This is a genomic window from Caballeronia sp. EK, from assembly GCF_014384845.1.
Classification (GTDB): Bacteria; Pseudomonadota; Gammaproteobacteria; order Burkholderiales; family Burkholderiaceae; genus Caballeronia; species Caballeronia jiangsuensis.
Genome location: NZ_JACSUE010000010.1, coordinates 227623 through 284485, shown reverse-complemented (window position 1 = coordinate 284485; position 56863 = coordinate 227623). Strand labels below are relative to the sequence as shown.

Sequence of the window (56863 nt, the reverse complement as noted above, 5' to 3'; positions counted from 1 at the left end):
GCCTTGGGCTCATCGACCGCTTCGGCCGCCTTACTGGCAACTTTATCTTCGGCTTTCGTTGAGGCCTTCTCGCTGCCCTTCTTGCTGGTTTTAGCCTTCGCGTTGCCAGCCGCCTCAGCGGTATGCTTCGCGGCCTTCTTTCCGACGCTCTTGCCCGCTCTCGACGTCGTCTGAGCTTTTTCGACTGCGATGACTTCGTGCGCCACGGGCGTACTCGGCAATGGCTGAATGCTTTCAGCCTGAAGCTGCGCGATGGCTTCGCGCCAGTAGTGGTCGTCACGGCCATGTGCGCAGCCGTCGGCTTCCCACAAGAAATAGGCGCGGGTTCGAATATGCTCTTCGGCTGAGGCGAGATTGGACGTGGGTGGCATTCCGACTACGAGGACAAAATCATGAGCGCGACCTTAGCAGGTTGCCACCAAGCGCTCAACTCGCCATTTTCCAAATCGCGCTGTTAGCTACTCAGTCGGCGGTACGCGCTCAAATGCCGGATGAGGCCGCGCCTGTCTCCGCGTTTGTCCAGAAGAATAGCCAGATTGTGGTGCGCATCGGCATAATCTGGATTGATGGCAAGGCACCGCTCGTAGCCTTGCTTGGCCTCATCGAGCCGATCCAGCATGTCCAGTGCGACGGCCCGATTGAAGTGCAGAACGGCATCGTCCGGGAAGTGCGACAAGGCTTCTTCGAAGACAGTCAGCGCGTCCTGACACTGGCCTTCCGTCTCGCAGAGCAAGGCCCCTAGATCGACATACGCGGAATAGAAGGGCTCGGGCGCCCGCTCAATCGCGCGTCGGTATCCGTGCTCCGCGCCGGCGGGGTCGCTCTTCACCAACTGTTCGGCGAGCTCATACCACTCCTGGGCCTGCGCGGCCGCAGCACTCTTGCGCTCCGGCGTCGCGTCGAAGACAACGACGTCGCCCTTGACCTCTGCCACTTCGAAATCAAGCAGCATCTGGCCCGTCACGGCATCCCAGCGTGAAGGCCCGGTCCTGACAACGATTGAATCGCCTTCTGCCGCCACACGGATGCCGGACAGCGGAAGCGTATCGGGCAACTCGCGCTTGAGCCGAGCGAGCGCCTCGCGAATCTTGCGCGGCGAGGTGCGGGACGATCGCAACTGCAGCGCCGTGCGAAGCATCACGACATCCTGAAACGAAAAGCGCATCTCATTGCGCGAGCCGCGCGCCGGCGTCACCAGCCCAGCTTCGATCAGTCCTTCGACCACGCGCCGGGACACGCCCAGCATCGACTGGAGTTTCGACAGCGTCACATCGTGCGAAAGGGTTCGCTTCACTTGCGCGCGCGCACCTTGGCGGGCGCTTCCGTCGCAGCAACCTTCGGAGCGCGCGCGGCAGGCTTTCTGGTCTTGGGAACGCTCACCACCTCCGCGACTTCTTCAACGGGCTTGGCCGCGGTCTTTCGCTTGGCGGCCGCAGGCTTCGTCGCTTTCGCGCTGGTTTTGGCGAGACTCGCCCGCAGCGCTTCCATCAGATCGATGACTTCGCCACCCGCTTCGGCTTCCGGCGCCTCAGGGGCAACGATTTCCTTGCCCTCGATCTTGCGGTCGATCGCCGCGAGGATGCGCTTCTTTTCTTCATCTTTGTAGGCCGATGCGTCGTAGTTGTCCTCCGCACCCTGCTCGATGATCTGGATCGCAAGCTTCAGTTCTGAGTCCGAAACCGACACATGCTCGATGTTGAGCTCTCTGAGCGAGCGCACCTCGTCAGCGAAGAGCAGTTGCTGAAAGACCATGCCGTCTTCCGCTGGCCGAACCTGAACGATCCGTGTGCGCCCTTTGTAGGACCACTTGGCGAGCGCACATCGTCCGGTCCGGGCGAGTGCCTCTTGCAGGAGGCTGTACGGCTTCCCGCCGCGCTTGTCCGGCGCGATGAAGTAGGCCTTGTCATAGAAAACCGGATCGACTGACTTCTCGGGCACGAAGGAGACAATCTCGACGACATGACTGGCGCTCTCCTCGAGCGCCTTCAACTCGTCCGCCGTGAAGACCACGTACTTGTCACGCTCGAACTGATAGCCCTTCTGCATGGAGGCGCGTTCCACCACCCTTCCGGTGGTTTCCGACACGTACTGCTGCTTCACGCGCGAGCCGTCGGGTCCAAGCAGGTTGAAGCGGACATCAGAGGCACTTTCGGTCGCTGAATAGAGCTTGACTGGAATCGAGACCAGTCCAAAGGACAGCGAAAGCGAGGCAATCGAGCGGGCCGGCATGGGCTTCTCCTTGGCGTCAACAACCGCAGCCAGTGAATTCAGCTTATCAATGCGCTCGCCCGCGTGATCAACGGACGTGAGGCGAGCGACAAACAAAGGATCAACGAGCAAGATGCAGGATAGCACCGCGCGCAATCCTCGCAGTCGCCGTGCCGGGAGCAGGCGGATTGCCTATCCTAGAAGAGTGAGCTGGTACGCGCTTTGCATAATGCCTTGATCCACGGAGGCCATATGCCACTCGCTGCAATCTTCGACATCGACGGGACGCTGATTGACTCGGTCGATCTCCATGCGTTGGCCTGGCATGAGGCCTTCGCTCATTTCGGACATGACGTCAGCTTCGAACAGGCGCGCAGTCAAATCGGTAAGGGCGGAGATAATTTGATGCCGGTCTTTCTGTCCGACGCTGCACTGCGAGACCAAGGCAAACAGCTCGAATCCTGGAGGGGAAAGCACTTCAAGGAAAACTATTTGTCGATGGTGCGGCCTTTCGCGGCAGTGCCGGAACTCCTTGGAAAACTACGCGAAGCTGGGGTGAAGCTCGCCGTCGCCTCATCGGCGAAGAAAGATGAACTCGAGGTGTATCTCGAGATCGCCGCCATCGCCGATTTACTCGATGTGACAGTCTCCTCGGAAGACGTCGAACAGTCTAAACCTGCGCCGGATGTATTCGAAGTCGCCCTGCAGAAGCTCGAAGTGCCGCCCGGTAGCGCGATCGTGATTGGCGACTCGCCCTACGACGCGCAGGCGGCGTCGAAGACAGGCCTGCGCACAATCGGCTTCCTCTCCGGAGCCTTTCCCGAGCAGTCGTTGCGGGATGCCGGCTGCGTTGCGGTGTATCCCGGGCCCGCCGGCCTGCTTGCGAATCTCGCTCATTCGCCGTTGTTAGCTTGATCCTTTTGGCTGAGTTAAATCGTGAACGAACTTCAGAGACGCCAGCTAGCGCTTTGCGCCACGGTTCTTCTTCTCAGCGGCTGTGCCGTCGGTGGCATGCCGTACACCGGAAGGCACCTGAGCCCGACAGAGTGTCGTGACCTGGTTGCGCTTCGAAGCAACGCGTCTCCTACGATGGCGCAACATCAAACCGAACTGGGCGCACTGAGAAAAGCGGGCTACGACCCGTCGCCGTGGTACGACGATCCGTACTACCCCGATGATTTACAAGCGGCGCAGCGACTCGTCGACTATTGGTTCCAAACGGAATGTCAGCAAATCCCGCCGGAGTAACAAAGCAGGGAGTCGGGACCCGATTTCGGGAGTTAGGCAGGCGCCGATGCACGTTGGATCGCAGCGGCGTTCTTATCGTCAACGCTCTTGCAACCGCCCGGTCCCTTGCTCAGAACCACTCGGACAAAAACGACGGCAGGCAGACCCAGGTTGGGCGAGCGACGCTCAGAATCCGACACCTATCCCAACACCTCCTCCGGACCCGAAGCTGCCGGTACCCACTCCCACGCCCACACCGACCCTGGGGCTCGGCGCGGGACCATATGCAGGATCGTCGTACCCGTATGGCGGAGCGACAACGCATCCTGAGAAGGCCGCTGCGATTGTCAAAATGCTGAGAAGTCTGCGCATGATCGTCTCCCGTGCATTAGACTGCAGCAAAATCTGATCCCGTTTCCGGACGGATGTTCCTAGGAAGCCTTAACCGAACTTTACTGGGCCAAGGATGAGTCATTGACGTGCAGTTCGCCGAGCAATCTGGACCAGCAGGAGCCTTCTCTCTTTTTCGCGCATCCGCTATCGATCTATCTCGTGCGCTTCAATCTGTAGAGGTCAAGCGTTTGCAGCGATATCGCAGGCCGATTCAGTTGCGCTCATCTGAAAGTCTCGCCCCACGTCCGTCCCCGCTGATACGGCAGATTCTTGGTTTCAGGAATATGCTGCCAAGGCAGGCGGAGAAATCGCGCATTTTTTCGCGCGATCTGCCATTGATGCTACGCCCCTTTAAATCTTCGGGCGTTTAGCCGGGCGAAACGCTTGTAACTCCGGATCTCGATTAAGTCGACTGACGCAAAAAATCCCAGGGTTTTAGGGCCCCGGGATTGTCGAAAGTTGTTCGTTGAGGTCAAGCCGCGTTCGCAAACAAGCTCAGTTGCCGCCGATCGCGACACAGCAGGCCATCATGCTCTGCGTTGCTGATTGCCCTCGACACAAGATGCGCATCCAGCTCAGCCGGCGTCAGATTCAGTCTCTGCGCTAGCCGCGCAAAATACTGCCCACGCTTGGCCATGTCCTGATAGCGCTGCGCCATCCCGGTCGGCAACTTCACAATGCCCTCGTTCAGCCAGAAATGCGCTGAATCGATGGCGTCGCGATGCTGCGTGTCCAACAAGAAGGCAGTGTCGTAAGTGCAGTTGACGAAAAGGTACGCTGCTTCCGCATCCACCTCGAACTGCGCGGCTTCCTCGAAATAGACGGTCTGCTCACCGCCCGTCGTCCTCGCATATCGCCCGGGCCGGCCCTGATGCCGGTACGGGTTCCACTGCTCGGCATCAAACCAGCGCAATCCGGTCGCAGGCGCCTCCTTGTCGTACTGACCGACTGGATACCAGCCGTGCAGGACGATATCCGTTTTTGGAAGCGGTTCGAGCGTCGGTATCGGATAGCGACGCCGCAGCACATTGACGTCGTGCCAGACCGCAAGCGCGGAAAAGGCGTGCGGCGCGTAGTGATGCATCGACAAAAAGAAGTCGATCGCCACCAACTGCTGCGGCGTCACGAATTCGAACTGCGGCTCACACAGCAGCCGATTGTCTTCCGTGTCCGGGATCGACCGGTTCGCCAGTGCCCCGGAATGGACTTCTGCGCGGTCGCGCTCGGCCGCGTCGATACTGCAGAGCTTCTTGAGCAGATCGACACGCGTCAGGTAGCTGTACGTGTCTGCCTGGATGCGCGTGTAGCCCGCATCGCTCAGCGAGCGCCCCACCAACTCCCGGCGCGACATATCCTACTGGATCGCCAGCAGATAGTTGCGAAAGGTGTTCAGCGGCCGCAGATGCCCGTATTGTTCATCCTCAATCATGGCCTCAAGCGACTTGTCACGGTCGCCCGAGACACAACAGAAAGCGCAGCCGAATCTGCTTCCGCAAGATGCCCGTGCACCCGACTCCCCCACTACGACGCCGCACGTTCCTCCGTTCCCAGCTCGGTAGATCTCTGATAGCCGATGAATCGTTGCTGGAAGCAACGGCGAACCGAACGGCATACTTCCCGGATCGGCTAACAACGCGAGCATCGTCCAAATATCGTCGGACGACCAGTCGGCTAGGGGACTAAGCGTGAGCCCACCGCCTCTATTCCGGACCGCAACGTCGGCGGTGTCTTCGCGCTCTGCCATCGCCAAGGATCGCGATGTACTTTCGTCCTTACGCAGACGAAGCACCGTGATGACCTCACGAGCGCCGTCAGTTGCCGCGCGGCACTCGAGCAATGTTCGCAGGCGCCCTCCCGGCCTCACCTTCCATTCGTCCGCGCAGGCACGCGTGCGTCTGCCGTCGCGCACACCGTTTTCCGGCGTGCGGACAAGCGTGCCCCGGCCGATCGTCGAAACAACGAACTGACTGGCCAGCGAAGGCTTTGTTACGTGAATCGCGACCGGCATCGCCGTCTCCTCATGTACAACTGCAGTTCATCGAGGACCGAGTGCAGGAAGTTGGCGATCGTCGGGTTTTCAATCGTCGTGTCAGCCGACTGGATGTAATGGCTGATCGTCGAGCGGTCGGCGCGACGAATTGCTTCTAGCATCAACATTAAAGTGCAGGTGCTGTCTTTGCCGCCGCTGTACCCGCAACTCAAGCTATAGCCCTGCACGATGTAGCGTTGCATGACGCTGATTGCAGCTTCCATCTTCAAGAAAATTTCCTGTTCCATCTTTTTCGCTCCGAGAAAATAGGAGCGACCCCTTCGGGATGCGCTCCCGAAGGGGTTCATAGGGTCAATGCTTTCAATCAAACCAAAAGGTCAGCCGTCGCGCGTTGCGCCTCTTCGAGACCGTCGTGCGCCGCTGCGAACAAGTCGCTCTGGCGCGTTGCTCGATCAAGGCGCGGCAGCGTCTTGGCATACCGGCTCACGCTGGTACCGTCGAAGCTGTCGGCACCGGCGGCCGCACAGATGCGGATGCGCCGCGCCGAGTTCACGCGACCGACGTGCAAGTAGCAGTGGCGCCGTCTTGCGAGCGATCCCCACACGTGCGCCGTCTTCTCTTTCCATTCCGTTGAACCGCCGACGAAGATGCCGACCGCAGGGGACAGAAGCGCGGCAAGGTCGTCGACCTGCATACCGTTCTGAACTGCGATCAGCATTCGGCAGGGCATCCCGCGAAGTCGTTCCAGCCACTTCAGCGAGTAGTCGAGCGAGGCCATGCCACCCATGACGATGTCAGGAAGAACAAGCCAATCGGCCCGCTCGCCGAGCCGATCGACGGCGACAGCAAATGCGTGCTCTTCGAAGGGCTGACCTTGCTGGTAGGCCGTCCAAGCGCCGTTATCCAATGCATAGCGGCGAAAGCCCTCAGTACGCAGTTCGCCCTTGGCCGAGACCAACAAGCGCCAGTCCGCGCCCTGCAGGGCAGCCAGGTTGCGGCGGGTGCCGGTGCGACTGGCGTAACCGACGATCGGTTGCCGATGCATGGCGATCCGCTCTTCGATTTCCGGGTCATCATCGGCAGAGCCATCGACGCCGTAATAGTCCGCGTAGGCCATGAAGGCTTGCGCGTAGCCGGTCTTCTGGCCACTGGTGTATTGCTCGAGCCACGGCGGGGTCATTGGCGCACCCCTTTTCGGGGTTGCACTTTGCCGCCGAGGATCAAGAACACTTTTGTCTCGACGTTCCAGGACCCAAGGGCGAACTTCACCCGCGTGCGTCGCGGTGCCGGCGATGTAGCCGATCGCCGCTTCGAGGTTGGCGAACTGCTCCGGCGATGCGCCCAGCTTCGCTGCTTCAAACATAAAACACTCCACAGAAAGAACGCGGAGCGACCCCCAGCGGGCCGCTTGCCCGCGAGGGTTGAGAAAAGACGTTGGCGGCAAACAGCTGCTGCTCACTCGATCAGCTTGACGCTCTGCCACCAGCGACCGCCCGAAGGTAGTCTCTGACGAAAGAGAACGCGTCCGCTTCTTCGCGCGTGAGCTCGATCACACCGCCCTTCAAGATCGCCGTCTGGAGATAGACGACATTCGCAAGGGCGAGCGCGCCGTGCTGCTCAGCGATACAGGTGAGCGTTTCGACAGAATCGAGCAGTTCCGCACGAAACTGCTTAGCGTCAGCGGCGAGACGAAGCGATACATCCGCTTCGCCGATTGCGCCCAATACCGCATCGCACTGATGCTTGCGGGTCGTCAGGTCCGTACTGCTCGGGTTTGATCCAGCTGCGGATCACCATGTCGTCCAGTACGTCGTCAACGAAATCAGTGCAGGAATAGGCCATGGAAGGCTCCAGTCAAGAAGTGAGAGAGAATGAGCCGGTGTCAGATGCGACGCAGACGGCCGTTATCGAACGCGGACGCGCGACGCAGGTACGGCGCGCGCGGCGGCTGCGACTGAGCAGTAGCCGGTGCGGCTTGTTGCGCTGGAGGCTGGTGAGATCCCACGTTTGCGTGAGACGGACTGCCGACTGCCGCGAGCAGCAGCATCAAAAGGTTTGCCATAATGAATAGCGCCAAAACGCGCGAGAAAGAGGGGGAAACGGGAGCGCCCTTGTGGGGCAACTCCCCACAAGGGTTGATAGAAATCAGGCGGCAAGCGCCTGAACGTCGATGACTGCGTCGGCCTCAGCGACCAGGTCGGGCGTCTGCGAGATGAAGAACTCCCGCTGATAACCGCCTTGGCGCAGCACCTCACGCTTCATACGCATGAACTGCACTTTGCGCTCGGGATCGAGCGGGCCGTCCGACTCGTCGCTGAACAAGGTCTGATACGGCTGACCGGTGTTCTGCGCGAGATAGAGCGCGATGCCCCGCGTGAGACACTCGTTGATCCAGACCTTCTGACCGCCGGACATGACGGAGACCGACTTGCTGCTGTCGGACTCGGCGTCGTGAACGAGGATCTCGAAGCCTTCACGCAATTCACCGCTCGCGAGCGTGCGCTGCGTGCGGATCTCCACGGTGAAGCGCATGCCGTAGCACGCGAGCAATAGCTCGTTGACGGTATGCGTCAGCGCCGGCCCCGCGTCATCGATGGTCAACGCGATCACGCCGTCGTTGCCCAAGCCCTTAGCCAGCAGCTTCCATTGCGCGATCTCGTCGGAGAGGCGTTCGGCACGCGACTGCGTGGCCGTGAACTTCTCCAACTCCACAGCCAGGGCTTCAGCTTCGACCTGCAACACGCTTTGTGAGCGAATGGATTGCTCGATCCGACCATCAAGTGCCGAGACAGTCTCGCGGTTCAGTGCGATGTCGCGATCCAGCTTTGCAATCACAGCGCTAACGTCGACAGCGGCGAGTCGCCCGACCTCCTCGGCGATACGAGCAAGCTCCGCTTCCATACGCGTCTTCTCAGACTGGTACTTGGCGGTGCGTGCCGTACTCCCCTCAGCGATCGAACGCAACTCGGTTTGCGCCCCTTCGAGTCCCGCCACGGCGGCATCAAGCAATGGCTTCGTCGCAGCAACCTCGGCGGCTGCCTGCAGTGCACGGCGAAGCTGCGCGGCGGCATCGGTGATTGCCAGCATCTCGACACGCTTTGCCGCCAACTCGGCCGGCACGCGAGCCAAGGCTTCGGCCTGCGTTTTCTTCTCGCGATACTCCGCGCGAAGACTCGCCACCGCAATACGCTGCGCTTCCGCTTGCTCTTTCGCCTGAAAGGCTTGTGCGAGCAGCGGACACTGCGCATGCATCGAATGACCGACACACGGCACCTGCTCAGCCACGGCCGCCTGCTTACTCAGCGTCTCGAAGTGCGCGGCTTTCGTCGTGCCCTGGTTCATTAAGCTGGTAAGCGTCGCATCGAGCGTGGTCAACGTCGCGCGTTTGACCTCCAAATCAGCGATGTCGCGCTGCAGAGGAGCAAACTTCGCTTCCTCACGCGCAATCGCCAACTCGACCTCCTCGCGCTTAGCCGCGGCGCCAATGATCGCCTCACGGCGAGCAAGCGTTGCTTGGTGCGTTGACACCGTTCGACTCAGAACGGCGACGCGCTGCTGGCAGCGAACCCCTGCTGCTTGCTCGTCGTCGGCCGCGCTTTTCAGGGCACGCCCCAACTCGTCGCGGCGTACGCCCAGCTCTCGCAGGCGGGCCTCGGTCGTCGCAGATTCAGTCTGCTTCGCCGCAAGCGTCGCCCGCTCCTGAGCCAGCTTGCTCGCTTGCTCAAGCGCGGCATCGCGTTGCTCCCGAGCGGCACGCAGGGTGTTTCCCTGCGCGACGATCGACCGCTCAGCGTCTGCTTTACGTTGCCGCTTTCCGGCTAGCGCACCAAGCTCAGACTGGATGCCTTCGAGCGACTTGCCGAGCACCCTCGCGACATCAGCGGCTTTCGCCGACAATGCCTTCAGGTGGTCGATGCCGAGGAGTTCAGCCAGCAGCGTCTTGATCTCGCCTGCACCGTAGGACGCGAGCGGCCGCCGGTTTTGAGCCGAGAACACGCTCGTGAAGAACGTTTCCAACGAACCGTTGATCGCCTCGACACAGCGGTTATACGACTCCGCCTTGCCGTCCGACGCCGTTCCGTCAGGCAGCGACACCGGGCGCCACGTACCGTCGACGCCGCGATAGGCAAGGTAGTACTCCGCCTTGCCTGTCTTGCCGGGCTTGCGAAACGTGAAGGACGAGCGATAACGAATGCCGTCGTGCTCCCATTCGAGTTCCTTCAACGCACTGGTGCCGCAGATGTGATCCCAGTACGAGAAGGCGTCGACAGACAGCTTCGACGCACGCGACGGCATGATCGGATATGGGTGGAAGTTGTCCATGATCGTTGTCTTGCCCGCCCCGTTAGGGCCGGTCAAGGCGATCAGGCCATCCGGCAACGCTTCCAGATCGAGCGTCACACTGTCGCGCTTCATGCCATCGCGCACGCCAACAAAGCCTTTCAGCGTCAGTTTCAGAGGCCGCATGACAGATCCTCCGGCGCACTCATCGATGCAGACATTACAGCCATCTGTGCGTAAAAAGCGTCGTCATCGTCGTTGGGAAACGGCGCATTGATGTCGGCAGACGCAATGGCACGAGGCGGCGCTTGGAGCGTCCCATCGAGCGCGGCTGCGACCTGGTCACAGACTCTGCTGAACTCGCGACGCGCGTTCGTCAGAAGCTCTTGCCATCCGCTATGCCCGGTGAGGCTGCGGATCTCGGCAGGAGACCACTGGCTTGCATACCCTTCCTGATACGACCACAGAAGGTGCTGCATCTCAACCGTCGGCGTGACAGCAACCTCGCACGCGCCGGGCGTCGTGGCGAGCAGCAGCAGCGTCTGACCGAACTGCGCCAGTACCGCACCGCGGTGTTGGCCGAACGGCTGATGCTGGATCGCAGCGGTGAAGCCGGCGAAATCGACCAACGACTTTTGAAGATCACGCGATGAGCAATCGCCTATAGCGAAAGTGCGGACCCAGTTCGGGCCAGCGGGATAAAGACCAAACATAATGCACTCCGTTATGGTGGGCGGAATGCGGCCCCGGTAGGGATCGCTCCCCGCCAGGGTGAAAGAAAAAATGAACTGCTAGAGAAAGATCCTGCCACTACTAGTCGATGCGTCAAAGACGCGGTGAAACCTCTGTTTCGATAGCGACGATGACTGTTGGCTATCGGAACACGGCTTGCGTGTTCAGGCAGAGGAGCCGTACTGGCCTCCCCTGCATGCGCGGCTACCTCATTTGCAAATTAAGCCGCGAACAAATCATCGTTGAGCCACGAAAGCTGACTTGCCGAAGCCGACTCGACGATTTCCACCGTCGCATCGGGCATTGGCAGTGCACCGTCGCTAACGTTGTCACTCGGACCTTCTTGGACAGCGACCGGCACAGGCTCGCGCATGCTCGACAATGCGGGCAGCTCGTTCTTTGCGAACGGATGCGCCGGGTCTGCATCGCTCAGTCGAGCCAGCACGCCAGCAGCGATTGCCTCCGAGTCCCCCGTTTCCAACAACTGCAGCCGGTCAAGCAACGGCACCGGATCAACCGCAGTGTGCTCACACCAGCGATCGAGCTTTCGATCAATCGACGTCTCGAGGCTAATGCCTTGGGCGCGTGAGCGGACCACGGGAAGAATGCGAGCTTCGACCTTCAGCTCGGCCGCGTTGCCAAACAGCGCCGCGATCGCGTCCCGGTCCACTGACTGTTTGTGCTCTTCGTCGACCTGCCAACGAATTCGCACGAACTTGTCGGTCGCGTCGAGCGCGATTGCCGTCAGGCGCTGCATGTCGGGCGGCCCGTCAAAGTCGACGCAGATCGTCCGCCGGGACGGCGTCACGACCAGATCGGCTTGCGCGCTGCCCACCTCGACATTCCACATGAGAAAGCCCTTGTCGCCTTCCTCGCCGTAGTGGAATCGGCCAATAGAACCTGGATAGGCCACGACACGGCCCGCCCGCTCCCACTGCTGCGCCTTGTGGATGTGTCCAAGCATGAAGGCATCGCATTCGGCATCGAACAGACTGCCAAGCGAGAACTCGTGATCGAACCCCGCCATCGTCACGCCGTGCTCGGTTGTGCAACCGTTGACCGTGCCGTGCGAGACCCCGACAGTCCGGATGCCTGCGGCACGAAGCTGCTGGTTGACGCGCCCTGCAGCGGCCAGATAGTCACCCAGCACGGCTTCAAGACCGGTTCCAGCTTCCTTCGCACCAACAGCGGCCGCCAGCTGCCCCTTGCTGACTGTGGGCAAACAGGTGAATACCACATCAGCGCCGATCGCCAGAACCTCGCGTAGCTCCTCCTCCGAGTACACCGGACCGGCAGAAGCGTAGAACCGCCCTTCGTGAAGGCTCACCTGCTGAACGCGCTCCGCCACATAAATCTGGTGCGTCGTCGCCATCAGTTCGAAGTTACGCAATGTGCCCGGGGGTTCATGTGAGAACGTGCCCTGCAGCATCAAGACCGGCATGCTGCCGCTCAGGCCGTTGATGCGCCGCGCAAGGCGGTTCAACGAAGGCGCGTGGGCGTCGAGGCGATGGTCCGTCGCGTCGCCGGAGATCACCGCAATATCGGAGTGCGCGAGAACGGCGTGGTCGATGGCAAAGCCAAAACACCGGTCCGCCTCTTCGACGTTTCCCGGTGCGTAATGCAAGTCAGAAAAATGAGCGATTTTCAAAGTCGCCTCCTAGAAATGAAAAAGGCCACCCGAAGGCAGCCAATGGATGTCGAATGCGCCACGAGGGCGCGTTCGAAAGGTTGTTTAGGAACTGAGCGTGTCGCGAACTTTCATCAGTGCTTGGCCAAGGAGCTTCTGGCCACGCCACTTCGATTTGTCAGTGATGTCAGGATGATGCTCGCCTAAGCCCACGCTCCAGATCAGATCGTAGGGACTGGCTTCGACAAGCTCGGTCGGTGCCGTTGCGAGCAACAGCGTCCGTAGCCCCGGATGCTGCGCGAACTTCTCACGGCACCCAACATAGACGATCGACTCGCGCTTGGCCTTCCACGTATCTAGGTCGAAGCCCCTGACCTTGCGGCCGAGCGCTTTCTGCTCTTTCGGCAGGGGTGTGGCGAGCACAGCTTGAGCAATGTCCTCGTCGCCAAACAGCTTGGCTTTGGAGAACATCATGAACTGTTCCACCGAGACAAAATCGACGTCATGGTAGGTAAAGCGGCACGGATGCCAGTTACTAAAAGCGTCCTCCGCGCCGAAGAACAGCGTGAAGTTGCCGACTCTACGCATCGGAATCTCCTTCGCGTGAACAAGTAGATGGGCCGCCGAAGCGGACGAATTCGATGCGCAGGTGCAGCGCGGTCGAAAACATTTGAGCAAGCGGTTCTTGCTGAGATGCTCTCATGCGCGAGCGTAGAAGAAAGGATGCCAGCCCCCATTCGGGGACTGGCCAAGGTTAGACGTAAGCAGCTTGTGCAATCGCGTCCTGAATTTCGGCGTCAAGCGAGGGGGGATCGTCGAGCGCGTTCTTGAGACGTGCATTCATCGCATCGACATCAGCGATGCGTTCGATCCAGCCGCGACCGTAGGTCTGGTGCGCGTATTTGCGAAAGCCGTTCTGTCGCTCCGGCTGACTAAGGCCCAGACGATGCAGCAGGTCGGACATACGGTGACGCTTGTCTTCCAGCGTCTCATCGGGGTCGGGCGAGTCGTCGTCATGACCAGATGCGCCGTCGATGCCCGATGGCTCTCCATCGCCTGCCCGTTCGGCCCCAGATTGCTCCTGCTCAGGCTGAAGGACCGGAGCGCCAATCGACGGTACCGTCCCGTCTGACTCCAACAGCGCCACCGCACGACAGGCAGCATCGAGCGCCGGTTGAGCCTCGTCCGCGCCGTCCAACAGCGCGCCCAGGTCGATATCGGCATCGAGCACCGTCAACATCTGCTTCTGACGCACGGCCTGGCCGTTGTCGTCAATCCGCGTGATGTCAAACTCTTTCTTCGAGAGCCAGAAGCGCGTGCCGGTGAGCCTGCCACGCGCCAACGCCACGGTCTGCATCGCAGAATACGCTTTCTGCAGCACGTAGATGGAGTTGGTCGGCAGTTCGATCAGCCCAAGTCCCTTCACGTCCGGAACTGCAAACAAGAAGTTTGCGGTCAGGTTGCACTTGCGGTCCTGATACTGCGGACAGACGTGAGGATCACAGACGCCATCGGGAATGTCGTCGTCTTGCCGGTGAACGACCAGTCGCCCACCGAAGGATCGTCGCGCCCGCTGTGCCCGTGCGTTACGCTCGACCGGCGCGTACGTCTTGCAATAGCGTTTGCCGTCGCGGTCGTACTCCGAGAAGTACTGTCGCCCGGTCGTCGTGTACGCGGCCATCTGATTCGGCACATTGTGCAGCCAGTCGTCGAACGCAAACATGATCGGGAAGCGGTATAGCCGCAATCCGTGACCGCGATCTTCGCCATACATCCGGAGGATTTCGTCGGCCGAGTCCGGATTCGAGAAATCCGAGCGTCTGCAGACGAAGTAGTCTACGTTGCGGGGAATGAGTGCGTTGCGCAGCTTCAGCGACGTTTCGAGCACCTTGCCGATGGCTTCGAACGACTCGCCCGCGGCCACCATGTCGTTATAGAGCTTGACCGCTTTTTCGTTTGCCTGGTGCGCCCGCGTGAGCACTTTGATACCGGGTCGAATCTTGCCGATCGTGGGCGGGCGAATTGCTCGTTCTTCAACGAGACTACGCGGCGCGTGATCGAACATCTGAACGACTGCATTCACGATGGTTTCCTCGCGAGAAAGAAGATGGCGGTTGTCCTCAGCGTTTCAGCCTGAGATTGCATCTCTCTGGCTGCGGCACTGCCGCGACGTTCGCTGATATGGGAGATAAAGACAGAGCGCTCGCGATCGTCGTACATCGCGACCTGAGCAACTTCGCAGCGCGCGCGCCAAACGGCGGACGCGGTGTCTGCCTCCTCGCGCTCGGTATTAATTTGATGCTTGATGGCTTCGGCGATACGCTGGTTGAGGCGGTCGGGCAACAACATAAAACAGCACCTCCTTTGAGAAAGGTCCGGCTCGCGCAAAAGCGACGGACGAAAAAAAAGCCCGCTCCGGTGAGGGAGCGAGCTTCGTGAAATCGATATAGAGACCTACGCGCCACGTCCCTTCCGGGGACGTGGCGAGCAGGGAGCGGCCGGCATTAGCCGGTGTCGCTCGATCAGAGAACGTAAAGTCGTTCTCGCGCAGCATGGTCACGCCGCGCAACAGCCCTTTTCGGAATTACTTCCGCCGCAGGAATCACGGATCAGCCAACTTCGATCGTTCTACCCAGATCAGGCGCTGGAGAGAGACCACCCGAGTATTCCGGGTTCGAACGATGTACCGGCGCAAATGAATGCGGACCGAGGTACGAGTATTACGGCTGAAATCGGGGAGTGTGTAGCGAACACACTCAGCACAAGGAAGATTTCCACACCGGTAGCTATCCGGTCGGCGCATGTCAACGCACGAGGCGGGGCACGACTTGCAGAAAAAAGATGGACTCCGGGCTTGGAGTCGAGGTCGATGCGTCGGTGACGCGGGGAATGGAATTGAGTATCCGGGTTATCGACGCGTGCGTGCAGTCGAAAGCTCGCGAAATTGGTATAGCTTTCGCTCGTTTGACTCTCGTCTAATCAATGAAAATCTTATGTGAGAGAGATCACAGACAGACCGAGTACGAATATGGCCGTCATCGATATGGAAGCACCCGACGAGGAACCCAAACGCACCGCACCACTAGCCAGCGAAAGCGCAAGTGAGAGCGGCTTGCGTCCTCTCCAAAGACTCACCGGTGACAGCCGGCTCGCCCGTATCAATGGCGACACGCTCGCGCAGACTGAACTGCCCTATCACTCGCGGTTTGCGCGTGATTTTCTGCGTGGCGACTTCAACTTCGCCGCTGCCAAGATGACGGTTGCTCGGGGCGGCAAGCTCCTCGCTATCGAGTTCGAATTCCGGGTTGCCGAGGCGTGGTTCAAAAAGGCAACGGCTTGGGCAGATGAATTGCCCAAGCGTCAGACTGTGGTCTATCCGGAAATGGTAACGCTGCAGATCAAACACGCGATGTCCGGTCGGCTCGTGCGTCTTCTCACAATCTACGACCAGCTCTTCTTGAAGACGATGAATGCGTTGCTTGCTCGCTCAATCAGCGCCGAAAGCCGGGAACGTGCTCTGAACGCCGGGGAAGCCCGCATCAAGAAGATCGCCTACCTCTGCATCCCGGACAACGACCGGTTCGCGCCTGAAGGCGTGCTGCTTCCGGACTCGGGCGACACACACTGAACATTGAACGCTTCTAGTGCCCAGCGCCGACGACGAAAGCCGTTGCTCTGCGCCGGCGACGCACGACTGACAACACTGGGGGGCTCTACGCATGGACCTACGCGATATTCAGCGACTGCACGCGCAGTTCGCACCTGACTCGATGACGATTGATCTACCGCGGCAGCTTGCAGCGCTTCCCGCGCCGGCGGACGTAGGGGCTCGGGACAAGGTGCCGGCGATGAAAGTGCGCCTGCCGAAGGCAGCGCCCGCCGTACGCCGAACGTTCGTCGCGGTGGCGATCGCCGCTGTGGTCGGTATGGCAGGAATGGGAGCCGCTTCCCTCTACAAGTCGTTCGGCGCACCGTCGGTCCACAGCGTCAACGCTCGCTCCGATTCGGGCACAGGCAAGCTCGCGGCAACCCGACAGCCAAGCGCACCAGCGACGCGCGCGATCGACGCGGAACCGCCTCATCCGGTTTCGTTGGCACCGATGCTCACCGCGAAGGACCTCGCTCCTTCGGGCGTTGGCTTAACGGCTGACCAGTTCAGAAATTCACTCGGAAGCAACGCTCCCTCCGTTGGCGCAACCCCCGCCAAGTCGGCCCCGGTTTCCACGGAGGAGCAGCGAGCGGCGGCGTCGCCGATTCATCAAGCCCGTCGTGACACAGACGCGGCACAGCAGCCTGCAGCCAACTCCCCCGCGATGAAGGCCGCCACGCCGGCAGCGCCAAACGCTGCGCAGCAACCGACGACGTCCGCCACGACGGCAACGCAGGCCGCGACGACGCAAGCCACAGCCGGAGCGACGACAGAGACATCCGCGCCGTCGCACTCGCACAGCTACCGCCACCACACAAAGCGCGTGCGCGACGAGCAGACCACGGAGTCCGACGGCGCAGCCGCATCGAATAAGAAAGCAGCACCCGCGACCCGAGGCGGGTCGAACGAAGTGCAAATGTTCTAGGAATCGACACCATGAAAACCGAACTCAACATCACGCTTATCGCGCGCGGCTGCGCAATCACCGGCGACATGGTCGTGGATCACGGCATCTCGTGCTTCGGGCTGCTCGACGGCGGCATCATCTCAACACAGGGTCTGTTGCACATTGGCGAGAGCGGCCACGTCAAAGGTGTGGCACAGGGCGAGCACGTTCGTATCGACGGGCGCGTTGATGGTGACGTTCATGCACGCGGATCGCTTGAGATCAATGGCCGGGTGTGTGGCGACATCCTCTATTGCGGCAGCATCCGACTCGGCCCGCGCGCCGCGCTTAATGGGACGCTCAAACGCGTCGCGCGGATGCTCACGATCGAAGCGGAGAGCGAGCAAAAGACAGTCGCAGTCGCCGAGGTGCGAGCTTCGGAAAGCGCGAGTGGCGAGCGAGGTGAATCGAATGTTACTGATATCTCGCGCGCAATCGCGTGAGCGACTAAACGAATGCAATTGATTGCCGATAACGGGTGAAGTCAGCGCTACGGAAACGACCGTGAAACCCATCGATCCAATCTTCGATCTCATCACTGTGCCTTGGGACGCGGCCGCGCAAGAGGCCGCATTTGAAGTCCACTGCTTCTGCATGCTCGACACAGGCCGACTCGTGAATAGCCACGCGATGCCAGCGGACACGCCACACTGGAACCGTCCTGCTTACCGTTCTGTCGCACTGTACAGACGTGCGTTGCAGCCCAACGACTGACGAAACGAAGCCAGACTCGTTCGTTCCGTTATTCCGTCGGTATGCTCTCCAGCCCGCCTACAGCGCGCTTTTTCGTTGTACGCGGCGGTCCTTCACCCCAATCAACACGGCACCGGTGAACTCGCGAGTCCGGTCACTACACACTCGCGTTTGTACGGGATAGCAAAGATGCGGCCAAGGTATTTGGCGAGTTCGCTCGGCAGTTTGCCTTGATGGTCAGCATCTTCAACGTTGCCAGAAATCTGCTTCAGGATATCTGCAGCCCGTATTCCCAGCCGCATCCGAAATTGCTGCGACCACACCATGACCGCGTCGAAATCTCCGCTGACGACAAACATGAGCAGGACCGGAGGTGGGGCTTTCCGCCTATTGGGCAGTGCGTGCAGCATAGCCCAAGGCCCGCGTATGTCCAAATCGGCCGAGGTTTCGGCGAGGTGCAGCAATTCGGCCGCAAAATCTTCGCACTGAGGACTTCCTGACGAGCGCCCCATCAGTCGGAATTGAACCGTGACCTGGTCAACGGAATCGTTGGGGACGCGGATAGTGACGTCTTCGCCGCAGTCGTTGAACTCGGCCAGCCTGTCCGCGATGCCACGCGGATCGATGGCGTCATGATCAACGTGAGGGGGCAACGTCTCGCCGCGCTCCACAGCGGAGAAGTCCGGCGCTAACCATAGGCCAAGGACGTGGTGAAATGTTGACATGGGTGGTTCCTCTAACGAGGCAGGAGTGCCAGTCCTTGGTATGGGCGATATCGCGGAACTCCGCTACCGACTTCGCTGAGCGATAGCAACATTCGGTTATTGACGCACGCCTTGCTTTCGTAAACAAAGTGTCTGCAGCGATCGCTGCAAATTAATTAGAAAGGCCGCGTTGACGCTTCAGGGCCGGGAGAAGCCTATCAAGCCGCCGCAGGAACCTGCTGAACCGGCGCCTCAATCAATAATGAATCGTCAGCGGCTCCGGGTGATGCTGAGTGATCACGTATGAGCTACCGACCGTCCAGGCAGTGATGGTGGCTACGAACCGCGTGCATTCCGAAAAATTCGAATTTAGATGCGACGACTGAACGTTGACCGGGCCTGAGTCAGCGTCGCTCGCGATATACACGGTGACATCGGCGCCCTGCCGTACCGCAATCGATGGGCGCGGCCCAGACGTGTAGAGGAGGACCTGCGTCCCACTGCCAAACGAGTAGATGAGGACCGGCGTCCCACTGCAGTCAGAAGAAGGGTATGCGACTGTTCCGATGAGGATCGGTCGGTCCGATCCCCATTGAAACTGCGTGGCAGAAGCTCGTTCGGCGGTGCCGACTCGACCGATCGGGACGAACGTGATTGCCCCGTTGATCTCGATATAGACGCCGTTCTGGCCTGCATCGGACTCGAGTGGTCCGACCTCCCTACCCTGCGCATCAAACACCTTTGGGACTTGCCTGTCGCGGTGGTGATGGCCGTCATCGTCGCCCGCATGGGCGGTCAAAGCAAGCGTTGCGAGCACGGAAGCAATCAGAATCGAGCGCATGGCGTCTCCATTCAGTAGGTGCCACAAGCGCCATGACTTGGCCGCCAGGCAAATCTGAAGGATAGGCTGGCGACGCAACGCTTTCAAGGAAGCGCGCCGAAGATAGGCTCAGGCGGCTGTGGCCATCGGCTGAAGTTGAGCCTCAACAACAAAGCGCGACTCGAAGTTCTTTGACGTGCCCGAGATCATCAGGGATTCACGTGCGCGCGTCATTGCGACATAGAACAGACGTCGTTCCTCCGGTTCCGTCGACTTCGCATCCGGGACGATTGTCTCTTCACTGCGCGCGATCCAGACGTGGTCCCACTCCAACCCTTTCGAACTGTGCATTGTCGTGAGGATGAGCGCACCGAGCGTGGGTTCGTTATTATCCTGACGCAAGAAAAGAAGCCGCTCAGCGAAGCTGCCCGACAAGCGACAGAGAACTTCATTTGTCGCCTCGATGGCGCGGATGGCCGAATCCTTTTTCGCGTACTTCAGCATCCACTCAGCGACGCCCGAGAGCGTCAGCGAATAAAACCTCCGATCGCACAGACTTTGCCATTCCGCCAACCGCTTCATGAACTCACGGTAGTTCGTAGCGACGTCCTCCGGTAGCCCCAGCTCGACCAACTTGGCGCGGCCCTTCTGCGTCAGCTCCGCGCCCATGTCGGCGTGCAATGCGCGCAACTGCTGCGCGGTCAGGCCCAGATGTGCCAGAACGGCATCAAGGCCCGTGTCCTTGATGCGCTCGACGATCTCCAGCAAGTTGCACATAAGCGCGCCCTCGGGGCGGCTTAGGACGGATGCACCCGATGCGCGGTAGTACTTGATGCCGTGAGAGCGGCAGACCGATTCGAGCGGGTCAAGAATGCGGTTGGTGCGCGCCAGAATGGCACACGACTGCCCCTCCGCCAACAGCGGACCAAGCACCTCGACTGCTGCGGTCGCCTCCTCGTACTCGTCTGGATGCCGCGATGTGAGGACGCGTCCGCCCAACCCCTTCTCGGCGCGCAGGACCTTCGCAATTCGGTCAACGTTATTGCGGATCACTCGGTCTGCCGCGCCGAGAATTTCCGCGCGACAGCGATAGTTGCTGCCGAGTACAACCGGCTTCGCGTCGAACGCTTCGATAAACGATTCCATGCCGCGATAACCGAGCGCCTCACGGAACGCGTAGATGCTCTGGTCGTCGTCGCCTACGACGGTCACGATCGAACCCGCCTTTGCATGAAGCTCGATCCACCGATATTGCAGCGGGTCGGTATCTTGAAACTCGTCAACGAGCAGATAGGTGAACGCGTATGGGGCGATGGTGCCGTTTTCCATCCCCTCGACCGCGAGGCGCAGCATGTCCTGAAAGTCGATCTTGCCGTTGCGGGCAAGCGCGTCCTGGTAGGCGTGGTACAGCTCACCGTCGTCCGTGTTCGGATCGCATCGGCCGAAGTTCGTTTTGATCTTCTCGATCGTTGGAATGGCGTCTTCCGCTTTGCCCTCGCGGCCTAGTTCCTGCATCACGCGAATCAGCAACCCCAGGCGATCTCCGTCCGACGCGATGTCGAGCGCGCGAGCGCCGGGGCGCTTCAGTTGCTTGAAGGCGAGCGAATGGAAGGTACCGGCGATCAGCCGCTTCTTTACCGACTCGCCGGCGGCAGCCAGGATACGCTCGCGTAATTCCAGCGCGGCGTCTTTCGAGAACGTGACGGCGCCGACCGTCGCGGCGCTGCCTTGCAGCAACAGGGCTGCTTTCGTGGCGATCGTTTTCGTCTTGCCCGCGCCCGGGCAGGCGATTGCCACGCAATGCTGGCGCAACTGGGCGACTTCCCGTTGCTGGGGATTGAGCTCGTCCAGCATCGCGCCTCCTTAGTTGCCGCGGACCGTCGTCATCAGCTTCAGGTGCGTCATGTACCCGCGAATGCCGAGCGGATTGAAGCGCTTGAGAAAGTTGACCGCCTCATCGTCCACGTCCGACTGGTCGCGGATGCCGTTCCACACCATGAAGTCGAAGTGGTCCATCGCGCGGTCAAACTTCATGATGGCGCTCAGCACGCGCATAGAGAAGCGCGAGTAAGCCTCGACCTCGATGTCCATCGCCGGCATTGGAATGGTCGGCTCGAACACGAATTCCTTATTGGCGCGAAGCTCCGCCTCTTTCTGCTGCCGGAAGCCTTCGGCCACGCGCAGTTGCTCGTCCACGTAGCTCTCGATGCCCGCCAGCAGCTTTTCGAGCGCACTGTTGACCACTTCCTTGTCGTTCTCCCCGAAGGTCGAACGGCCGAAACGCTGCATGTTGATGCTCATGCGGTTAATGTACGGCCACCACTGTTCGAACAGCGGCTTCAAGCGGGTATGGTTCAGCCTCACGCGGGCGGTCACGACTGCTGCGCCGGAAAGCTGGCGGTCCAACAACTGACGGCCGATCTCACGGCGGCGCTTGATGATCGAGATGCGCTCGGCGGCAGGCAGGTCGCGGAATAGCTTGCGCGTCTTCGCCACTTCCGCGCGCTTCATCTGCGCGTCGTCGGACGAGATCACGCCTTCCTTCTGCAGACGGTCCGCGTCCGCTTCCATCTGCGTCAGCTCGCGCTCAAGCTCGCCGTCGTCCGCACCATCAGTCGTGAGCGGAGGCTCGCCGGTAGCTTGTTCAAGCGCGCCGCGCGCGACCGTTTCTTCGTTGCCGGGTTCGACCACAGTGCTCATTACGCCTCTCCTATCTGGACGCATCCGTCCGGTTTCATCGTGGGGATTCAGGCGCGCGAACGCGCTGCCTATGGTTACATTGTTGCGGGATGACGCTCGGCGCAACGGCTGAAACATTGGCGAATTCGAGCGCCTTTCGGAAGTCAGCGCGGCAAAAGAGAGTCGATGGCAGGCGACGTGCAGATCAACCGGCGCATGCTGGCGCGCCGCGCTGACGGTGGCGGGGGTTTGAATGGGGAACTAGATGCACGCGTGCGATTCGGCGCGGCGAGGTCGCGAGGTCGCGAGGTCGCGAGGTCGCGAGGTCGCGAGGTCGCGAGGTCGCGAGGTCGCGAGAACGCAGGAAGCCAGGAAGGGGCTGAGAGGGTACAGCGATCTAGGAAATATCATGATATGGGTCGAACCGGGAAAAGAGGCACAAAAAATGTCGCTTTTCCCGCCCACGCGATCAAGAAATCCTATCTGAACGACTGGAAGGATTCTGCTGCTTTCCATAAAAGCGCGCCGAGCAGCGCTGCGACGGCAACCCAGTAACCCGCCAGCACCGGAATTGGAACTACCAGCACGCCGAAAAGCGTTCCGGTCACAAGCAGCAGGCCGTGGCCTGCAAGGTGAAACGACAAGGGACTCACGAACCCGGCGGCCGACGCTTTGATCTTGCGCCGCGCGGTCCCGTCGATAAACATACCCAGCGCGAACAGCATGGTTCCGACGATCCACATCTTCATGACCATCGCGCGGAACATCATCCGGTAGACCAACAACCATAAGTTTTCGGTCCACGAGTGGGCAAAGCTCGAGAATCCGCCGTCGTTCAGGCCGCGGACGTCGCCTGAAGCGTTGAGCGTGCGATGCAAGAGCCCGCTGTCGACGAACGCATGGCGAAACGCCTGATTGGCTTGCCGCACGGCGTCGTCAGCCCGCGCCTGCCCGACAGACTCGACCAACGAACGCGACTCGGTTTGCGGCACCTCGAAAAGGCTCCGCTCGGGGATTGCGGGCATGACGGCGATCGACAGCACAGGCACCAGCAGGAACCAGACTTTCAGGTGTGATCCGAACCGGCTAGCCATGCAGCACCTTGATTAGCGCGAGCACAGGTACAGATGCGATTGCGAGAAGGCCGCCCCAGAACAGCGCTGTGCGGGTGTCCGCTATCGTCGCGAGCGCATAACAACGCGCGCCCGCGCCATATGTGAATTCTTCGGGGATGGCAGCGCCAACCTCTCCGTCGAACGCGCCGGCCAGATCGCATGCGCGCTTCGCCGCCGGATAATCAACTCCCGACAGCTTCGCTATGATCGTAACGGTGAGCGACATCGTATTCCTCGAAGTAACGGCGGAAGGTCTCGCCATGCAGAACGCGTGCGGCGAGTTGGAATGCAGCTGTGCGTTCGGTGACCTCGTCAGGGCAGCGCTCGTCAACCATCTCGAACTGATAATCGAGGTGGCGCGCCTCAAACGAAGGAATTGCCTCGACCATCGGGCACCACACCGACGTTTTCTCCCCAAACCGCGCTACATACCGGCGGGCGTACAGCGTCTTCGCCGGCTCGAACAACCCTTGCATGAAGGCGATATGCGGCTCGCCCTTGCGCTTCGCGCGTTTGTAGCCGTCAAGTGCTGACTCGATCATTTCGGCGGCCAGAGGCCCCTTGTCTCCCATAAACCGCTCACCGACGAAATCGACCACTCGCGAGCACGCAAGCTCTAGATCAGGCGCAACGTTAAAGACCTGAAGGAGCCTGTGCGAAAGCTTATGGTCGCGGACGATGTTTTTGTATGCAGCGGACATAATGTGTTGTTAGCCTTCGATGATGGGAATACGACCCTGATACACGGCGCCCCCTGAGATGCGCATGAAGTACTGCAAATTCGGCAAGCTGTGAAGCAGCTTCACGGGGATAAGCGGCACCTTTTCTAGCTGGATCGAGCGGGACTGAGAACCGCTGAATTCGAGCGCATGGGCCTCGGTCGTTGTGTTGGTGCTATTCGAGATGTTGACCACCCGAATCGCCGTCTCGCCGACTTTGTCCGAGAACCACTTTGCTGTATCGCTGTCTTCCAATCTTAAGCAGACTTGGTTGTTCAAATTGCCCAAAACCTGCAGCATTTTTGCAGCGTTTCCGAGTTTCGCTTCCAAGTCTGCACGTGCCTGGAAAGCTACGAACGCTTTGAAGCCTGCACCCCGCCCCTTGTTCAGGATTTGAATCACCTGCTCGTTGATGGCCTCGGCGATCTCGTCGATGATGAGAACGACGTCCGGCTTCACCGCGTAGAAGTTGTAGATCGCCCCACAGACGGCCGCAACGTCAGACAGCGCCATCGACGCGATCGCCTTCTGGACGATGTTGTTTGAAAGCGAATCGAGGCCCATGTAGAGAACGGCCTTCTGTTTGATGATCTTGTCGATGTCCCAGATTTCCCGCTCGTCCTCGAAGTCATCAGCCTTCGGCGCGAGCATGAGACCGGTCTCGCCGGTGGCCAGCATCTGCAGCAGCGGCAAGGCGGACGCAATGATGCGCATGTAGTGTTCACGGTCATGCGTGTGCGTGGCGATCAGCCCGTCGATCGTTTCATGGCCGCGATCGTGTGCGGCGAACCGCTCAAGGTAGAGCTTCGCCATACCGTCGGCGAGCGACACGTCATTACGCCGCTGCGCATCCTTGACTGTCGCAGCGACTGTGAGCTCCTCCCAGTTCGTCAGGCCGTTTTCAACGAAAAACCGGCGAAGGCACCGCTCCATTAGCGTGCCAATGCCTGACTGGGCGTACTTCAGGATCGAGCGCAGGTTCGGCTTGTCGCCGACGTAAAGTTCGCCCTTGACCGCGCGGTCGATGAACAGAAAGGCAAAGTCCCGAAATGGCCCTTCTTCCATCAACTGAGCAATCCGGGAGGGAATTTCGGATGGCTGTGACCAGTTCTCCAGCGGATTCAGCCTGATTGACTCGTTGGGCTTCGCCTGATTGAAGTAGAGGAACTTCCGTCCCGCGCGAGCACACTCCTTTTCGACCCGCTTTTTCCACTCATCGTCGTTTTTTGGATCGACAATGATCAAAACGTCGTTGGGGTTGTGAATGACCTGCGTCGATATGACTTCGTATGTGCGCGTCTTGCCTGCGCCGGTCGTCCCGCCGACGAGCGTGTGGCCGCCCATCGCCTTGTAGTGAAACGGCACACGCACTTTTTTAGGTTCCATGCCGTGAATCCACGACGAGCCTTGCGGCATGCGGTCACGAATGCAGTCGCGCGGGCTGAACAGTTGCTCGATGCACGTCTCGACCGTTCGGCCAATTTCCGTTTTGGAGAGCCACTTGGGCAAGGACGGAATGTCAGTCACCGGCATGCGCAGGATCTCGTGTGCGATTTGCGTGTGCTTCTGCGTCCACTCAAACCCGGTGCCAAGGTACATCGAGTCTGCTTGCTTCTTCATGAGCTTCTGTGTCGCAAGCAGCTTGTCGATGTGAATTTTGCTGAGCCACTTCGTGGAGATCGCCATGCGAAAGCTCAACGCCTTCCAAACCTGGAAGCCGCGGATCAGGACGATGAATGCGCCTACGAGCGCAAAGGCCCAGCCGTGCGGCATGCCCGACAGCAGAATGCCAACGATCAGGACCGGCCAGACGAGGAAGGGCCGGAACTCGTAAATCGGGCGGAAGTGATTGACGTATTTCATGATGCAGGCCGTTCCCAGATTAGCTTGCCCGCTTGTTCGACGATGCAGATATCGTTGCCGTGAGCACGCAGCAGCAAGCTGCGCTTTTTGAGCTGCTCTACGAGCGTGTCGCTGGTCATTCCGTATGCGCCCACCAGACGCTTTTGCACGGCGAGGCCCTTCTCTTCCCAGACAACCTTCGCTTTCCCGGACGTCACGTCACCGGCGAGTGCCTTGAAGAACTCCTTCAGCATCGCGGCGCCAGGACCCAGAACCTGGTTCAGGTCTTCGTCTGTTGGCCCGGATGCGCTCGCACTACGACGAGATTGACCGCCGGCCGCCGCTGGATCGACTGCCGCCGGGCGCTGCGGCGCCATATTGGCGCTCGCCGGTTGGGCGGCGGCGGCCGCTAACGCATCCCGAAGCGGCTGAGAAAGTTGCGGGGCCGCAGTTGGGACGGGCTGCGTGTCGCTGGATGAAACATCGACCCCGCTATTTTGCGTGCCGGCCCCGGCAGCCGCCGTGGTGTCCGGACCTTGCGGCGAGGCGGCTGCCTGCCGCGTCGTGGTCGCGCCCTGCTGCGTCGAGGCCGCGGCCTGCGGCGTCGAGGTGAAAGCCTGCGGCGATGCAGGCGGCGCCTCGGCCGACACAATTTGCGGCTCAAGCGCGAGCGCCACATGAACTGCCGAGGGCACGTCGAATTTCACCGGGGCGAACACCGCACGTTGCGCCTTACGTTCGAAGTCGACAGCAACGTCCATCGCCTGCCGGACGACTTTATGCACCAGCGCCTCGAACCCTTGCGGACTGCGCTCAGGATTGATTGCGTTGAACAGGTCCGAATGCACCACCATGTCTAATCCGGCAAGCAGATCCAGGGTGATGACCGTCTGCCCAAGCATCGCAGAACGCATCCGCTCGTTCTTCAGTGGCGTCGCCCGCCTCAGCACGGCGTAGGACCCCGTTCCCACCCACGCGCCGAAGGCACCATGTGCGGCCGGATTCCACTTTTCCTGATCCGACTGCCGCACGAACTCGAAATGACGGAACGGTTCGTCAAGTAGCGAACACGCAGTCGCGAGAAAGACTGCGAAGTTGTATTGCGGCTCGAGCCTGCGCCGTTTGTCGGACGTAAGGTCGGCGGCGAACTTCTGGCCGCCAGCCAGCCGCATCGCATAGAAGGTCGACTCAATCGTCGCCCGAAAAGCACCGCCCGGCTCGCAATGTAAGTCGGGGGATAACGGCATTGAGGAGAACCACACCGCACAGCGACGTAGCACCGATAGCCACTTCCGTGCAAATTCCGCTTCGGTGCTCTCGTTGGCACATTGCCGCACCAGCTCGATGCGCTTCTGATGTGTCGCAAACAGTTGTTCCGCCGCGATCGGCTCGTGCAGCGAGCTCATTACAGTGCTCCCTTGAGCAGCTTGAGGGGACCGGTACCCGTTGCGGTTGCACCACCACCGAAGATCGTCGCAAGCTTCGGGATTTCAAACGACAACAAGAGGACGAAGATCGAAAGGTCGATGACGTAAGCGCCGTTCAAAGTGGTGTTGCCACCCACTTGCGTCGCCTTTGTGATCGCCGATTCAATCGACGTGCCGACTAGCTTGACCAGGATTGCCACGACGACGACGTACATGCCCGCGCTGATCATCCAATCCAGCCACTTCTTGAAGTAGCTGCGCGTGTAGGATGAAAAGCCCAGCGCTATCGCGATTGGGCCAAGCACGATGCCGACCGCGGCCTGAACCTGACCGATTGCCGTGAAGAAGATGAAGACGATCGAGGCGACGCACATGGCCACGGCCGAAATGGCCAAAACCAGGACGTCGGCCAGCGATCCGCCGAGATTCATCAAGCCGAAAATCGAGAACTTGCTCTTCAAGGCGTCGAACATGACGCCAGCAAGCTTGCCCATTGCTGCGCCAACGGATCCGTTGTCGCCACCACTTATATGGGCGGCCAACTGCTCGAACCATGTCCAGAAGCCAGACGCCGACGTGCTGTACCCGAGATACAAGGCGACAAAAATTCCGAGGGTGGCCAGTTCCTCGAATAGGTCGACCCACGCCGAGATCGGGTGATGAGTGCCCGCGAACCGAACGCCCATCAGCACGAGTGAGATCACGCCGAGGCCCCATGCGAACTTGTTAGCTTCGTCCATGACGTTGGCGCTCGCCGCGACGGCAGTGGCGAACACATTACCAAGCAACACGTGGATTTGATTTGCGGCATTGGTTGCGCCGCTCGCGAAGTCCCCGTCTTTACTTGCGACCGCGTTGCCCTTGGCGGAGCCGCTCGTGTCAACCGTTCCCGAAGACGTGCCAGACGACGTACCCGAACCGGCAATGTTCGTGGAGCTCGATGTCTGAGCCAGCGCCATCGTGCTCGCGCCACCGATACCGAAGATTACGAAGATTGCAACGACGAGCGCGCGAGAGATTTGCATAACTCCGCGACCCATCACTGCCCCAACGTGGTCGAAGAGCCGATCGTCGCGTTGAATGCTGCCCGCTCGCGGTCCTGCTTGGTTTTCAGCGCGGTTTGCGCGTTATTGTCGACTTGCTCCTGAGCGACGTTGGCCGACTCCTTCACCGCGTCACTTCGTTGCTTTGCTGCCATCATCGAAAGCAGATCGCTGTTCTGACTGGAGATGATGTCGAGCATGTGCGTGGTCAACTGAGCCGTGGCTTCCATCGTCGGTGACATATTCAGTTGATCCTGAATCTCCTGACGGCGCTTGGCCAGCGTGCTCACATGGGAGATAACATCGTTGCCCTGTTGGAAGAGCTGCTTGGCCGTCTTGTCGTTGTTTTGCAGCAGCGTGTTTTGGTCGGTGAACCACTGGTCCGGCGTCTTTCCGGACTGCGTGATGAGCGCCTGCACCTTGTTCGCGTACTCGGCGTTGCTCTGCAGGCCACCGTACAGGTCCTTCAAGGCGTCGGTGTACTTGGTCAGGCTCGTAATATCGCCCGTGATGCTGTTAAATTGCGCAAGCATCGCCGCAGGGTTGAGGTTGGTCGCCTGCTTGAGCTGGTTGAGCATCATCTGGTACTGGTAGACCAAGTTCGAATCCTGATAAACCTCACCCTTCACGGCGGCCGCCGCCGTCATGGTGTTTTGAATGAAGTTCGATGCATCGAACACGGGCATGTTCGCGTAGGTTTGCTGGACGAGACCGACGGTCAGCACGCCGGTCGCGGCAATGCAACGGAGCAGTTTTTTCATCATGGCGGTGCCTTCGAGGTAAAGCGTTAAGCGTTGACGAGTACGTCGCGCACATACTCCTCCTGCCACTGGGGGCTGCCGGATTTGACGTGCTTGTCGAGGATCGCTTGCGCACGACCGTCCGAGCGGAGGTAGGCAAGCGCTTCCTTTGGAAACTGCGCCTGCAGCATCCGGCTCTGCTTGGCCGTCACCCACAGGTAGTCGCGGTTGGGCACCGCGTCCGAGATCATCTTGATCTGGTGCGGCGTGAGGCCGAACACATCGCGGTACAAATTTTGGTTGTTGATCGCGTCGCTGTTCGGCAGGTAAATGAGGTTGGGGATGTTCTCTTTTAGAATCTCGAAGTTCGGCACGCGCGCAAGCTGCCCGAGAGACTGCGTCGCCATCACCAGCGCTGCGTTCAATTTTCGGATCGTCACCGCCCAGATTTCTAGGCGCGCATAGAACTTCGGGTAGGTGAAGAAGAAACCCGCCTCCTCAATCTCGATCACGGTGTAGCGCTTGCCGTCGAGAATTTGCGCGATCCGGTAGAACGCGTAGTCCATGAACAATGCAGCGGCAACCGGGAAGTTCTGGAACAGGTCGCCCATCTCGATCGACAGATCATCGGAGATTGCGAAACCGTCCTCGGCATGGTCGAAAAACTTGCCGTTTTTGTTGCCCTCGGTCCAAACCTGCAGCCGCTCGCGCAGATCCGCGGGCAGCAGCGTGATCAAGCTTGACAACCGCCACTTCTCAGCAGGGAAGCCCAACGCGAGGGTCTTGATCCGGTCGTAAATCTCGGTTTGCTGCTGCGGCGTGCAGGTATAGTCCTCGCCCTCAATGGCAAGCTGCACCCAGTCGGCGACGTACGACCAGTGCTTCTCTTCGCCAATGAGCGAAAGCGGGTTGACCGAGGTCGCCGCCTCAAAGCGTCCCGTTGCATCGATGAACCGGCCACCGCCGAGCAGCGTGGGGATGCGCGTCGAGCGGTCCTTGTCAAAGCGGATGCGGCGCGCGCCGTGGCGGCCCGTCTGTGTCATCAGGTAGTTCAGGAACACCGACTTACCGGCGCCGATTGGACCGACGACTAGCGTGTGCGCCTTGCCGCCCGGATGGTGCAAGTCGAAGTACTGAAGGGTGCGATGGCGGGTGGGCAGGCAGGTGAGCGGCCCGGTTTTAGTGCCAGACTGCTGCGTGAGCCACTCGTTGACCTTCGATCCCTCGCCCACGCTACACAGCGGCGCGATGTCGGATACGGCGGGCGTCTCAACGAACTGCAGGCGCTTTTGCTGATCCCAGCGACCCGGCAGCGTCGCGCTCCACGAGGCAAACAGGTTCGTCTTCTCCAGGATCACGCCGAAGCCGGCGCTGCCGATGACACCGACCACTTGTCGGGTCGCGTCCTCGCACTCCTCGGGCGTGCTCCCATAGACGACCACCGAAATATTCGCGAAGCCGTACTGCTGGCCTTCCGCGTCGAGCTTTGCAAGCGCGTCGCCCGCTTCCTTCGCGAGAATCTCGCGGCCTTCGTCGTTTTTCTGCTCTTCCTTCGTTGCCCACTGCTTGAGGATCGCGACGGGGTTGAAGGACGCGACCTTGTAAAAGCCGCGAATTTTCTTGATATAGGCGCTCGCCCGCGAGCTATCAAGGAATCGGAACATCACACAGACGTCCAGTTCCGCGTCGACCTGCGAGAGCACGTCGAGAGCCGCTTCCTGAAAGCCCATCCACTCCTTGATGCCGATGACACGGGCGTACACCTTGCCGTGCGCCGATTCGAACATCAGCTCGGTCGCGCCGATCGTGACCTCAGTCTCGGTCAGATGCGTGTCCAACATCGTGACTGGATAACGCACGCGGCGCTTGGGCGTCGACGGATTCGCGCGCTGATGCAGGAACGACAGCGCATTCTGAAGCTGCAGCCGCTTCATCTTCAGGCGCGTGACGCCGCCGACAAAGCCGTCGATCACCGACTCGAACCGCTTGATCTCGTTCTGGATCTTGGTCAGGTCGAACGCGAACGCACTGCGCGCGAGTATCGTATCTTTCGCCGCTTCGAACATGGCCACAGCCAGGTTCTTGCCGCCCACCGTCATGTGATAGCTGATCTTGTCGAAGATCCGCGAGATGCCGGTCTCAGGCGTGAATGCGAGCGCGAGCGAGTGCGAATTCTTAAAGTACTTGCCGCTGCCAATGATCGCCTGATTAATCGCGTCGACGCGCGCATCGGCCTCGGACACAAACGTGCCGTCGATGCCACCGCGCGCGCGCTGGTGCGACATGCGCCACCACGCTGTGACGCGGTGGTCAAAGTTACGGCATGCGTGGTCGAGGTTGTCGCGCGCGGCCGTGATGTCACCGGGATTCGGCGAGTCCGCGTCGATGCCTTCGAACTCGAACACGGTCAGCAACGACCCGTCCTTGTTGAGCACCAGTTCGGGGGAGACCATCGTCGCCCACGGCGCGATCTCCTGCACCGCGCGCTTGGTGAACATCATTTTCAGCATGGTTCTTTGCCCATTAGCATGGAAGGTCCTGATCAAACCCATACGGGCGCCTGAAGCGCGCACTGAACCGACTGCTCGGGCCCGGCTCATAGACGTCCGGGTAGCGGTTATAGACCAACATGACAATTCGCCACCACGGGTCAGTCGAGCTTTTCCAGCGCAGAAAGACGTGCATCACGACGCCGACGATCAGAAACGCCGGACTCCAGCTCGTGTAGCAAAGCAGCGCCGTCAACGTGCCGTTGAAGATCGCCAGGCCGCGATCTGCTCCGCCCATCTGGCGTGGCAGGGAGAGCCCTCGACTTACCTTGTGCTGGCGCATATCAGCAGGCGACGGCCATCTTGAAGTGATCGCGCATGATCGGCACTGCGACTGACGCGATACCGAGGCCCACCAGCACGACGGAGAACGTTTTGGCGATATTGCTTTCCGAGTTGGCCACTGCGACGCCGCCGATCGTGATCAACACAATGCCGATTCCGTACAGGTACGGACCGCTGATGAGGTTGCTGATCGTGCAGATGATGTCCGTCAGCCCCGTCAGGTTCGAGTAGTCTCCCGCTGCCATGGCGGCCATCGACATAGCGCTCAGGAGTGCGCCTACAATCATCGGCTTGCCCGGACGCAGACGCTTCGCCAAGATCGCGGCTCTGCTGAATACCTTTTTGCCCTTCATTTGATGCTCCCGTTAAAAAACGCGTTGTAGGTCGTAATCGTTGTTTTTGAATCCCCGGATTTCGAGGATTTCGGAGACGTGCCGCATCTCGCCGGTGCGCTTGAAGTGCACGACGTAGTTGAAGCAGTCAGCGATGTTTTTGCGCATGTCTTCGAGCTCCCAACGCGATCCGGTTGGGATGCCGAGCATGGCGAGCGATTCAAGGCGGCTCAGCGCCGTTCGCCCGTTGTTCGAGTGGATGGATGCGAGACCGCCGTCGTGGCCGGTGTTGAGCGCCTGCAGAAGGTCGTAGGCTTCGCCGCCGCGCACTTCACCAACGATGATGCGGTCGGGGCGAAAGCGCAGGCACAGCGCGACGAGCAGCTGCGTCGTCACATTTGTGTCGGCGTTCGAAAGCAACCGCACGCGATTGGGAACGTGGAGCTTCAATTCCATCGTGTCCTCGATGGAGATCACCCGCTGGTCCGAGGGGATCTGTTCGATCAGCGCATTGAGGAACGTCGTCTTACCTGCGGATGTGCCGCCGGCGACGAGCACGTTCTTGCGCGACTGAACGAGCGCGACGAGCGCACGCATGAGCGCTTCGTCTTCGATGCCTTCCTCGAAGTGAATCGCTTCTGCGTATTCCGGTCGGGCATTCGCTGCTGAGAACGCCCCCACGTTTACGTAGTCCGACAGCGTGAGCTTGGACTCACGGTGCTTCCGGATACTCAGGGCGTGGCCGTCGATCGACGTCGGGCTCATGACCGCCGCGATACGCAAGTTTTGGTGACCCGCGTTGATGATGCCTTTGTCGCTTCCTGCCTTTGCCGACTTTTCGACGGATGACGCGAGCGAATGAATTGCACCTTCGAGCTGTTCCGGACGCAAGTCGATGTTCTCCCGCGTCATCACGCCCCGACGCTCCACCCAAATGTTGCGGTAATCATTGATCATGATTTCCGCGAGTTCGGGCGCATCGAACAGCGCGCGCAGCGGCGAGAGCGCATGGAAAAACATGCGCACGGCTTCCGCTTCAAGCGGGCGCAGCTTCAGGAGGGGATTATCTGCAGACTCGAACATGCGATGCTTTGTGGGCGATCTAACATGTCGAGTATTGTTGTGCTTGCCTTGCGTCCGCGGATTTGAAAAGGGCACTCAAATCGAGCGGCTTTCAAGGTCTGTGAAACCGGCGCGGTTGGAGTGCCGGGCGCTGTCAGTAGTGAAGCCGGCTAGGAAATATCATGATATTAGTCAAAACGCGAAAAGAGACACAAAAACATACCTCTTTCCACGGATCGCCTAAGAGAATCTACGGTATCGATTCCGCTCCGGTGTGAGCGCGCGATCGCCGTCGTTTGACATGACGCAACGCTTGGCGCGCTCACTACGGCGAGCGACCTTCTGGACAGGTTCAAGGCCGGCGAGGCATACCAGCCGCTGCAAAAGCGCCGCGCCTGAGCCGCGCGCAGACGAAAAAAAGCCCGGCAATGCCGGGCTTTCGTTCTTCAAGGAATGCCCGGCGAAAGCCGGGGACTAGCAGATCACCTCCATCGTTTCGCCGAACGGCGCTTTCCGGGCCCGTGTCAAAGGCGTGGTCGACGCCCACACCACTGGATAATGAGGCGCGACCGTCGGGAATCGCCCCACCATATCTGTCAGATAGACCAGAAAGGCCGGGTTCATGCCGTCTTCCGCCAAGCGGTTGAACGGGTCGACGAAAGCCGTTCCGCCCCCGCCGCGCGCAGGTTTGATCTCCGGCGAGTCGCCTCGCTCGAAAATCTGCACCTGCGTCACACGGGTATCGCAATCCATCACAACGAGCCGCGCGGGCTTCAACGAATGGAAAACCGCGAGGATCTCCGCGTCGAACTGCGCCTGCGTCTCGTCGAACACCGAGCCGCTGGAGTCACGCACGAAGACCGCGTCGCCGATCGCCGGCGTATGCAGCGCGGGCAGATAGAACCCCAGATGGAGATACCGGCGATTCGGCGAAGCGAAGCTGTAGTCCGACGGCGACGATTGCTGCGCAAAGCGATGCAGCACCGCGCGCCAGTCCACAACGGGCCGCACCGCTTCTACCGCCATCGCCTGCAGATCACCGGGGAGCTTGCCGCGCATCGCGGCCGCTTTCGCGGCTTGCGTGACGGCAACCTTCCACTCCGCTTCCTTTACCGGTTTATCCGGCCCCTTGTAGGGCCGCACTTCACCGAATGAGCCGGGATGCGAAGGCTGATCGCCGGGCGATTGCGCTGGCGCGGTGCCGTTCTGGCCACCGGACTTCGGAGCCTGCTTGCCGTTCGGCTGCTGCTGATCCTGCGGACTCGGCTGCGGCTGCTGGTTCTGCGTCTGCTGTTGCTGTGGCGACTGCTTCTGCTGCTGTTGCTGCTTCTGCTTCGCCGCCTGCGTCAGCAAACCATAGATTTCCTCGGCCGACTTGCCCGAGTAGCGCGGATCGACGAGCGCCCCCTTCGGCAGCACCATGCCTGACGACAACACGATCGGATTGATCGCGTAGTCACAGGCATCGTTCCATCGGTCGGGATCGCGCGCGCCCAAGCGCCAGCAATGGCCATTGGCCACGTGCAGCACTTCGTGGGCGATGACACCCCGGACTTCGAGGTCGCTGAGCGTTTCCATATACGTTGGGTTGTAGCCCAACGTCTCGCCGTCGACCCAAAACGTCTTGGTCGACGGATCCTCTCGGACGTTCAATCGGAGCGCGAGCGCCCCGAAGAACGGCTGCGAAAGGACAAGCTCGGTCCGCTGCCGGGCAATGCGCGGATGGACCGCGCTACTACCCAACACCACATCGTTTCGGTCCATGATGCCCCCTTACGCGACGAGGCGCAGTTGGCTGGCGTGCGCCGATTCGACTTCCATCGGCTCCGGCTGCATGCCCATGAACGCGGCCATCAGCCCTTCAATCTCCTGCGCCTTGCTGGCCACCTGAGAACGAAGCACGCGCGAGTCCTTCAATTCCGCTCCCGTGTGCACGGCCAGATGCGTCTTGGCCTGCTCGAGGATGTGCGTGAGCTGGGGGTCGTTAGCGAAGTTCAGCTTCGGCAGCAAGGCGCAGAGTTCCCGCACGTTGTTGGCGACGTCCAGTCGGACGTTGCCCGTCGCGTACAGCCGATTGGCCATCTGCGACACGGCTTCGTACAGACGCCGCACCAGGTCCTCGTTCGCGGTCGCGATCGAGGCCAGAACGTGCTGGTCCAGTTCGCTCTTGAGCGTGTTGAGCACGTTCGCCGGAAGCTCGACGCCGAACTGGCTCGCGTCGGGAAACGGCAGAACGGCCATCTTCACGCCGAACTTCGTGGTCAGCTCAGCGAGGGTCGGATAGTCCGCCTCGTTGAACAGCCCATTCAGTTCTTCTCGAGCCGCCTCCTTCAGGTTCAGGTAGTCGGTCAGGAACACGGAGACCGCCAAGTCGAACTCGTCTTTCAGCGAGCGCATCTTTTCGGCGAAATCCATGTAGACCATCGTCGGCAGCAGCCGCACGCCCAACTGGTCGTACTTCAGCGTGTGGTCGTAGAAGCACGAGCGGATGCGGCCGGCGAGCGTCACGACTTCTGCGAAGCTCGGCGCGTGCTCGGGCAACAGGCGTTTGTTAAATCTGCCGATGCCCTTCGCGTGGTGCTTGCTCTCGACTTCCTGCGTCACCTTGCCGTCGAAACGGCGGGCAACCCAGGTGGAAATCGTGACGGAGCAGAGCATGACCTTCGATTGCATCGAAGTGATGTCCATGAGAAACCTCGTAGAGAATGAAATGGATGAAGCCAAGAAAAAGGCCCTGTGCCTCCGAAGACACGACAGGGCCAACATAAGTGATGCTGAGAAAAGTGGAGTGCTTGGTTACTCGCCGCGGATGATCTTGCCGATCTCTCCTGCTTGCGCGCCAATGAAGGCATACGAGTTCTGGATCTGCGGGGTGCGCTGCACTGAATCGCGCACCAGCAGCGCCGCGAACTCGCGGTGCCCTTCACCGATCAGACGCTCGGTGTAACGCACGACGCGATCGAAGTTATTTTCGTTCGCGCGTGCCGCAAGCGCTGCCGCGATCGCATACAACGCCGAAGGCGTCGTCGGAATCATGGCCGTGTCGGGCGAGAGAAGGATCGCGTCCGGATTCGGCAACTCGCGGAAGATCTGGAGGAACGCGACCAGTTCCGTCGCGGCACCCTCTCCAACCGAACCGGCGTAGGAAATGTGCTCCAGGTGCTTGGGGACTACATCCATGGTTTTCGCCACGAATCGCCAGCTACGCGGGCTCGGTGCATTCTCGATATCGCGCGACATCTTCTGCACCGACAGCAAGTCCGGACGGAAGCGCAGGAACGCGATGAGCGCGGGCGGGATGTTTTCGCGCACGGCCCACTGCGTCCAGTCGTCGATAGTCGGTTCCAGCTCTACCACCGTGGCGAAACGCGAGATCACCGGATCGAGAATCCCGGAGACACCAGCGTTGTCGGTGCGGCGGTTCGTGGCCGCGAGGAACGTCACCTGCGGCGGCAGAACGTGCTCGCCGACACGCCGCGCGAGCAGCAACTGCATCTTCGCAGCTTGCACGGCGGGCGATGCCTGCCCCAGATCGTCCAGAAACCAGATGAGCGGGCGTCTGGCGGTCATGGCGCGTTCCAGATCCCCGAAGGGCAGGAACTTTGCGGTCATGCCGTCGGGCGAGGGAAACGGCAAGCCTTTCGAGTCGGTCGGGTCCTCGACAACCGGGTGACTGATGAGCAGTTCGTGATCAGTCGCATGCGCGGTCTGTTCGACGATGTCGCTCTTGCCGATGCCGGGGCGGCCAGTGATGAGCACCGGCAGACGCTTCGGCACGTACAGCGAGAGGAGTTCGGTGAGTTGAGCGGGCGTAACTTTCATGATGGCTTCCGAAAAGAAGCCCCGTAAAGACTACGCCCATAGGGACGTGGTCCCTTAGGGGCAAGATATGAAAAAGCCGGCGCGTAGCCGGCTGGGTCGATGCGTCAGTGACGCGGGTGATAGATGCAGTGTAGGGTTCCGGCAATGTGCCGATCCATGGAAAGGTCACTATTTCATGGCGCCTTAAGCTTCGGCGCTGGCAAGATCGACGAAAAAAAACCCGGCGAAGCCGGGCTTGTCGAAATTGAATCAGCTTGCGCGATGTTCAAGCGACACGCGCGCATAGGCGAGCGTACCGTCGTTTGCGCGAAGCGATAACTGCAGATGCCGGACTGGGTCAGCAAGCGCGTAACGCACGCTGGTCCCCTGCCGCACGCTCACGATCTCGGAGAAGCCTTCGGCGATCGTCCGGTCCACCCAGTCCGCACCGGTCACGACAGCCCCGTCTTGCATGCGGATGCGTGACATTTCGGCTGCCTCGCGAGCACGTGCGACCTCGCGGGCGACGCGCCTTGCCTCACGTTGCGAGACCGACAGCGCCTCCCACTCTGCTTGCTGCGCGGCGTCCATACCTGCGAGTTGGAAGATGCCCCGGCGCCGAGCTGCGGCGCGAACGCCGATGAGCTTGATGCCGAACACCTCCCGGACCGCTTGCTTGGTTGCGAGGTTTGCGTCGTCTGGCCGATCCAGGATGTTGAGAAGATAGGACATGTCGGCCGTCTGCACTGCTTTCGCGAACTCGTTGGCGAAGGTGTGCGTATGCCTTCCGTGATCGAGAATGGCCAGATGCGTGTCGAGTTGGAAGCGGCGCGCACTGATACTGCACGACTTCCGTGCCTTCTCGAGTTCCGCTACCCGTCTATCGCGCGCGCCATCGGCGAGCGTCCGCCGGAGTACTTCCGCGAACTGACAGATCGGCGCGCCGACGTCGACGGGCTTCATGTACGCCTCCGGCAAGGGATGCGCTTCCAGAATGCCCTTCGCGTACAGCAAGTCGTCGACTTCGACCGTCGTTGGCGAGTTCGGCACGAGACCCATCAGCATCGCGAGCAGCGCCGCATTGTCAGAGGTGATGGCCTGCTTCGAATGGCGCATCACCGTTGCGAGCGGCACGAGCTTCGCAAGCGGCAACGCACCACGCAACTCCGGCACCGCGAGAAGCGGCTTGGCCCATTGCAAGTCGGAGTCGAACTTCGACAACGAAGCATAGTCATCAATCACCGCCTGCGGAACAGGCTTGCCCGCAGCGAGCGCGTAGGCGACATGAACCTCGTGCCGACCATTGCTCTGCCGGTTGTCCAACATCGGGCCCGCGTAGCGGAAGCCGAATCGGCGTTGCGACTCGTCTTGCAGCAGCTCGAACAGGTCCAGCCCGCGACGGCCACTCTTGGCCGCCTCTTCGTTGGCTTGCGCCATCTGATCCGAGTAGAACAAATACAGCGGCTCGCGCGCCAGATCAAAAGCCAGATAGAGCAGTTGCCAGTGCTCGCGCCGGATTTGCCACGGCTCGAGCGCGGTGAATGACGGTCTGAAGTAGGCCGCGTCGATTTCGTCGATCAGCGACAGGAAGAGGCTCGTCGCCGTCCCGGGCCAACGAACGGTCAGCTTGCCGTTATAGCGAGTGACGGCCACTGGATGACTGAAGAACGTGAGCGCGATCTCTGCCGCGTCGACCGTTGCGACGCTCGTCTCGTCTCGCAGGAAACGGAGCACCTCAAGCATCGTACGGAAGGAGTGGGCGAAGCCCGAGAAGGAAAGCTGATACATGGTGGATTGCCTCGAAAAAATTGGCGGGCAATCGTTCCCTGTCGGGTCGATGCCCGGCAAGGGTTAGGTGCGCCGGATGGGCGCTGGATAGAGTTGAGAAGCTATTACGCCGCGTCGAGTAAACGGGCGACCAGACGAGCGAGCGACCACGCGTGGTCAGTCGAAAACACCTTCGCGCGAAGCAACGGCATGATCGCGTAGGTCCGGTCGAGCGAGTCGCTAAGTTGCGGCCGGCTGACGAAGTCCACATGGATGATCCAGCCTTCCGAGTTGCCGATGCACACCGACACGGAAATCCGGGCATTTGACGAGTGGTAAGGCCACGGTCGGTTGTGGCGTGCTCCGTACATCGCCTCGTTGGCATCGTCCTGCATGTTCGCGGGACAGAGCCATTCCGGTTCGAGTTCCTTGCCACGCAGAAAGCTGCACAGAGTCTGAAAAACCTGATCGACCGTCTTGCCGTCGGTGTCCAGCCGGGCGACTGGCTTGATATCGACCGTACCAGCGGCGGTAACACTGCCCGACAGCACATCCGTGTTTGCTAATGACATAACCAGCTCCTAAAAATGAAAAGCGCGCCCGAAGGCGCGCCAAAAAAGGAAAACGGTAAAAAAAAACCGCACCTCGAAAGGTACGGTTTTGTATTTGGACTCAGCTTGCGCTGCGTCGAATCATTTGCCCCAATCGCGCTCGCGATCGGCTTTACGGCCGTTGTTGGACGTCCACATGAAAAAAGCTGCAATGGACACGCCAAGGACTAGCGTAAAAATCGATGCACCCATTTCAATCTCCTTTCATTGCGTGATAACCCGCGTACCACAATACTACTCCAAGCGACGCGAGAATCGTTGCGCCCACGACTGTCGAAAAGTCCCACGAGGACGCGGAATGGACGTAGCCCACAGTGCCACCGATTGACGCAGCCGATAGCGTATGGAGGTATCGCCCGTTCTGCTGGCGTTGGTCCTTTGACGGCGTCGCGACCGCATGCAGGATTTGGCGGATTCCCGGGGGCGGGTCCAAAGGAAGAGCAACCACATATCCGCCGTTGACGACAGGCGTAACAGGCAAAACGTGCCCTCTGTACTCCAGGCTGAACGACGGAGAACACTCAGACTCGTCCATCTTGCTCAACAGTCCGAGCAATCGCGGAGCCAAGTGAACCTGGCCTGTCGCGGGATCGAGCGTCACTCGGTCCACGATAGTGGTTCCCGAGCTGTACTCAATCCTCACTTTCGCCAGTTTCATCGACGACCTCCGCACTTTAAGTCGATGCCGCCGGCCAGACGCAAGCCGTCCAGCATCGCTCGGTAGCCCGCGGGCGTTTCGAGTTGCGCCAGGGCGACGTGGTTCTCGCCACCGCCCGTCAGGTCGGAGCGGCCGCGCCGGGTTCTGAAGCTAAGCGCGACACCAGAGCCACTTTGACGCTCGAGCACGTCGACAAACAACGTCTCGGTGCGCAACGACACCCGTACCGCAGAGTTGCCGCGGCGCGTATCGGTGACGATTTCGTGCGCGTGCGCTGGAAGACATAAGTCCTGTGCGACGCGTCGAAGTACGCGCGTCGCATGACGTTGCAGAGCCGCTTTCGCGCCGGCATTGGCGCTGCTGCGGTCCACATAAAACACTCGGGGAAATTTCATGATTGCCTCATTGCAGACGAGGCAGGTCCCCTGCGGGGAGCCTGCCCCGCAAGGGTTAGCGCGGTTTTCACCGCGCATTCAGAAGATGCGTACTGCGATGCCCGCTTAGAGGAATCGCTCCTTATAAGCGTCGAGCGCCGGCTTCAAGCGTTTGAAGCTCGCGTCGCCGTAACCGTCGCTGATCCGCCCGACCTCGGCGAACATATGCGGCCGCGCTCCCGATGGGCTGAACTCAGGGTGGCGCACGATCGCCGTGAACTCGTCAACGTCGCCCGCTTGCGCAGCGACTTCCACCGGACGCATCCCGTAGATGTTCTTGCCGTTGACATCGTTGGTCGAAGCGTCCCAGCCACTGGTCTGCCCGTGGGTGATCAATTGATAGTGGTTCATCGATGGTTCATCCAGTTGGTCGAGGCGTCGCCGCCAGTTAGTGGGTGATCCGGTAGCCGGACCCATTCGAGACGAGAAACACCTGCTGACCAGCACCGAACTGCTGGTCGTCGACCTGCGTAACGACCACGGTCTGACCGTTGGCGCGACGAAGGAAAACTTCGACACCGCTGTGGCGAGACATAGCGGCGCTTACGCGCTGAGCCACCAACCCGGAGACGGAGCCGGAAAGCGCGCCGGCGATATAGCGGCCGCTACCGTTGCCGATGACTTGCGAGCCCAGAAAAGCGCCCGCTGCCGCACTTACGATCGATGCAATGCCTGACGAGCCAGAATTGCTCTCGATAGTGATCGGACGCACGCGCAGGATGGTTGCCTGCTCGTACTGGCCGATGCGTTGAACGTCGTAGCGCTGATAGGTATTCGGCGAACCGAAGTCGGCCGTGGCGCACGCGGAGAGCATGCAGACGAGGATGAAACTGGAGATGAGCTTGAACGTGGTTGCCTCAACGAGATCGGGCAACCGAACCCGTCAGGGTGGTTGCCCTGATGGGAAGAAATCGGAACGAGAAGAAAACGGCGTCCAGTGCAGTGCACTGGACGCGTCATTTACGAAGACTACGAGGCGGTATGGCTGAGGTGATGCAGTCTGACATTACCGCTTTGCACCAGATGCCGTTCGGCTTGATGGTTGAGCGAATAGTCCCAATCCACCATTGCCGTGCCGTCGCTCCACACCGAATGAATGCGTCCGGTGTAAAGCTGCGGCGGGCTGGCCTCGACGTCTTGACCGACCACACGCTGATTCGCCATGAAACCGTTCTTGCTGGAAACTTTGACGACAGGTGCGAGATTGCGAGACATAGACAACTCCAAAAAATAATGGGAGCTGTCTCCCGGAGGGATAGGCTCCCAACGGGACGAAAAAAGGCGACCAACGAGGGTCGCCAGAAGATTGCCGTCATAGACGGCTGGAGAGAAGATGGTCCTCCAGCACGCCGGAGGGGTAGGTCGATGCGCAAAAGCGCGGGGAATGAAGCCAGTCTACGGCGTCGGCCGCGCAATGAGCGCCGGAAAGCTCAACGATTCGCTATGGCTTTCGCTCAAAACAGAGACGAGCTTCTCTTGGACGGTCGGCCGGTCGGGCACCACGGCCCTCTCTGAAAGGCCCGCCCAGCTTGACTTTGCGCTGTAGCTGCGAAGATAAATCATCTACCCCGATTCTTCTTCGACCATGCTCCAGACCATCGACCTGTCCTCGCTTCGCACCCGTTCGAACGCCTACAATCCAGCGCGTGCCCGTGACGTTGCACTCACCCCGGAGGTGGCGGCGCTGCTCAGAACGGATGCTGTCGTCGCTATCGGCGTGAGCGGCGGCAAGGACAGCGTTGCCTGCGCGCTCGCGGTTGCCCGCCATCTGGACGCCATCGGCCACACCGGTCCGCGTGTCCTCGTCCATTCCGACCTCGGCCGTGTTGAATGGAAGGACAGCGGCCCGGCGTGCGAGCGGCTTGCCGCCCACCTCGGCTGGGAACTGCTGACCGTCCGTCGGCAAGCAGGCGACATCCTGGCCAGATGGGAGAAGCGATGGTCAAACAACGTGGAGCGATACCGCGACCTCTCGTGCGTCCGACTGATCTTGCCGTGGAGCACCCCTGCTCTCAGGTTCTGCACCAGTGAGCTCAAATCCGCGGTTGTTTCGCGCGCACTCAACAAGCGCTATCCAGCCCACAACGTCGTCAACGTCACAGGCGTGCGCCGACAGGAAAGCAGCGCCCGCAGCAAGATGCCAGTGTCGACCCCGCTCGCTTCACTGTCGACCAAGGGACGCACAGGCCTCACATGGAACGCGATAATTGAGTGGACCATCGACGAGGTATTCACCGAAATCGCGGCAGCGGGTCAGGCCCTGCATAAGGCGTACACCGTCTACGGCGCTTCGCGGGTCTCGTGTGCCTACTGCATCATGAGTTCGTTGGACGACCTGCGCGCTGCGGCGAGCTGCACTGACAACCAGGACGTGTACCGCGAGATGGTGCGGCTCGAGGCGGAATCGACCTTCGCCTTCCAGGGCCAGCGATGGCTAGCCGACGTCGCCCCTCACCTGCTGTCGCCGGAACTGGCGACCGCTGTCGCCAGCGCCAAGGCCGCTGCAATTTAGCGCCAAGCGATTGAGGCCGAAATCCCTGCCCACCTGCTGTTCTCGTCGGGATGGCCGACCGTGCGTCCGACGCTCGCCGAGGCCGAGATGCTCGCGAGCGTGCGCTCCCGCGTAGCAGCGCTGGTCGGTATCGACGTACTGTGCACGGACGCGCAGTCGGTGCTCGCGCGGTACGATGAACTGTGGCAAGAAATTCCAGTGCAACATCTTACCTACCCGTTCAGCCGCATCAGACTTCGTTCATGTTCTAGGACAAGCGACGCCGCGTGCCCTGTCCAGATCGCGAAGGTGCTTCAAGTACACTTCGCGACAAGGCATTTGACAGCGAAAGGACGCTGCCCATGAATATGGACGAATCTTCGGAAGTTATTTCCGTCCGTCATGAAAACGGCGGCTGGGTCTGGTCCATTTCCTCGGCGGACCTGTTCCAGCACCGCATGACACTCCTCCGCCAGTCGACGCACGCTTTTCTCACGTACGAGGAAGCACGCCGCGACGCGGAACTCGCTTTGGGCCAGTTGCGAGAAGGTCACTGACTGAGAAGCCGTTGGGAACGGGCATTGCGAGACATTCAGGAAACAGTCTGAGGTTCGCGCCCGTGCCCGCCGCTCCGTCGATACCACCGCTTTGGACCACCCGCGCATTTTCGCCGGTGTCTCCGCCCGTCTGCGTTCTGATCGTAGACGACGATTACGCCCTCGCGCTCGCCCTGCAGGCGTTGCTGGAAACCGAGGGCTTCGAGGCACGGACCGCCGACTGTACTGCCTGTCTCACGCTCATCGGGGTCTGGATCCCACACGTCGTCATCGCCGACATCCAGATGCCGTTGCTAAATGGCTTCGAGGTTGCCCGCGCCATGAGGCAAGTCGCTCATATGCGTCTGGTCCCGATCATCGCCCACACCTCGCTCCCGGAAGAGGACGTCGTCAACGAGGGCCTTGCCGCTGGCATGGATGCCTATTGCAGCAAGAGCGACGGGCCGAGCATGCTGTTAGCCATCCTTCGTCGCGTCGCGCCAGTTTCGCTCCGCCCATAAAAAAACGCCACGTCCCGGAACGGGAGCGTGGCGCTGGTCGAAAGATTATGCGAGACAAAGCGAAAGTTGCGAGCCCGCGTCGAAGAAGACTGGGTCCGGCGCCGCGCCTTCGCGCGTGACCGGAACTTCCCACTGTGCTTGTGCGTCGCTTAGACCGCCCAGCCCGTACAGCAACTGGTCCGTGTCTTCTCGTTGAAGCAAGTCACCAAACGCGAAGATGAACACGTCTGGGGCACCCTCCCCATCGCCGACGATCCCGAGCTTCCGGGCGATCTCATCTGCTTTTCGAACCCGCCATGCGTCCTCGCCCTCAGGCGAGCGCGTCACGGTGATCCGAGTTGCGGCAGGCAGTGCCGAGGCTCCCCGCACTACGTCACGAAATGCTGGAATCGCCTTCTTCGCGAATCCAGATTCCTCCATCTCGATCGGATAGGCGACGTCCGTGATGAAGGAGCCGATGGCGTTGTATTGCCAGCCGGCGTGCCGCCACGGTGCGGAGCCAATGGCAATGAGACGATTCTCGCGGTCAATGGAATGACACCGGACCTGTGGCATACGTTCCATCGCCACCTTTGATGCGGATGGCACCGTGACGTCGATTTGGACCGTTCCGCAGTCATACTCCTTCAAGACGCGCCAAGCGCTAAGCGGCCCGCTGTTCCCGTAGATCGCGAGCAGCAGGTCGATGTCCGCGTGTAGCGAAACGCTTAACGTGCCGGCGACCAGTTCATCGAAACGAGACTCGAAACCCGCCCGGATCAACGACAGCCGAACATCCTCCAACTGCGATTCCGGTACCGCCGAGTAGCACGACGAGCCGACCGACAGATCGATCGCCCGATCGTAAAGCAACGACGGCCTAGCAAGCTCGCGTTTCCAACTGTCGATGAAGTTCTCAGGCTTAATCAACCCGTTGCGGCTTCTCAGCATCCCGCCTTCGCAACTGCTCGCGTGCGAGAAGAGGCGGCGCATGACCTGCGCGTAGTTGCCCAACGCCACGGCCGACCAGCTGACGGTGTGAGGATGGACGTTCGACTCATAGCCGCGTTCGAACAACGCGTAGATCCACTCGCCGTCCGCTTTCTGCAGTGCGCCTGCGCGCTTGCCTGTCAGAATTGAAGAACCCATGTTTTGCTCCATTGATGCACGGAGCAGCCCTTGCGGGCTGTCCCGCAAGGGTAGAGAAAGCGGCCCCGCCATGGAGCCGCTCGAAATGCCCGCGTCAGGCGAAGCGGTGGCGAAGGCGAACCGCCTGTGCACGGGTCAGCCAGTACACGGCACAAAGCAGCCCAGCAACGTCGCCTGCCATCTGGGCAAGCTGTGCCGCCTCATGCGTGGCTCGATACTGCTGGTAATCCCAGCCCATCGTGGTCAACGCAAAGTAAGCAGCCCCGCCAATGAAACAGGCGAACATCCGACAGCGGGCTGTCGACCGCGTCCAGCAAACCGGTAACACCAGCAAAGAAAGCACGCCAAACGCAGCAAGCGCGTGTTCCAGCGTCGATGGCAACGCGCTCCACACTCCCGCCTCGAGCGCCCTTAGACCCTGATGCGGGAACTCATATCCGAGCCAGCGATGGACCATTGCCGCAGCGATAGCCGCCAGTGCGCACAACATGCAGCGAACGATGCCTGCGACATCGCTGCCATACCGTGCCGAGCGGCCGGCACAAAACCAGTTACTGATTTTTTTCATCTTGTTTTCCGTTGATGAAGTTGAGAAAGAAAGCATCACCCATGCGTATAGCGCGCGGGCGACACCATGAAAGACGCCGCCCCTCAACGGGGCGGCTTCGGGAGAAACATCTAAGCGGCGAGCGCGGCCTTTCGGCTTTTCTTCGCCTTCTTGACTGGCTGCTTCGGCACTTCGTATCCGAAGCGCGTCCACGCGGCTGGGTCCAGCGGGATCGAATTCGTGCGCCCCGTTGCGAGGTTCACGAACACGCCCGAGAACGGCACTGCGCCGGTACGAAACATGGTCCAGAGCATGTTGAACGCTTGGACTGCGATCGCCTGGTTGATGACCAGGGACTGCTTGCGCAGCGCCTCGGCCATGGAACACGACGGCGTTTCATCTTTCGCATCGAGCTTGGCGTCGAGCAAATCCGGAAACAACTCACCGACATGCGGCAACCGCTCCGGATGTTTCTGCGCGTAGCTCTTGCCACAGACCTGACCAATGACGACTTGGCCGCGATCGGTGTCGTTGCCGCAGTCGAGGTAATACGCCTCGGTGTGCTGCGCCGCGCTGACGATCGCGCACCGAGCGGTACGTGTATCCACGCAGCCGATCACCAGATCGACGTTGTAAAGCGGCTCACCTGGACCGAACCGGCGAGCTTCCGCCCGCCAGTTCGTGCCCATCAAAGCATTGAGCCGATTGACGATGAGCGAGGCTTTGTACTCACCCACGTCGTTGGGATAAAAGCCCTGACGGCCGACGTTGGTCGGACTGACCGTGTCGTCGTCGAACACCGTGCAGTCGATGCCGCCGGGGTGCCCGAGCTCCAGCATGGCGTGGTGCAGCCGCGCGAGGCTCGGAAGCACCGCACTGCCGGTGCCGCCAGCGCCCACTACGACCACGTTCCAGCTTCGCTCAAGCATCCGCGAAGGAAGCAGATGACGGATAGCGCTTGTCATGCCGCCTCCTTCAGCTTGGCCGCCGCATACCAACTGCTCGGCACGCGTTCGACGTCTTCGAAGATGCCCTTCGCACACAGCCGCATCGCCATGCTGGGAACCGATGATGCGCAGTTCCCAACGACGAACGCGAATTTCGTCTCATGCCGGTCATCTTCGTCATCTGTCGACGAGAAGAAGGCCGGATGAGCACCATGCGAATGGCAGTCGATCACGCGCAGTTCGCCCGCGAAAAGCTCCGGCCGCTCGTACTTCAGCGTTCCGGTGCCCTGCGAAAGCACCCTTACGGGTGCGAGACGAAACTGCTTGGTTTCGACGTTCCAGACGATCCACGCGCCCGTTTCCAGTGGATGCGCGGCTTGTGCCATAGCGACGAAGTCGCCGATCAGTTCCGGCGGCACCGTGCCACAGCGCAGCACCGTCGATTCGACCACTCGCCCATAGGGAATCGCAGTCGGAACCGTATAGTGCGCAACGCGGCGAACGACAGACAGCCACGGCAGATCGATTTCGATGAAGACGCCGTTCCCGCCGATCAGCAATCGCTCGCCCGCCGACTGCATGGGCGGCACCGGCTCGCGCCGGGGCACCATGACAGTCGGAAACGAGCGCTGAAGCGCGGCATCACCCGCATTCAAACCACCAGCATTCATTTCAAATCTCCTTTTTTGCTGGCGATCAGCTCAGCGAGAGTAATGCCCATGGGCACGAGCGCCTCTTTCGGAAACTGCTCGCCGTAGTTGCCGTCGAGCATTTCCTTCCAAAACGCGAACTCCCCGTTCGGATGCGAAACACGTGTGTTGCCGTGATTGGGGTGGGTGAAGGCAGATTCAAAAAATCCGCTCTCCCATCCGGCGATCGATTCGACGTCGATGCGCTTGGGCACATGAGCCGAGCCGATGCAGATCCGCCCCCAGTCCCAGGTGTTAAAGTAAGGCGGTTCGTGCAGCTTCGATGCAGGCGTTGGCCGGCTGTCTTCCTGCAGCGCGAACACGGAAAACCCGTTCGAAGCTGCACGGAACACCAACCCTGGATGCGGGACGACCGCACTGCGCCGCCCGATCTCCTGGCAATCGAAGAAGACTCTTCGCATCGCCGGTCTGCACCACCACATCACCGCCTCTTGCGACACCGCGAGCACCGTCTCGGGCAGAAATTCGGCCTTCGGCGCCGCGTTCTGAGCCAGGTCGCGCAAGCAATCGATGAGCGCCATGCGGTCGATCGGCCTGCCTGCACCGATCGTCGCCCGCCCGGTTTTTCCTTGCGTCACCGGATGAACGGTGCCGTAGACAGCGCTGCGGTCCTGACGGCCGTACAGCAAGATCGCGCTGACTGCCGCGAGTTCATCGACGCGGTCCGAGCCGATATCAAGCCCTTTCATACAAAACTCCTCGTTATGCCGCGAGACACGCGATGACGCGGTCCAGTTGGCCAAGAATGGACAAGCCCTGCGACCAGTTCGCGTATTGATTGCGGATGGCTTCAGGCGTAGAGGCAAGCGGCGTAAATCCGTAATAGGTCGCGCCGTCGCCGGCGCTTGCGAGGTGCTCATAGTGCGAATCGAGCACTTCACCCACGCGACTGTCGTTCTGCACCGTGAGCGTGGCGGCTGCATAAGCGCATTGAGGCCGATACTCGCAACCGAAGAGGTCGCGATTGCCCACCCGCTGCAGCATCAGCGAGAGCTTTTCCAGCTCCGCACAGATGCGTCGCGTGCGGCCCGAGGTAAAGCGCTGAAGCCGCCTCAGCGCGGCGACGCCAAGCGCCCGTTGAGGCAAATAGCGGCGGCTCTTCGCGTGCCACCGGCAGACGTCCATGTCGTCAGGACAAAGCTGCGGACGCACGACGGATGGGAGGTAATGCTCGATCTCCGCTTCGTCCTCGCCGAAGCGGTCCGTCAGCATCTCGCGCGCTTCCTTGTCGGTCGCTTGCGGATCGCCATCCCAGAACCACGATGCGAACTCGCCCAGGAACTCATCAGGCGTTCTCACCCACATCGTGCGTCCGGCTGCACGATTGATGAGAACCAATGCCGTCGAGACCAACCGCGGATGAACACTCCGAAGTTCGGCCGCACGCCTGCCGATCTCGAAGATGTTTTCCTCTGCTGTCTCAATGCCGAGATAGACAGGCGAGGTCGGATTGAAGTCGCTGCGGTCCCCCTGATACTGGACGGCCTCCAGCACCACCTGGACGTCGCACAATACGAAGTTGAAGCCGAGGCAGTGCATGCGCGGCGTATGACGCTTAGCCCACGCAAAGAACCCGTTGGCAAGCGCGTCTCCTGCGCCTTTGAATCCCGGTACATCGCGCGTCCTCAGCACGCCCGAGTTGAACTGGGCGCAGATGAGACTGGCGACATCCTTTTCGGCGTTCCAACGCATCACTGCGCGCGTTTGGACGTCCGAGCCGATGGCCGGCAGACTCAAAAAATCATGGGTAGCTGGACGTCGGGCAGCGGGAGCGCGTCGCGATTGCCAAGGCTCTCCCGAGACAGCGACTTCTGCACCAGACGGGCGAGGATCGAAGAACATTGCTCGATCTCCTTGTCATGAAAAAAAACCGCCCTTCCGGGCGGTTGCTGATGGGAAAGAGCCAGGTCCGGGTTGGACAAGGCTTTGAGAAGGTCGCGCTTACGCATAGATGGCGAGAGATTCAACTGCACCCTTCGCACCTGCGGCACGCACGAACGTGAAGCGCATGACTTCGCCCTCCATCGCCGGTCCGTCGATCGCCGCGGTCGTCAGCTCCGGATACTGCGCGGAGTAGAGATCGCGAACATCGTCGGGCGAGAAGGTCGGACCCGGATCGGGGAACGTCACGCCGTTGTAGACAAACTCGCGTGTCAGCTTCGCAACTTGGATCGCCATGTCTGCTCCTTAATCGAAAAGCGATGCGAGGTTGGTCCCGGTCTTAGCCGGTTCCGCCGATGCCTCTGCTGCGGACGATGCCGAAGACACAGTCGGGGCGGTGCTCTGCCCTTCAGCGTCGGCACTTCCGTCGTCATCATCGTTGTCCGCATCGGTGCTCGATCTGCCGGGTGCAGGCAAAGCAGGCTTGCTTCCGCCCTTAGCCAGCGTCTTGGTCGCTTTGGAGACTTGCGTCGTCTTGGCGGCCTCGAGGATGGCGGTGGTCGCAGCGACTTGCTCGGCAAGCGACGCGTGCGCGCCGGTATAGGCCGCGAGCGCGTCGACGAAGCCCGCGTCGAGTTCGGCCGCCACTGCGGTGAGCGCGAGCGGCTGAAGCATGGCGGCGTCTTTTGCCGTGCCTTGTGGCATGACACAGACGACCATCTCATCGCCCTTCATCTGCAACGACAACGTGAGCTTCGCGCAGTGACGCAGAAGCGGTTCAATCGCTACAAACATGGAAACTCCAGAAAAAGAAAAAAGACCGCCATCCAAAGGATCGGCGGTCTATAGAGGATGGAAACTACGTCGATGCACGGGCCAGCCGCGCGATTAAAACTTGAGCACCTTCGGAATCTTGCCCGTGTAGTCGAAGCCTTCGACGGCAAGAAGCGCGTCGATGACTTCGGACTTGGACTTGCCGAAGACCTTCTTGAAGTTGTCGTCGAGCGCGGCACGAATGCCCAGCTCGTCAGCGACCACCATCATTTCCGACTTCGTGATCAGTTCCAGAAACTCCTTGCAGAGCTTCCAGTGCTTCGCGAGATCGAGGTGATGGTGCTTGCACAGACGCGTGAGGTGCTGGACGTCGAGGCCTTGAATCGCGGCGACCGTCACACCAGTGACGGCATGCGCGAGCTTCGCGCCGTCAGCGGCAGCCGTCGAGGCTGCAGCTTTAGACACGTCACCGGACGCGACCTGCTCCTCGGTGAGCTTTTCCCAGATGCCGGAAAGCGTCTTTTGATCAACGCAGCGCATCTGATCGGACAAAGCGATCGCAACGAGGTATCGCTGAGCGAGCGCGGGATCCGCACCCACCTCACGACGCAGGGCTTTTCGCCACAACGCCACGCGATACGCTTTGATCCTGTCCGACTCAGCCACCGCCGTTGTCGGCGGATTGCTCGTCGTCGACCCGGCAGCGGCACCAGCCGCGCCCCTCGCTGCTGCGGGCGACGCTTTCGCGCCCGCCTTGGCCGCCTCGGGCTTCGGCTGTGTCGCAGCCTTCACCGCTTGCAGTTGCGCCGCCACCTTCTTCATGTTGCAGACGGTGTCGAAGCACTGGCCGCGATAGACCTTGCCGATCGAATCAGGCAGACCGCTCACTGCCGCGCCGTAGTTCTGGCACGCGTGACACGCCTTCGCCTGCTTTTCGCCGACGCCCTTCGGGCCATCGACTGCGAGCTGCACGCGCGTGTGGTTGTCGCCAGCACGCACGATGCGCACGACCGGATATTCGTCGCGCAGGCCGGTGGCCGTCGCTTCGAGCATCTTTTCGGTCTTCTCGTTGTAGCAGGTGCGGTTGGTGCAGTTGCCCGTACCGATGGACTCCCCGAACATCTCGCCCTGCGTGGCCGAGTTGTGCGGGCATCCGGCGCAGTCAGCCTTGTCGAAGATTGCGGCACCCAACGAACAGGCGACCTGTTCAATGGTTTTCTTGACCTCGGCGACCGCCTTGCCTTCCTTGATGATCACCGGCAGCAGCTTGTCCTGCGTCTCCTTGGGGAGTGCAGCAAGCAGCTCGGCGTGACCGAGCAGTATCTGTCGCGTACTCAATGCGTCGAGCACGGCGGTGCTGCAGTTCATCAGCGCGAGACGCTTATCTAGCGTCGCACGCGACCAGCCGAAGATACGCGCTACTTCGTCGCGATCGCCCTTGCACAGCCCGACTTGCTCGGCTGCCGCAATGGCTTCTTCGGCTGGCGACATATCGGCGCGCTGGATGTTTTCGATGATGGCCAGTTGCGTGGCTTCGACCTCATCGATGTCTCGAACGACGACCGGGATTTCATAGTCTTCGCCGTGCGCCGCGAGCGCCGCCTTGTATCTGCGGCCGCCGGCGACGAGGCTGAAGCCGCCGTCAGCGAGCGTGCGCACGATGACGGGCTGAATGACGCCTTTTTCGCGCACAGACGCAGTCAGCTCTTCCATCTCCGCCGCATCGAAGTACTTGCGGGGATTGACGCTGACCTGAATGTACTTGAGAGCGAGGGTAGGTTGTTGTTGCATTGCAGGACTCCGAGGAGGGACCTGCCCCCTTTGGGAGTGGTCCCAAAGGGTTGAACAACGTGGGCTGATGAAAATCAGCGCTGGTCGATGCGTCTGAGACGCGGGTAGTGAATCTACGATAACGAATTATTCAGCTCCCATTTGCCGGAAAGCTGCCAAAAACAGGCCGTCTTTTGCTTCTGCTACAGCCACGTCGGTCTGTGTTCGCCCGGCTCAGCGTCGCCTGGCAAACCGGCCTCCCACGCCTTGCGGTGCACCTGCGCGAGATCCTCCGCAAGCCGGCCGCAATCCTTGGCAGATAGAGACATCCCTATCGCCCTTTTCGGCTGAGCTTCGCCCTGGATTGTGGCGAAGAGCGTGACATTGCGGTAGCCCGGCGCGTCGCTGTAGGCGACGTATTGAGCGACGTACGTCTGTCCGTCAAGACTCACTTCCTCGGCAGACGGCTTACTTTCGGTCCTCTCGACACGACATCGATCGATGACCGCTTGCCATTCTTCGGCACCGTCTGGAAAGTAACTGCGAATCGGAGTCAAATGATGGGCGTCAAGCCTCAGCACTGCAAGACAGTGCTCGAACGAGTCCGCATCCAGGGCACGTAGCTCGGTCAGGTCGAACGGCAGAGCTCGATACAGACTAACGAGAAACCTTGCGATCACGGCACCTTGGCTGGAATCATCCTGGGCGACGTCCAAAAGCAACGCGAGGGAATCGAGCGCATCATCCCGATCCGCCGCGCGCAATTCTGCGGCGCGTTGCGCGGGTGTTGTTCCTTCATGCGCTTGGGCGAAGAACCCGTCCGTGGTCTCGGTGAACGCCTCGACTAGATGAGGAGGGACTCGAAAGGTCATTGTCACCGCCGAATCTGTCGGTTTGCTCATAGTTTCGATCCATTAGCGGATGACCAGCGCCGTGCATCTGGGGTATGGGCTGACCACGAATGCGCTCAATAATGGGGCGTTCGATTTCGTGACCATGCGGATAGGACGACGCACATCGACGCCACGTGCGCCTGCAAATCAAACGCTTTGACGAGGTATGCATTGATCTTGTGTACGTACGCCTGCTCAATGTCGGCCGACCGATCTGAAGCTGCCAACGCTATAACCGGTATAAATCGTATGGCAGGGGTATTCCGAATCAGGCGGAGTACGTCGAGTCCGTCGATCGTGGGGAGTCTCATATCAAGTAAGACCATTGACGGATTCACGGCGGGGCGGGCGACCCAAGCGCCCTCGTGCAGGAGGTACTGCCGGGCCTCCAGGCCATCACGCGCGACGTCCACTTCGACCCCCATGTTGCATTTTTCTAATGCCAACAACGTGAGTTCACGATCGTTCGGATCGTCCTCGACAAGAAGGATTGGCAGCTTCATCGACTGGCCTTGGAAAGTTTGATGCCCGTGCAACTGGCGATTCGATTGTCTAGCAATCATCGCGCCGCGTCTAACTCTTGTCTACCTTGCATGTCCGAAAAAAAAACCCGGCTCGAAGGCCGGGTTGTGATTAAAGGTTGTGACGAGTGGCACCCGGGTTGCCGCTGTGTCTTATGCCACCGCGCCAGTCACGGGCGGCAGGGACCGCGACAACAAGGTCGTGACTGCCCCCGCCAACGTCCACTCGCCAAACTGCTGCTCGTGGCTTTCGTGGACGAGGCGGTCAAGGCAAAGCACCTCGACGCCATCGAATTGCACCTTGCCGAGGACTTTCGCCAGCACCGCGCGATTGGAGCCTTCACGTTTTACCGTGACGACGCCTTCCCCGACCACCACAGACACGTTCGAGTCTTTCGGCATTTAAGCTGCCTCCTTCAAAAGTTTGCGCATGTCGACCGAGGTCTCGGTCGCCAGCAATGCGAGGTCAGCGACGAAGCGATCCAGCAACGAATCCATATGCAGAAAAGTCTCGTCGTCCAGTTCCGGCGTCGCCCAATCCAGCCCCGCCTGCGTCGCATCACGTTTGTGCGCGACCATCTGGTCCTGATACTCGTCAATGCTGCCCGGCAGGTGGAAATACAGCACCTTCAACACGCCCTTCCGGTTCCATCGCAGCGCGCGCCGCATCGCCTGATACTCGATGCGCCACGTCCACGAACGGTCGTAAAAGAGGATGTAGTCAGCGTTCGGCAGGTTGTAGCCCGCGCGACCCGATGCCTTGGTGGCCATTAGGCCGGTTGCGAGTCCACCCAAGAAACGCTTGTCCTTATCGGCCACGCGACGCTTGATCGGGATCTCCCCATGAAACGGCACTGTCTGCACACCATGCACATCCAGCTGGCGCGCCAGAAGATCGAGCACGCCCGGATTCTCCGCAAACACGATCGCTTGCTTACCTTCCGCCGCAATCGCGCGCATGCGCGCGACAATTGCGCGCTGCTTGCTCGTCAGCCCGCCGATGTACTCCACGCCCTCCATCCCGAACTGCGGATAGTTGGCAGAGAAGTGAACCGCACGGATACGAGCGAGGATCGTCACCAGGTTGCACGCCTTCCTGTCATCGCGCGATGAGCGATACCAATCGGCAAACTCGTCAGCAGCGCGCAGGTACGCGGCCAGATGGCCGCGATCCCAGTCGACCGTCTCCACCTCAAACTGCGGCGGCTCGATCTGGATGTAGCGCGAAACTTCAGGCTCGGCGATCAGCCGCCGCTTGATGTGCGGCGCGAGCATCGCCCGGTACAGGTGCAGGTTGCCGATCTTGGGTACCTCGCGTTTCGCCCCATCTTGCAGGCTCTCTGCGAACTGCCACGTCACCCACTCCAGCACCACGAAGTCATCCCTGAATCGATCGACGCCGCGCATCGCGTACTCCACCGAATTGGTCCAGTTCTGCTCGAGATAGCCTACCCGATAGCCATAAGGCTGAGCCGCCGTTCCGTCACCACCCGAAAACGCAATCAGACCGAAGGCATCTCTGGGGTAGTTCGGAATCGGACTTCCCGTCAAAACGAACCGTCGTCGCGCCGCAAGCTGCCAAAGCGCGCGGCTTTGATCGCTCGTGGGGTTCGCGAGGCGCTCGCCTTCATCGGCCACTAGCAGGCCGATGCGACGCCGCAGCCGATGGGCATACGTCACACGCGCCGAAACTGCTTTGTCGACCGGCATGCGCAGGCGCTCGTACGAGATGAGGTTGATCTGCCGCAGGTCGGTGAGATCCGCCGCCGTCTCGATTACCTTCACCTGATCGGCCGAGATAGGCAACTGGCCAATCTCCTTCAACATTTCCTCGATGAGCCGGGACTCAACAACGATGAGGCCGTGCTTCACACCAGAGACAAGGATCAGCGCCAACGCGAGCCGGGACTTGCCGCACCCCTGCTCCCAAGCGACGATGCAGCCCGTCGGCTTCAACAGCGTTTCGACGAGATCATCGACCTGAAACTCCCAATCGAGCCATTGATCGACGCCGAGTGCCTTCACGCGCGACCGCAGAGCCGCTGCCTGGTCAGGAAAGCGGGCGCACAGACCTTCGTGCACCACTTCCCATCCCCTGACGTTCTCGACCACGAACCGCGCATTGAGCTCGTCGACCGACAGGTGGTACCAGACGCCATGCAGCGCGTATCGGTAGCGTCCGTCGGCGTCGCGATCAAACTGGACTTCGTCGCCCGCCTTGATGAGCGGACTGGCCCAGCGCGTCGCGTCGACCTTGTGCGTTTCCTTCGCGGTGCCCGACACCTGATCTCGCGATCCGGCGCCGGTCGTCCACGCCACGTGTCGCAGCGGTATCGCCTGGCGCGCGCTGCGCCGCACCCGTCTGTGAAAGTGCTCCATGAAGCCGGGCGCGAGTTGCGGCTCGCCACCGACGCTGCGGATTCGATCGAGCAACTGACCAAAGGACGCGACCGGATCGTCCTGCACGAGATACGTCTCCATATCCAGCGCGCCTTGCCCCGAGTAGCGGAAGCCACGCGGCAGCCGGTGGCTGTCGCGCGAGTAGATGCGCTTCACGAGAACCGCGTTGAGCACCATCGCTTCGTTGAAGCCACAGACAAAGGACAGGCGGATGCGCCGGCCGTCGTGCGACACCTTGACCGACTTGTCGCCCGTGACCGCACGCGTGATGAACGGCTCGCTGTCATCGAGCTTCTGTAGTCGCAACCGAGCTTCCCCGAAGGAACGATCCTCGAAGTGCAGCCCGAGATCTGGGCCAGGCTTCCCCAGATCGTCGACGACCGCCCGCACGAAGTCCGAGGGACGATCGCGATAGCGGTCGAACACCACCACGGCAGTGCGCACGTTCGCGCCTTCGAGCTTGAACGCGTCTGCCGGCAGTTCGAACAGCCCTGCCGCGCGGCGCTTCAAGCGGTCGCCCTGCTCGCCCGCGAGCATCGACTCGGCGGTCGTGATCGGCAGGAGCGCGACGACGATGTTCGCCGCCTCAAGCGCCTGATGCACGGCGTAGTCGTGGCTCAAAGCGCTGGTGTGCGCGCCGTACCGGCCCCACGTCGTGCACTCGAGCGTCTGCAAATGCGGCGACTCAAGATGGATCGAGAACGGCGGATTGATCAGTGCGATATCAAAGCGCGTCGGATGGATGTCCTCCATGCCAGCTTGCCGGAACTCGCAATTAAATCCCCCCTCCTCGAACACCTTCTGGCACTGCTGGATGACATCGGCGTGCACGTCGACGCCGTACACGGCATGGCGTTCTGGGTCTGCGTACTGAAGCAGCCGACCGGAGCCGACCGAGTTATCCAGGATGCGGATAAGCCGATTGACGTTCCAGCCGCTGACGAAGCTCCACATGAACGCCGCAATGGCGTCCGGTGTGAAAAACTGCCCGAGGTGCTGACGGCGGGCTGCGGCCAGCTCGCCCTGATGGGCGATCGACGGCGCCTGCGATCCCAAACTTCGAATCGCACGCAACGGTTCATACCAGTCCCGCTCGAACGAAAACAGATCTCTCTGCATGAGTCACCTCTAGAAATGAAAAGACCCGCCGAAGCGGGTCAAGGATGAGACGGTGGAGGCCTCAGTACCGGTCGCGCGAGGCGAGGTACTTGGCTCCGAACTCACTGATAAAGAGGGACAACGCGTCGCCCACGTCGTGAGCGAACTTGAACTGCCACTTATCGTTGAACATCACGATTTCCAGCCCGGTGAAAGACAGCTTCTCGCGCGTCGAGAACGTCAGTTGGTGGACGCTGAAGTTGCGCAGTTGCATCGCCAGCGCGCCGAACTGATGCTTCTTCGCAAAGGTTG

General features: G+C 60.6%; 60 protein-coding genes (2 of these 60 running past the window's edge). 9 read left to right on the top strand and 51 right to left on the bottom strand.

The genetic code is table 11. The features are described 5' to 3' along the window. From IAG25_RS28725 to ku, 3 genes are all read right to left on the bottom strand, one after another. Window positions 1-371, bottom strand: partial view of a DUF2934 domain-containing protein gene (locus IAG25_RS28725; protein WP_222946682.1) — the 5' portion only. Its footprint begins 145 nt before the window's first position; the window shows 371 of its 516 coding nt (coding positions 1-371); its start codon is at window positions 369-371; the stop codon falls past the left edge of the window. An 83-nt stretch (window positions 372-454) separates the two neighbouring features. Further along, window positions 455-1294, bottom strand: coding sequence for a tetratricopeptide repeat protein (locus tag IAG25_RS28720; protein ID WP_187607832.1), 840 nt, complete (start codon window positions 1292-1294; stop codon window positions 455-457). Then, window positions 1291-2229: a non-homologous end joining protein Ku gene (gene ku / locus IAG25_RS28715; protein ID WP_187607885.1), complete on the bottom strand. Its 939-nt coding sequence runs from the start codon at window positions 2227-2229 to the stop codon at window positions 1291-1293. Before ku ends, IAG25_RS28720 begins: the two co-directional genes overlap by 4 nt. A 231-nt stretch (window positions 2230-2460) precedes the next feature. Here ku and IAG25_RS28710 point away from each other — a divergent pair, with 231 nt between their 5' ends. Then, window positions 2461-3123: an HAD family hydrolase gene (locus IAG25_RS28710; RefSeq protein ID WP_187607831.1), complete on the top strand. Its 663-nt coding sequence runs from the start codon at window positions 2461-2463 to the stop codon at window positions 3121-3123. Between the two features lie 21 nt (window positions 3124-3144). Further along, window positions 3145-3456 (top strand): DUF4148 domain-containing protein, encoded by a 312-nt coding sequence (locus IAG25_RS28705; RefSeq protein ID WP_187607830.1) that lies wholly within the window; start codon window positions 3145-3147, stop codon window positions 3454-3456. A gap of 844 nt (window positions 3457-4300) precedes the next feature. On the opposite strand, the gene IAG25_RS41595 is transcribed toward IAG25_RS28705, so the two are convergent. From IAG25_RS41595 to IAG25_RS28660, 11 genes are all read right to left on the bottom strand, one after another. Further along, a complete protein-coding gene (locus tag IAG25_RS41595; RefSeq protein WP_255503994.1) occupies window positions 4301-5179 on the bottom strand; it encodes a hypothetical protein in 879 nt (292 codons plus the stop codon). Window positions 5180-5182: 3 nt separating this feature from the next. After that, window positions 5183-5836, bottom strand: a complete 654-nt coding sequence (locus IAG25_RS41590) for a hypothetical protein (RefSeq protein WP_255503993.1) — start codon at window positions 5834-5836, stop codon at window positions 5183-5185. Continuing rightward, window positions 5815-6105: a hypothetical protein gene (locus tag IAG25_RS41585; RefSeq protein WP_238295792.1), complete on the bottom strand. Its 291-nt coding sequence runs from the start codon at window positions 6103-6105 to the stop codon at window positions 5815-5817. The genes IAG25_RS41590 and IAG25_RS41585 overlap by 22 nt, the downstream gene beginning before the upstream one ends. 77 nt (window positions 6106-6182) lie before the next feature. Continuing rightward, window positions 6183-7181, bottom strand: a complete 999-nt coding sequence (locus IAG25_RS28695; protein WP_255503990.1) for a hypothetical protein — start codon at window positions 7179-7181, stop codon at window positions 6183-6185. Window positions 7182-7281: 100 nt separating this feature from the next. After that, complete coding sequence (locus tag IAG25_RS28690) at window positions 7282-7542, bottom strand: hypothetical protein (protein WP_187607829.1); 261 nt, start codon at window positions 7540-7542, stop codon at window positions 7282-7284. Window positions 7543-7963: 421 nt separating this feature from the next. Beyond that, entirely contained in the window at window positions 7964-10285 is a 2322-nt protein-coding gene (locus IAG25_RS28685; RefSeq protein ID WP_187607828.1) for an SMC family ATPase, read from the bottom strand. After that, on the bottom strand, window positions 10273-10812 hold the full coding sequence (locus tag IAG25_RS28680; RefSeq protein WP_187607827.1) for a hypothetical protein: 540 nt from the start codon (window positions 10810-10812) through the stop codon (window positions 10273-10275). The genes IAG25_RS28685 and IAG25_RS28680 overlap by 13 nt, the downstream gene beginning before the upstream one ends. A gap of 239 nt (window positions 10813-11051) precedes the next feature. Next, the gene (locus IAG25_RS28675) at window positions 11052-12479 is read right to left on the bottom strand and encodes a metallophosphoesterase family protein (RefSeq protein ID WP_187607826.1); all 1428 of its coding nucleotides are present in this window, start codon (window positions 12477-12479) and stop codon (window positions 11052-11054) included. 84 nt (window positions 12480-12563) lie between these two features. Next, entirely contained in the window at window positions 12564-13046 is a 483-nt protein-coding gene (locus IAG25_RS28670; protein WP_187607825.1) for an NADAR family protein, read from the bottom strand. 166 nt (window positions 13047-13212) lie between these two features. Further along, on the bottom strand, window positions 13213-14541 hold the full coding sequence (locus IAG25_RS28665; RefSeq protein ID WP_187607824.1) for a recombination directionality factor: 1329 nt from the start codon (window positions 14539-14541) through the stop codon (window positions 13213-13215). Then, window positions 14538-14804 (bottom strand): DUF7696 family protein, encoded by a 267-nt coding sequence (locus IAG25_RS28660; protein ID WP_187607883.1) that lies wholly within the window; start codon window positions 14802-14804, stop codon window positions 14538-14540. Before IAG25_RS28660 ends, IAG25_RS28665 begins: the two co-directional genes overlap by 4 nt. A gap of 682 nt (window positions 14805-15486) precedes the next feature. On the opposite strand from IAG25_RS28660, the gene IAG25_RS28655 reads away from it, so the two are divergent. From IAG25_RS28655 to IAG25_RS28640, 4 genes are all read left to right on the top strand, one after another. Beyond that, window positions 15487-16086 (top strand): DUF1845 domain-containing protein, encoded by a 600-nt coding sequence (locus IAG25_RS28655; protein ID WP_187607823.1) that lies wholly within the window; start codon window positions 15487-15489, stop codon window positions 16084-16086. 91 nt (window positions 16087-16177) lie between these two features. Beyond that, complete coding sequence (locus IAG25_RS28650) at window positions 16178-17032, top strand: hypothetical protein (RefSeq protein WP_222946681.1); 855 nt, start codon at window positions 16178-16180, stop codon at window positions 17030-17032. An 11-nt stretch (window positions 17033-17043) separates the two neighbouring features. Then, entirely contained in the window at window positions 17044-17496 is a 453-nt protein-coding gene (locus IAG25_RS28645) for a bactofilin family protein (RefSeq protein WP_187607821.1), read from the top strand. A gap of 61 nt (window positions 17497-17557) precedes the next feature. Continuing rightward, window positions 17558-17767 carry a hypothetical protein gene (locus IAG25_RS28640; protein WP_187607820.1) on the top strand — a complete coding sequence of 70 codons (210 nt, stop codon included), beginning with the start codon at window positions 17558-17560 and terminating at the stop codon, window positions 17765-17767. A 101-nt stretch (window positions 17768-17868) separates the two neighbouring features. Here the strand turns inward: IAG25_RS28640 and IAG25_RS28635 are convergent, their stop codons facing one another. The 23 genes from IAG25_RS28635 to IAG25_RS28525 form a co-directional block, all read right to left on the bottom strand. After that, window positions 17869-18471 (bottom strand): hypothetical protein, encoded by a 603-nt coding sequence (locus IAG25_RS28635; RefSeq protein WP_187607819.1) that lies wholly within the window; start codon window positions 18469-18471, stop codon window positions 17869-17871. A gap of 235 nt (window positions 18472-18706) precedes the next feature. After that, on the bottom strand, window positions 18707-19291 hold the full coding sequence (locus tag IAG25_RS28630; protein WP_187607818.1) for a hypothetical protein: 585 nt from the start codon (window positions 19289-19291) through the stop codon (window positions 18707-18709). A gap of 108 nt (window positions 19292-19399) precedes the next feature. Further along, window positions 19400-21124, bottom strand: a complete 1725-nt coding sequence (locus IAG25_RS28625; protein ID WP_187607817.1) for an ATP-dependent helicase — start codon at window positions 21122-21124, stop codon at window positions 19400-19402. A 9-nt stretch (window positions 21125-21133) separates the two neighbouring features. After that, a complete protein-coding gene (locus tag IAG25_RS28620) occupies window positions 21134-21970 on the bottom strand; it encodes an ATPase (protein ID WP_187607882.1) in 837 nt (278 codons plus the stop codon). 458 nt (window positions 21971-22428) lie between these two features. Continuing rightward, window positions 22429-23043 (bottom strand): DUF4400 domain-containing protein, encoded by a 615-nt coding sequence (locus IAG25_RS28615; RefSeq protein ID WP_187607816.1) that lies wholly within the window; start codon window positions 23041-23043, stop codon window positions 22429-22431. Window positions 23044-23246: 203 nt separating this feature from the next. Continuing rightward, window positions 23247-23765, bottom strand: a complete 519-nt coding sequence (locus tag IAG25_RS28610; RefSeq protein WP_187607815.1) for a hypothetical protein — start codon at window positions 23763-23765, stop codon at window positions 23247-23249. 9 nt (window positions 23766-23774) lie between these two features. Continuing rightward, window positions 23775-25649 carry a conjugative transfer system coupling protein TraD gene (gene traD, locus IAG25_RS28605; RefSeq protein WP_187607881.1) on the bottom strand — a complete coding sequence of 625 codons (1875 nt, stop codon included), beginning with the start codon at window positions 25647-25649 and terminating at the stop codon, window positions 23775-23777. Continuing rightward, a complete protein-coding gene (locus IAG25_RS28600; protein WP_187607814.1) occupies window positions 25643-27031 on the bottom strand; it encodes a TraI domain-containing protein in 1389 nt (462 codons plus the stop codon). The genes traD and IAG25_RS28600 overlap by 7 nt, the downstream gene beginning before the upstream one ends. After that, window positions 27031-28077 carry a type IV secretion system protein gene (locus tag IAG25_RS28595; protein WP_238295841.1) on the bottom strand — a complete coding sequence of 349 codons (1047 nt, stop codon included), beginning with the start codon at window positions 28075-28077 and terminating at the stop codon, window positions 27031-27033. The genes IAG25_RS28600 and IAG25_RS28595 overlap by 1 nt, the downstream gene beginning before the upstream one ends. A 14-nt stretch (window positions 28078-28091) precedes the next feature. Then, a complete protein-coding gene (locus IAG25_RS28590) occupies window positions 28092-28859 on the bottom strand; it encodes a type VI secretion protein (protein ID WP_187607812.1) in 768 nt (255 codons plus the stop codon). A 23-nt stretch (window positions 28860-28882) separates the two neighbouring features. Then, entirely contained in the window at window positions 28883-31345 is a 2463-nt protein-coding gene (locus IAG25_RS28585; protein WP_187607811.1) for a VirB4 family type IV secretion system protein, read from the bottom strand. Between the two features lie 13 nt (window positions 31346-31358). Further along, complete coding sequence (locus tag IAG25_RS28580) at window positions 31359-31622, bottom strand: conjugal transfer protein (RefSeq protein WP_375336549.1); 264 nt, start codon at window positions 31620-31622, stop codon at window positions 31359-31361. Between the two features lie 46 nt (window positions 31623-31668). Continuing rightward, window positions 31669-32022, bottom strand: a complete 354-nt coding sequence (locus IAG25_RS28575) for a TrbC/VirB2 family protein (RefSeq protein WP_187607809.1) — start codon at window positions 32020-32022, stop codon at window positions 31669-31671. 12 nt (window positions 32023-32034) lie between these two features. Then, a complete protein-coding gene (locus IAG25_RS28570) occupies window positions 32035-33084 on the bottom strand; it encodes a CpaF family protein (protein ID WP_187607880.1) in 1050 nt (349 codons plus the stop codon). Window positions 33085-33537: 453 nt separating this feature from the next. After that, window positions 33538-34827 (bottom strand): vWA domain-containing protein, encoded by a 1290-nt coding sequence (locus IAG25_RS28565; protein ID WP_187607808.1) that lies wholly within the window; start codon window positions 34825-34827, stop codon window positions 33538-33540. A 9-nt stretch (window positions 34828-34836) separates the two neighbouring features. Continuing rightward, window positions 34837-35751, bottom strand: coding sequence for a hypothetical protein (locus tag IAG25_RS28560; protein WP_187607807.1), 915 nt, complete (start codon window positions 35749-35751; stop codon window positions 34837-34839). Window positions 35752-35859: 108 nt separating this feature from the next. Next, window positions 35860-36885: an AAA family ATPase gene (locus IAG25_RS28555; RefSeq protein WP_187607806.1), complete on the bottom strand. Its 1026-nt coding sequence runs from the start codon at window positions 36883-36885 to the stop codon at window positions 35860-35862. Window positions 36886-37134: 249 nt separating this feature from the next. Continuing rightward, window positions 37135-38652, bottom strand: coding sequence for a hypothetical protein (locus IAG25_RS28550; RefSeq protein WP_187607805.1), 1518 nt, complete (start codon window positions 38650-38652; stop codon window positions 37135-37137). A gap of 104 nt (window positions 38653-38756) precedes the next feature. Continuing rightward, window positions 38757-39203, bottom strand: coding sequence for a hypothetical protein (locus IAG25_RS28545; RefSeq protein WP_187607804.1), 447 nt, complete (start codon window positions 39201-39203; stop codon window positions 38757-38759). A 693-nt stretch (window positions 39204-39896) separates the two neighbouring features. Further along, window positions 39897-40295: a hypothetical protein gene (locus IAG25_RS28540; protein ID WP_187607803.1), complete on the bottom strand. Its 399-nt coding sequence runs from the start codon at window positions 40293-40295 to the stop codon at window positions 39897-39899. A 105-nt stretch (window positions 40296-40400) separates the two neighbouring features. Then, window positions 40401-40685: a hypothetical protein gene (locus IAG25_RS28535; protein ID WP_187607802.1), complete on the bottom strand. Its 285-nt coding sequence runs from the start codon at window positions 40683-40685 to the stop codon at window positions 40401-40403. Window positions 40686-40722: 37 nt separating this feature from the next. Beyond that, window positions 40723-41148, bottom strand: coding sequence for a glycine zipper 2TM domain-containing protein (locus IAG25_RS28530; RefSeq protein ID WP_187607879.1), 426 nt, complete (start codon window positions 41146-41148; stop codon window positions 40723-40725). Window positions 41149-41303: 155 nt separating this feature from the next. Further along, window positions 41304-41549: a hypothetical protein gene (locus IAG25_RS28525; protein ID WP_187607801.1), complete on the bottom strand. Its 246-nt coding sequence runs from the start codon at window positions 41547-41549 to the stop codon at window positions 41304-41306. Window positions 41550-41919: 370 nt separating this feature from the next. On the opposite strand from IAG25_RS28525, the gene IAG25_RS28520 reads away from it, so the two are divergent. The 3 genes from IAG25_RS28520 to IAG25_RS28510 all read left to right on the top strand — a co-directional run bounded on the left by IAG25_RS28520 (window position 41920) and on the right by IAG25_RS28510 (window position 43882). Then, entirely contained in the window at window positions 41920-42846 is a 927-nt protein-coding gene (locus tag IAG25_RS28520; RefSeq protein ID WP_255503986.1) for a phosphoadenosine phosphosulfate reductase family protein, read from the top strand. Window positions 42847-43187: 341 nt separating this feature from the next. Further along, entirely contained in the window at window positions 43188-43382 is a 195-nt protein-coding gene (locus IAG25_RS28515) for a hypothetical protein (protein ID WP_187607800.1), read from the top strand. 116 nt (window positions 43383-43498) lie between these two features. Next, window positions 43499-43882 (top strand): response regulator, encoded by a 384-nt coding sequence (locus tag IAG25_RS28510; protein WP_222946679.1) that lies wholly within the window; start codon window positions 43499-43501, stop codon window positions 43880-43882. A gap of 45 nt (window positions 43883-43927) precedes the next feature. Here IAG25_RS28510 and IAG25_RS28505 read toward each other — a convergent pair whose 3' ends face one another. From IAG25_RS28505 to IAG25_RS28440, 14 genes are all read right to left on the bottom strand, one after another. Next, window positions 43928-45010: a hypothetical protein gene (locus IAG25_RS28505; RefSeq protein ID WP_187607798.1), complete on the bottom strand. Its 1083-nt coding sequence runs from the start codon at window positions 45008-45010 to the stop codon at window positions 43928-43930. Between the two features lie 94 nt (window positions 45011-45104). Further along, window positions 45105-45578: a hypothetical protein gene (locus tag IAG25_RS28500; protein ID WP_187607797.1), complete on the bottom strand. Its 474-nt coding sequence runs from the start codon at window positions 45576-45578 to the stop codon at window positions 45105-45107. Between the two features lie 110 nt (window positions 45579-45688). Beyond that, complete coding sequence (locus IAG25_RS28495; RefSeq protein ID WP_187607796.1) at window positions 45689-46522, bottom strand: PRTRC system ThiF family protein; 834 nt, start codon at window positions 46520-46522, stop codon at window positions 45689-45691. Beyond that, window positions 46519-47175: a PRTRC system protein A gene (locus IAG25_RS28490; RefSeq protein WP_187607795.1), complete on the bottom strand. Its 657-nt coding sequence runs from the start codon at window positions 47173-47175 to the stop codon at window positions 46519-46521. Before IAG25_RS28490 ends, IAG25_RS28495 begins: the two co-directional genes overlap by 4 nt. After that, entirely contained in the window at window positions 47172-47903 is a 732-nt protein-coding gene (locus tag IAG25_RS28485; RefSeq protein ID WP_187607794.1) for a PRTRC system protein B, read from the bottom strand. Before IAG25_RS28485 ends, IAG25_RS28490 begins: the two co-directional genes overlap by 4 nt. Before the next feature lie 13 nt (window positions 47904-47916). Further along, entirely contained in the window at window positions 47917-49056 is a 1140-nt protein-coding gene (locus IAG25_RS28480) for a PRTRC system protein F (RefSeq protein ID WP_187607793.1), read from the bottom strand. A 99-nt stretch (window positions 49057-49155) separates the two neighbouring features. After that, a complete protein-coding gene (locus IAG25_RS28475) occupies window positions 49156-49392 on the bottom strand; it encodes a PRTRC system protein C (RefSeq protein WP_187607792.1) in 237 nt (78 codons plus the stop codon). Between the two features lie 9 nt (window positions 49393-49401). Continuing rightward, window positions 49402-49926, bottom strand: coding sequence for a PRTRC system protein E (locus tag IAG25_RS28470; protein WP_309243979.1), 525 nt, complete (start codon window positions 49924-49926; stop codon window positions 49402-49404). Between the two features lie 57 nt (window positions 49927-49983). Continuing rightward, window positions 49984-51660, bottom strand: a complete 1677-nt coding sequence (locus tag IAG25_RS28465) for a PRTRC system ParB family protein (protein WP_187607791.1) — start codon at window positions 51658-51660, stop codon at window positions 49984-49986. Window positions 51661-51842: 182 nt separating this feature from the next. Further along, window positions 51843-52541 (bottom strand): DUF7673 family protein, encoded by a 699-nt coding sequence (locus IAG25_RS28460; RefSeq protein ID WP_187607790.1) that lies wholly within the window; start codon window positions 52539-52541, stop codon window positions 51843-51845. Window positions 52542-52606: 65 nt separating this feature from the next. Next, window positions 52607-53035, bottom strand: coding sequence for a response regulator (locus tag IAG25_RS28455; RefSeq protein ID WP_187607789.1), 429 nt, complete (start codon window positions 53033-53035; stop codon window positions 52607-52609). 171 nt (window positions 53036-53206) lie between these two features. Beyond that, the gene (locus tag IAG25_RS28450; protein WP_187607788.1) at window positions 53207-53455 is read right to left on the bottom strand and encodes a hypothetical protein; all 249 of its coding nucleotides are present in this window, start codon (window positions 53453-53455) and stop codon (window positions 53207-53209) included. After that, window positions 53456-56572, bottom strand: coding sequence for an SNF2-related protein (locus IAG25_RS28445; RefSeq protein WP_187607787.1), 3117 nt, complete (start codon window positions 56570-56572; stop codon window positions 53456-53458). It abuts the gene before it with no gap. A gap of 61 nt (window positions 56573-56633) precedes the next feature. Then, on the bottom strand, window positions 56634-56863 hold the 3' end of the coding sequence (locus IAG25_RS28440; protein WP_187607786.1) for a hypothetical protein. 565 nt of this gene lie beyond the right edge of the window; only the last 230 of its 795 coding nucleotides appear in the window; its start codon lies off the right edge, out of view; it ends in the stop codon at window positions 56634-56636.

Coding starts and splice junctions, on each gene's coding strand:
- ku (WP_187607885.1), bottom strand. CDS start 2,229: ATGCCGGCCCGCTCGATTGCCTCGCTTTCGCTGTCCTTTGGACTGGTC.
- IAG25_RS28710 (WP_187607831.1), top strand. CDS start 2,461: ATGCCACTCGCTGCAATCTTCGACATCGACGGGACGCTGATTGACTCG.
- IAG25_RS41595 (WP_255503994.1), bottom strand. CDS start 5,179: ATGTCGCGCCGGGAGTTGGTGGGGCGCTCGCTGAGCGATGCGGGCTAC.
- IAG25_RS41590 (WP_255503993.1), bottom strand. CDS start 5,836: ATGCCGGTCGCGATTCACGTAACAAAGCCTTCGCTGGCCAGTCAGTTC.
- IAG25_RS41585 (WP_238295792.1), bottom strand. CDS start 6,105: ATGGAACAGGAAATTTTCTTGAAGATGGAAGCTGCAATCAGCGTCATG.
- IAG25_RS28695 (WP_255503990.1), bottom strand. CDS start 7,181: ATGTTTGAAGCAGCGAAGCTGGGCGCATCGCCGGAGCAGTTCGCCAAC.
- IAG25_RS28685 (WP_187607828.1), bottom strand. CDS start 10,285: ATGCGGCCTCTGAAACTGACGCTGAAAGGCTTTGTTGGCGTGCGCGAT.
- IAG25_RS28680 (WP_187607827.1), bottom strand. CDS start 10,812: ATGTTTGGTCTTTATCCCGCTGGCCCGAACTGGGTCCGCACTTTCGCT.
- IAG25_RS28670 (WP_187607825.1), bottom strand. CDS start 13,046: ATGCGTAGAGTCGGCAACTTCACGCTGTTCTTCGGCGCGGAGGACGCT.
- IAG25_RS28655 (WP_187607823.1), top strand. CDS start 15,487: ATGGCCGTCATCGATATGGAAGCACCCGACGAGGAACCCAAACGCACC.
- IAG25_RS28650 (WP_222946681.1), top strand. CDS start 16,178: ATGGACCTACGCGATATTCAGCGACTGCACGCGCAGTTCGCACCTGAC.
- IAG25_RS28645 (WP_187607821.1), top strand. CDS start 17,044: ATGAAAACCGAACTCAACATCACGCTTATCGCGCGCGGCTGCGCAATC.
- IAG25_RS28635 (WP_187607819.1), bottom strand. CDS start 18,471: ATGTCAACATTTCACCACGTCCTTGGCCTATGGTTAGCGCCGGACTTC.
- IAG25_RS28630 (WP_187607818.1), bottom strand. CDS start 19,291: ATGCGCTCGATTCTGATTGCTTCCGTGCTCGCAACGCTTGCTTTGACC.
- IAG25_RS28625 (WP_187607817.1), bottom strand. CDS start 21,124: ATGCTGGACGAGCTCAATCCCCAGCAACGGGAAGTCGCCCAGTTGCGC.
- IAG25_RS28620 (WP_187607882.1), bottom strand. CDS start 21,970: ATGAGCACTGTGGTCGAACCCGGCAACGAAGAAACGGTCGCGCGCGGC.
- IAG25_RS28615 (WP_187607816.1), bottom strand. CDS start 23,043: ATGGCTAGCCGGTTCGGATCACACCTGAAAGTCTGGTTCCTGCTGGTG.
- IAG25_RS28610 (WP_187607815.1), bottom strand. CDS start 23,765: ATGTCCGCTGCATACAAAAACATCGTCCGCGACCATAAGCTTTCGCAC.
- IAG25_RS28600 (WP_187607814.1), bottom strand. CDS start 27,031: ATGAGCTCGCTGCACGAGCCGATCGCGGCGGAACAACTGTTTGCGACA.
- IAG25_RS28595 (WP_238295841.1), bottom strand. CDS start 28,077: ATGCAAATCTCTCGCGCGCTCGTCGTTGCAATCTTCGTAATCTTCGGT.
- IAG25_RS28590 (WP_187607812.1), bottom strand. CDS start 28,859: ATGATGAAAAAACTGCTCCGTTGCATTGCCGCGACCGGCGTGCTGACC.
- IAG25_RS28585 (WP_187607811.1), bottom strand. CDS start 31,345: ATGCTGAAAATGATGTTCACCAAGCGCGCGGTGCAGGAGATCGCGCCG.
- IAG25_RS28580 (WP_375336549.1), bottom strand. CDS start 31,622: ATGGGCGGAGCAGATCGCGGCCTGGCGATCTTCAACGGCACGTTGACG.
- IAG25_RS28575 (WP_187607809.1), bottom strand. CDS start 32,022: ATGAAGGGCAAAAAGGTATTCAGCAGAGCCGCGATCTTGGCGAAGCGT.
- IAG25_RS28570 (WP_187607880.1), bottom strand. CDS start 33,084: ATGTTCGAGTCTGCAGATAATCCCCTCCTGAAGCTGCGCCCGCTTGAA.
- IAG25_RS28565 (WP_187607808.1), bottom strand. CDS start 34,827: ATGGACCGAAACGATGTGGTGTTGGGTAGTAGCGCGGTCCATCCGCGC.
- IAG25_RS28560 (WP_187607807.1), bottom strand. CDS start 35,751: ATGGACATCACTTCGATGCAATCGAAGGTCATGCTCTGCTCCGTCACG.
- IAG25_RS28555 (WP_187607806.1), bottom strand. CDS start 36,885: ATGAAAGTTACGCCCGCTCAACTCACCGAACTCCTCTCGCTGTACGTG.
- IAG25_RS28550 (WP_187607805.1), bottom strand. CDS start 38,652: ATGTATCAGCTTTCCTTCTCGGGCTTCGCCCACTCCTTCCGTACGATG.
- IAG25_RS28545 (WP_187607804.1), bottom strand. CDS start 39,203: ATGTCATTAGCAAACACGGATGTGCTGTCGGGCAGTGTTACCGCCGCT.
- IAG25_RS28540 (WP_187607803.1), bottom strand. CDS start 40,295: ATGAAATTTCCCCGAGTGTTTTATGTGGACCGCAGCAGCGCCAATGCC.
- IAG25_RS28535 (WP_187607802.1), bottom strand. CDS start 40,685: ATGAACCACTATCAATTGATCACCCACGGGCAGACCAGTGGCTGGGAC.
- IAG25_RS28530 (WP_187607879.1), bottom strand. CDS start 41,148: ATGCTCTCCGCGTGCGCCACGGCCGACTTCGGTTCGCCGAATACCTAT.
- IAG25_RS28525 (WP_187607801.1), bottom strand. CDS start 41,549: ATGTCTCGCAATCTCGCACCTGTCGTCAAAGTTTCCAGCAAGAACGGT.
- IAG25_RS28520 (WP_255503986.1), top strand. CDS start 41,920: ATGCTCCAGACCATCGACCTGTCCTCGCTTCGCACCCGTTCGAACGCC.
- IAG25_RS28515 (WP_187607800.1), top strand. CDS start 43,188: ATGAATATGGACGAATCTTCGGAAGTTATTTCCGTCCGTCATGAAAAC.
- IAG25_RS28505 (WP_187607798.1), bottom strand. CDS start 45,010: ATGGGTTCTTCAATTCTGACAGGCAAGCGCGCAGGCGCACTGCAGAAA.
- IAG25_RS28500 (WP_187607797.1), bottom strand. CDS start 45,578: ATGAAAAAAATCAGTAACTGGTTTTGTGCCGGCCGCTCGGCACGGTAT.
- IAG25_RS28495 (WP_187607796.1), bottom strand. CDS start 46,522: ATGACAAGCGCTATCCGTCATCTGCTTCCTTCGCGGATGCTTGAGCGA.
- IAG25_RS28490 (WP_187607795.1), bottom strand. CDS start 47,175: ATGAATGCTGGTGGTTTGAATGCGGGTGATGCCGCGCTTCAGCGCTCG.
- IAG25_RS28485 (WP_187607794.1), bottom strand. CDS start 47,903: ATGAAAGGGCTTGATATCGGCTCGGACCGCGTCGATGAACTCGCGGCA.
- IAG25_RS28480 (WP_187607793.1), bottom strand. CDS start 49,056: ATGTTCTTCGATCCTCGCCCGTCTGGTGCAGAAGTCGCTGTCTCGGGA.
- IAG25_RS28475 (WP_187607792.1), bottom strand. CDS start 49,392: ATGGCGATCCAAGTTGCGAAGCTGACACGCGAGTTTGTCTACAACGGC.
- IAG25_RS28465 (WP_187607791.1), bottom strand. CDS start 51,660: ATGCAACAACAACCTACCCTCGCTCTCAAGTACATTCAGGTCAGCGTC.
- IAG25_RS28460 (WP_187607790.1), bottom strand. CDS start 52,541: ATGAGCAAACCGACAGATTCGGCGGTGACAATGACCTTTCGAGTCCCT.
- IAG25_RS28455 (WP_187607789.1), bottom strand. CDS start 53,035: ATGAAGCTGCCAATCCTTCTTGTCGAGGACGATCCGAACGATCGTGAA.
- IAG25_RS28450 (WP_187607788.1), bottom strand. CDS start 53,455: ATGCCGAAAGACTCGAACGTGTCTGTGGTGGTCGGGGAAGGCGTCGTC.
- IAG25_RS28445 (WP_187607787.1), bottom strand. CDS start 56,572: ATGCAGAGAGATCTGTTTTCGTTCGAGCGGGACTGGTATGAACCGTTG.